Origin of the sequence: Amycolatopsis thermoflava N1165 (assembly GCF_000473265.1) — a bacterium.
Lineage (GTDB): Bacteria > Actinomycetota > Actinomycetes > Mycobacteriales > Pseudonocardiaceae > Amycolatopsis_E > Amycolatopsis_E thermoflava.
Genome location: NZ_KI421511.1, coordinates 7,299,733 through 7,351,213, shown reverse-complemented (window position 1 = coordinate 7,351,213; position 51,481 = coordinate 7,299,733). Strand labels below are relative to the sequence as shown.

Here is a 51,481-nt window from a genome sequence, read left to right as displayed (position 1 = left end):
CTTCGTCGCCGCTGCTGCGGGGCTCAGGCGGCTTGCGTTGGCGCCACCTTCGTCGCCGCTGCTGCGGGGCTCAGGCGGCTTGCGTTGGCGCCACCGTCGTCGCCGCTGCTGAGGGTTTCCGGCGGCGGTCGCGGGCTACGCGGAACAGCAGGGCGGCCCAGCTGCGGTACGGGGCCCACGCATCGGCGATCGAGGCGAGTTCCGTGGGCGTCGCGGCGGGGCGGATGTACGCGTGGCGCATTTCTTCCAGCAGGTACCGCTCGTCCGCGGGGAAGACGTCCGGGTGACCGGCGCCGCGGATCAGGATCAGCTGCGCCGAGAACGCTCCGATGCCAGGCAGGGCCCGCAGCGTCTCCAAGGCGTCCTCGGGGTCCACGGCGCGCAGGGCGGCCGGGTCGAGGACTCCGGTCAGCGCGGCCTCGGCGACCACGCGGAGACGGTCCACTTTGATCTCCGGCAGCCACGACGGCGCGGGCATCTCCAGCAACTCCGCCGGCGCCGGGAACGACCACAACCGACGCCCGTCGACGTCCAGCTGCCTGCCGTGCAGTTCGGCGATCCGTTGCTTGAACAGAGCCGCCTGCGTGAACCGGATCCGCTGCCCGATGATCGCCCAGCAGGCGGCCTCGTACGGCGACGTGAACAACACCGGACGCAACCCGGGATACCGCGCCTGCAACGCACCCACCACCGGATCACGCTCACCGACCGCGGCGAAACCGGAGCCGTCCACGTCGAGCGACAGGATCCGCGCCACGTGCCGCGCCGCCTCGGCGACGTCGGCTTCCCCTGCCACCACTGACAGTTCGACGGATCCGGGCGCCCGTTGCCGCACCCGCACCCCGGTATGCACCCACCCGCCCGGCAACGGGAAGGCGAACCGGAGGGTGCCCGGCTCCTCCGCCGCATCCGGTCGCGACGCGGGCGCGAACCCCTCCAGGAACCCGGCCGCCGCCGCGAGGTCGAACGGCCCCGGCACGGCGATCTCGACGGTGCCCGTCACTCTGCTCGTCATCGTTGCTCTCCTTCGGTCGGACGATGATGGGACGACGGAGCGGGACCCACCGACAATTCCGGGAAAAGCAGTTGCCGGCCCCGCTACGGTGGAGCCATGGGTACCTTGTTGCAGTCCTGCGTGGCGTTCGCCCGCTTGCGGCGCGCCTGAACGCAGCGGCTGCCTCGCACACTTCGGCTTTCCAGCCACCACAACGCCAGTCGCTGCGTCATGAGCTCCTGCCCGCTCTCATGACGTGGAGTACCCATGCCCTCGGCACCTCGTGCCGGGCGGTCCGCCGGCGTGCACTTCCTTGCCACACCGGCGATCGCCGCACAGCTCGTCCAGTCCTGCGCCATCGGCGGCGACGATCTCGTCCTGGAGATCGGCGCCGGCCAGGGCGCCCTCACCCGCCACCTCGCCGCCACCGGCGCACGCGTTCTCGCCGTCGAACGAGATGAACACTTCGTGCGCCGCTTGACCACCCGATTCGGTGATCGGCCGAACGTTCGCGTCGTGCACGCCGACGTCCGCGACATTCCCTTGCCGCGACGACGGTTCCACCTCGTCGCCAACATCCCGTACGCGCTGTCGACGACGATCCTCCGCCGCGTCCTGACCGGCCACACCGCGCTCCACCGCGCGGCGCTGCTCGTCGAATGGGGCTTCGCCAAACGGATCTGCGCCACCGTGCCCGGGCGGCTCGAACAAGCGTGGTGGGCCGCCCGCTTCGACCTCGAACTGGTGTCCCGGATCGGCGCGCGGCACTTCTCCCCGCCACCCCGCGTCGACTCCGCACTCCTGGCGATCCGCCGCAACGACTTCCCCCGGTCAGCCGAACGAGCACTGTGGACGGTCCTGTCCACCGCCTACCGCCACCCCAGCGCGCCGGCGCACCTGCTGTTCGACCGGCGCGCCCTGCGCCGGGCGGGAATCCGGCCTGCGGAGCCCGCGGGCACCGTCCCGCCCCAGCGCTGGGCGCACCTCGCCCGCGACCTGTCCCCCGGCCGCACCTGGCCCGCCCTGCCGAAACAGATCCGCGACTGAGAACTCTCAGGAAATTCTTCTCAGGGGATTTCTGGGTCGCTCCACAGGATTCTCACAAGGAAGGGGACGAACCTCATGGGCATGAACGAGAACGAGTTCCGGGCGAGCCAGGCCGGCGGGGTCCCGCCGACCTACAGCCACCCCTACTACCAGCAGCCGGTCGCGGCCGCGCCGGTGCTCACGCCCCCGCGGCCCAAGAAGAAGCGCGTCGCCGCGCTCGTCACCGCCAGCACCCTCGCCGCGGCGGTCATCGGCGGCGCCAGCGGAGCCGCCCTCGTGGGCCTCGACAGCGGAACGCCGACGGGCTCGGCCACCTCCGCCACCACCGTGTCCAGCACCACGAACACCGACGTCAGCGCGGTCGCCGCGAAGGTGCTGCCCAGCGTCGTGCAGGTCAACGTCACCACCCGCCAAGGCGAGGCCATCGGCTCCGGGGTCATCCTCAGCTCCGACGGCAAGATCCTCACCAACGCGCACGTCGTGTCCGACGCCGTGGGCGACGTCACCATCACCCTCTCCGACGGCACCAAGTACCAGGCCAGCGTCGTCGGCGCCGACACCAAGGCCGACATCGCCGTCCTGCAGGCCGAGGGCGCCAGCGGCCTCACCGCCGCCACCCTCGGCGACTCCAGCAAGGTGCAGGTCGGCGAAGAAGTCGTCGCCATCGGCTCACCCGGCGGCCTGCAGAACACCGTCACCTCGGGCATCGTCAGCGCCCTCAACCGCGACCTCTCCGACATCTCCAGCGGCGAACCCGACACCCCCTTCGGGCAGACCGCCAACACCAGCAGCGACAGCCCCAGCTACACCGCCATCCAAACCGACGCGTCCATCAACCAGGGCAACTCCGGCGGCCCGCTGGTCGACATGAACGGCGAGGTCATCGGCATCAACTCCGCCCTCTACAGCCCCTCGTCGACCTCCGCCGGATCGGTCGGCATCGGCTTCGCCATCCCCATCAACGACGCCAAAACGATCATCGAGCAGATCGAGAACAACTGACACCACCGGAACGGGCCGCGGTCGGGGCGGCCCGTTCCGCTGTGCCGGAAGGTCCCCGCGCGCGGCCCGCGTTAGGGTTTCCCGGTGACCGACCGTCTTGTCTGGATCGACTGCGAAATGACAGGGCTGGACCTCGCGAAGGACGCCCTGATCGAAATCGCCGCCCTGGTGACCGACGCCGACCTCAACATCCTCGGCGACGGCCTCGACATCGTCATCCACGCCGATGACGACACCCTCGCCGGCATGCCCGACGTCGTGCGCGAAATGCACGCCAAATCCGGGCTCACCGACGAAGTCCGCCGCTCCGTCACCACCCTCGAGGAAGCCGAACAACGCGTCCTCGACTACATCCGGGCCCACGTCCCCGAACCCAACAGCGCGCCACTCGCGGGCAACTCCATCGCCACCGACCGCGGCTTCATCGCCCGCGACATGCCCGCCCTCGACGCCCACCTGCACTACCGCATGGTCGACGTGTCCTCGGTCAAGGAACTCGTCCGCCGCTGGTACCCGCGCGTCTACTACGCCAAGCCCGAGAAAGGCCTCGCCCACCGGGCGCTCGCCGACATCAAGGAATCCATCAGCGAACTCGACTACTACCGGCGCACCGCATTCGTGCCCATGCCAGGGCCCAGCAGCGACGAAGCCCGCGCCGCGGCCGCCGAAGTGCAGCTCAAACACAGCAACTGACCCCCCGCGAGGCCCCCGCGACGGGCACGCTACGATATCCCGGCTGGTGGCGATCGCAAGACGCCCCACGTGGTGGGTGTAGCTCAGCTGGTAGAGCACCTGGTTGTGGTCCAGGAAGTCGCGGGTTCAAGTCCCGTCACTCACCCCAATGGCCCCACTCTGCTCGGTCGCTTCGCGGCCTCGCCGGGTGGGGTTCGTCATTTCGTTCGGGGGCCGAGCCCCCGGGCCCCCACGGTGCGAGCTCCTCGCCTTGGCGAGCGCTGGGCACGAACAGGGGAACCAGCGTGTGCCCTGCCCCCAATGGCCCCACCCTGCTCGCCCCAATGGCCCCACCCTGCTCGGTCGCTTCGCGGCCTCGCCGGGTGGGGTTCGTCATTTCGTCCGGGGGCCGAGCCCCCGGGCCCCCACGGTGCGAGCTCCTCGCCTTGGCGAGCGCTGGGCACGAACAGGGGAACCAGCGTGGGGTGCCCCTACTCGGTCGCGGAGCGACCTCGTGGGGCGTGGGGACCTGGTCTGCCGCTGGGGGGTTACGTGCGCCGGGGAGAAAATTAGCCCCACCTGACGGTGGGGCTCGGGGGTGTTAGCTGGTTGTGGGGGTTGTCCAGGCTGTCCAGGGGAGTTGCCAGACCGACCAGCCGTCCGTGGGTTCCAGCGGCTGGCCGCCGCTGTTGGCGACCGTGAACAGGTCGCCCTTCTTCGACAAGTCCATCAGCCACTTCGCATTGGCGGTCGACAAGTTGATGCAGCCGTGGCTCACGTTCCGGCGCCCCTGCGAACCCACCGACCACGGCGCCGAGTGGTAGAAGATCCCGCTGTTCGACAAACGCACCGCGTACTGCACGAACGTCCGGTAACCACCAGGCGTGTCCGCGGGAACGCCGTACGTGCCGGAGTCCATCGTGTAACCCACGTGCTCGCTCATCACCGTGTACGTCCCCACCGGCGTGGTGTTCCCGGGCTTGCCCATCGAGATCGGCAACGACCGCACCTCGGCGCCGTTCACCAACACCTTCGCCTGGTGCGAACCACCATCGGCGAGCACCTCCACCCGGTCGCCCACCGTGATCTTCGCCGCACGGTCCTCCAGCCCGTACGCCCCGCCGCCCAGCGACTTCCCGTAGATCGCGGCCTCCACCGAGATCTTCGTGCCCGGCAACCAGTAGTCCTTCGGCCGCCAGATCAGCTGACTGTCACTCATCCAGCGGAACGCGCCCTCCGTGACCGGCTCCGTCACCACCTTCAGCGCCCGCTCCGCCGCCGCCCGGTCCGCCACCTTCGAGTTGAACGTGAAGATCAACGGCATCCCGACCCCGACCGTCTCCCCGTCCTGCATGTTCAACGAGACGGAAATGGTCTTCCGCGGCTTCGCCACGGTGGTGAACGTCGAGGTCGACGTCACCTGCTTGCCATCGGCGCCCACCGCCACGGCCGTCAACGTGTACTGCTTGCCGTAGCCGAGCCCGTCGGCGAACTCCCACGACGAACCATCCGCCGAGAGTGCGCCCGGCACCGGCTCACCCTCGGGGTTGCGCAGCGTGACCTCGGTCAGCTTGCCGTCGGCCACCTTCACCGACACGGCTTCCCCCGGCGCGACGTCGGCGGCGCCCGACGACGGAACCACCGCGAGCGACGCCGGACGGGCGGCTTCGACCGACGGCGGCGCAGGCTCACCCCGCCCGCCGCCACCCGGCTCCGTCGTGCAGCCGGCCACCAGCCCAGCCGCCAGCACCAGGCAGGCCCATCTGCCCGCCCCCACCGAACGCCGCATCATGCCCCCAATCAGGTGAAGATCGCCCGCTTCGTACTCCTGCTCCCAGTCTGCCCGATCTCGACGCCCGCAGGGGCGAGACCTGCCGAAACGTGATTGGGGACCCTCCGTGAAGGGGCCCTCGGAGGCGTGCTAATCTTTTCTTCGTCGCCAGGGAGACCAGGCGGCCGGAGCAAGCGCCATTAGCTCAACTGGCAGAGCAGCTGACTCTTAATCAGCGGGTTCGGGGTTCGAGTCCCTGATGGCGCACAGTCACCCCAGGTCCTAGGGCCTGGGGTTTTTGCTTTCTGATCTTGGTGCCGTTTTACTGCCGTTTTTGGCGACGTCCAGCACGCCGAGCACTACTGCCGAACGCCGGGACGGCAGGTTGCGGCCGACGTAGGTGTCTGTGGTTTGCGACACACGAGAGTGGCCGAGAAGGTCACTCGCTTCCCGCGCCGGAAGCGCGTCGGTGACCAGCGTCGCCACCGTCCGGCGGAACGTTCGAGGCGTGAACCAGTCGCCGATTCGAATTGGGCAAAGATGCTCAGCACCTCGTCAGCCGGGGTTTTTCTGTTGGCGTCCCTTCGGAGGAGACCGCGGGCGGTTCTCGATGCGCGCGGTGGCTAGACCAGTGCGGCCACGTCCTCGGCGAATTGGTCGAAGCCGGGGCCAGCGCGGGACTGCCGGGCCATCGCCGCGGCGCGGTGGGGGTATGGGGCCCGCAGGGCCTGTTCGCAGCTCTCGGTCAGGGAGGCCGGCGTGAGGGAACCGACGTCGAGCCGGATGCCGAGGCCCAGTGCCGCCGTGCGCGCCGCGTTGTGGGACTGGTCGGAGAACATCGGCAGGAGCACCATCGGGGTCCCCGTGCGGATCGCCTCGGCGACGCTGCCGAAACCGCCGTGGGTGACGAGGAGATCCGCGGACTCCAGCAGCAGCGGTTGCGGCACGAACGACATCAGCCGCACGTTGCCGGGCCGTGGACCGGTCCACTCGCCGGGGTCGGCGCCCAACGCGACCACCGCGGTGCACGGCAGATCGCCCAGCGCGGCGACCATCGTCTCCAGCACCGCGGGCGTCTCCGGCACGAAGGTCCGCGCCACACTGCCGAGCCCCGCGACGACCAGCGGCCGGTCGTCCGGCAGATCCAACAACGACACGTCGAGCGGGCCCGCGGGCGGATCCGGCCGGTAGTAGCGCGCCGATGACACCCGCAGCTCCTCCGGGTACCACGCGGCCGGCACCACCCCGGCGAGCAGGAAGCCCTCCGGGTGCCCCGGCTCGTCGACGGTGTCCAGTCCGAACTCGGCCCGCTGACCGTTCAGCGCGTCCCGGACCAGCGGCAGGTTCAGTGCCGAGAAAGGAGAAGTGTCCAGGACCGCCTGCGGCAGCCCGAGCCGCTCCGCGGCGAGGTAGCCGCCGAACTCCTTGCACTCCCGCACCAGCACGTCGGGCTTCCAGGACCCGGCCACCGCCAGGACGTCCCGCGCGAAGGCGCCCGCCAGCGAACCGGCGAAGGCGATCGTGAGCGTGCTGGACGCCTCCCGCACGTCACCTTCCGGCACCGCGGCGGGATCGGCTACCAGTTCGGTCAGCGTCAGCACGTTCGGCAGCGGCAGGTGCTCGATCCCGGCGCGGGCGAGGTGGGGCGCCATGGCCGGCGCCGTGGCGACGGCGACCTCGTGCCCGGCGCGTCGCAGCGCCTTCGCCGCAGGCACCAGCACCGGCACGAGGTGCGAATAGAACGGCTGGCACGTCATGAGCACGCGCATCCAGGCCCCCGATCTCCGCGCGAAAACGCCGTGCCTTTGTACCAGGGAAGCGCACCGAGTTCCGTGGAGGCCCACCGGTTGCTCCCACCGGCCGAAGACATACCTGCGTACGCCGGAATTCCGCCGAGTGGTCCTAAGTGGACCAGGTGAACAGGAGGTTGATCGACTCCCCGGCTGCCGCTATGGTCGGAAGATCGGATTCGGCGCCGACGGAAACGCTCACACTGCCCTGCAGGCCATTTTCGGCCACTTCCATCGAACACCGGCATCCCGGTGGATGCCCGGCGACGGACGGGATTCTCACTGTGATGGCTACCCAATGGACTCCTGCGGTGCACTGGCTCGGGGAACAGGCGCCGGATTCGGACGTCGTGATCAGATGCCCGTTCCCCGCCCGCCGGAATCCCCATTTCGACCGGCTCGTCGTCGACACCGAACGGTGGTTCGTCGAACAGGGCGTGTTTTCCCGGCACCCGGACGCGGACCGCCTCACCAGACAGTTCCTCCGCCACCAGGGCGCCGAAGAACACGCGCGGATGTGGCCCGATGCCGAATACCCCGGACTGTGGCTGGCCGCGCGGCTGCTGACCCACATGTCCTGCTTGGACGACTTCCTCGACGAGATCTGGGGCCCCGACCAGGACGACCACGCCGCCCACGTGGTCGGTCTCATCGCGGACATCCTCAACGACAAGGCCGACCCGGCGGCGGTGGCGGCCGAGCCGCTGGCGGCGCTGCTGGACTCGCTGTGGACCGAAACCCGGTCGGTGGCACCGGAACACTGGCTGGACCGGGCCGCGCGGATCCACCTGGCGTACCTGGAAACGAGCATGGAGGAACGCGCGCTCCGGGCCGCGAGCGCGGTGCCGACGACGGCGCGGTACGTGACCTCCCGCCACTACAACGGCGGGATGTTCTACGCCGCCGCGCTCGTCGAGCTGGCGAACGAAGCCTGGCTGCCGGAGGACCTGTCCGGCCGCCCGGAGATCACCGACCTCGCGCTGCGGCTCAGCAACGCGAGCACGTGGGCCAACGACCTGTTCTCGTACCAGCGGGAAGCCGCGCACGGCACCGGCGCCAACCTCGCGGTGGTGCTGACGACGCACGAGGGCCTGACCGAGGACGAGGCGGTCACCAAGATCGTCGAGCTGGTCAACGCCGAACTGCTCACCCTGGACTTCCTGTGCGACGCGGCGGCCGCCCTGCCGGATCCGGCGGCCCGGTACGCGGACGGCGTGCGGGCACTGGCATCCGGGCTGATGCACTGGATGGCCGGAACCGCCCGCTACGCGACGACGCCGAGCGCCTGATGCGCCGGCACGCGTCCACGAAGGACCGTCGCATTACCGCGGTTCGTCGACGGGAACCGGGATCGAGCTCATCCACCGGGCGCGCTGCTGCTCGACCGCGGTGTCGATGGCCTGCAGGATGCTCGTGATGACGAGGTCGTATATCTGGTCCGCGCTCAGGCCGCGATCGGCCTCGGCCTTCGCCAGCGCCGGGTACTCCCCGGCGCTCGCGCCCGGCCCGCCGGTGCGGGTCTCGTGCAGAGCGCTGCTGACGGCGAACGCCGCGAGCGCGTCGAGCAGTGGCATCACCACCGCGCTCGGCACACCCTCGCGCATGAGCCGGGCGGCGGAGGTGTCGAGCAGGTGCGCGCCGAACCCGTGCGACCGTGACGCGACGATGACCGGCAGCAGCGCGGGATGGGCGAGCAGCACGCGGCGCAGGGTGCGAGCGTTGTCCGGCAGCCACTCCCGCCAGGAGGCGTCGGGCTCCCCGGTGTCACGCACCTCCTCCAGAACCAGGTCCGCGACGCCGACGAGAATGTCCTCCTTGCTCTTGAAGTGGTGGTACAGCGAGGCGCCGTTGACTCCCATCGCGGCCGCGAGGCGCCGGATGCTCAGCGCTTCGAGCCCGCCGTCGTCGACGATCTCGAGCGCGACCTCCAGCGCCCTTCGCCTCGAGATCAACGGAACCTTGGGTCTCACCACGCCGTGACTATAAGCCAACACCACCCGGAACCCGGCCGGGTGATAAACGGCTTTCCCTGTAGAACGACGATCAAATTCCGCAGAGCGCGGAAAATCGGCCGGCGCACCGTACACAGTGGTCAAGCCGCTGACCAGCGCTGATAGCGCAGTGTCATAGAACCGTTAACCGTGCGTTGCCGGGTTATTGCTCAGACGTGGCCCCCAAACGAATTTTGGCTCAACAGCAACCTTATGCAGCCGTCCCGAGCGGGTCTAAGATCACCCGGGCCTACCTAAACCGAACGATGATTGGTGTCGCTCATGCTTCCTCCCACACCAGGATCCGATCCGCTCGACAACGCGGCCTGCGATCCCGGCGTGACCTGGACCACCGGCAACGTCGCCGAAGCCTTCCCCGGCGTCTCCACGGCGCTCGGCTTCACCTTCATCCACCGCCCGATGGAGCTGGCGTTCCGCAAGATGTTCCGCGGCATGGGCGTGTTCGGGAAGGCCGCGCTGGCCGTGCCCGAGCGCATCGAGGACCAGTTCTGGACCGCCTTCGCCGGACGCGCGGCGGCCAACATCAACCAGTTCCGTGCCGTCGCGAGCCTCATCCCGGGCACCTCGGCGACCGCCATCGAACAACAGCTGTTCGGTTATGTCCGGGAAGGCACCGTCGACGAGAACTCGATGCGGCGGTACCCGATCATCGGGGTGAAGGCGCCCCGCGCCGTCTTCACCCTGCCCAAGAAACACGACCGCATGTTCGCCGAGCTCCGCGAGTGGCGTCTGCAGACCCTGCCCACCATCCCCGGCGGGTCCGTCGCCGACAGCCTGGCGATCCTGCAGGACGCCAGGGAACGCTTCGAGCGGATCATGATCCTGCACCTGCTGGTGGCGTTCGTCAGCTCGGGCCTGGCCGACCGGCTGGCCGCCATGGTCGCCGCCGCGGACGTGCCCGGCCTGGAATCCCGGCTGCTGTCGGGTGTCGGCTCGGACGAGAACGAGGTCGCCCAGGACCTGTGGCTGCTCGCGCACGAGCGGATCGACCTCAAGACCTTCCTGGACCGGCACGGCTACCACGGCCCGCACGAGGGCCAGCTGCACAGCACCTCGTGGCGTGAGGACCCGGCGCCGATCCTGGCCCGCCTCGCCGACTACCGCGCGGTCGCCGAAGACGACCCGCGGGCGCCCCGCAACCGCGCCGCCGAGCAGACCCGCATCCGGCACGCGGCCGCCGAGGAGCTCAAGAAGGCGGTGTCGCCGTTCCAGCGCCGCTCGATCACGCTGCTGACCAACCTCTCGGCCCGCTTCCTCGCGCTGCGGGAACAGGGCAAGGCCGGCTACCTGCTCACCTTCGACGTCGCCCGCGCCGCAGCCCGCCGGATCGGGGCGGACTTGGTCGAGCGGGGACTCCTCGACGACGCCGCCGACGTCTTCCACCTCACCTTCGACGAGGTCGTCTCCGGTGACGCCACCGACCGCCGTGACCTGGTGCGGCACCGGCGCGCCCAGTACGAGGACCGGTTGCGCTACCGGCTCCCGCAGGCGTGGGCCGGGATGCCCGAGCTGATCGAGATCGGCGGTGACGCCGCGTCGGACGCCCCGGTGGGCACCACGATCACCGGGGTGGCGGCCAGCGGCGGCGTGGTCGAAGGGCGCGCCAGGGTGGTCCGCGACCCGGCGGCCACCGAACTGGACGACGGCGACATCCTCGTCTGCGAGACCACCGACCCCAGCTGGGTGTCCCTGTTCCTGGTCGCCGGGGCCGTGGTGACCGACTTCGGCGGTCTGCTCAGCCACGGCCCGATCGTCGCCAGGGAACTGGGCCTGCCGTGCGTGTGCGGGACCGAGGACGGCAGCCGCCGCATCCGGGACGGGCAGCGGATCCGCGTCGACGGCGACCGCGGCGTGGTCGAGGTCCTCGCTCGGGTGGACGAAACCGCCACCCGATGACGGACGACGCCGGCATCCCGCGGGGTGCCGGCGTCGTTTCCCGCCGCGTCACCAGGTGCCTGCCGCCACCTCCGCCGTCGCGACGTTCATCAGGTGTTCCAGCAGGCGCACCAGGATGCGCTTGCTGGACTCGCGATCCCGCACGTCACACAGCTGCACGGGCACGTGGTCGTCGAGGTCGAGCGCCTGGCGCACCTCCTCCTCGTCGTAGATCTCCGCTCCGTCGAAGCAGTTCACCGCCGCGATGAACGGGATCCCGCGCGACTCGAAGAAGTCGATGGACCCGAAGGAGTCCTCGATGCGCCGGGTGTCGACCAGCACGACGGCGCCGAGCGCGCCGACCGAGAGTTCCTTCCACATGAACCAGAAGCGGTCCTGCCCCGGTGTCCCGAACAGGTAGAGCACCACTTCCGGGTTGATCGTGATCCGGCCGAAGTCGAGCGCCACCGTGGTCGTGGTCTTGCGCTCGACACCGGTCAGGTCGTCGACCCCGACGCCGATCGCGGACAACCGCTCCTCGGTGCGCAGGGGTTTGATCTCACTCACCGCGGTGACCAGGGTCGTCTTGCCGACCCCGAAACCACCGGCGATGAGGAGCTTGACCGCCCGCACCCCGGCCAGTTCCGGGGAGCCGGCGCTCCGGTCAGAGTTTTCGAACGCCATCGAGCACCGCCTGCAGAAGTTTGATGTCGGGCCTGCCCGTGGTGGGGGGAGGCGGCGACCGGAAAATGAGGTGACCGGAACTGATGAGGTCACTGACGAGCACCTTCACCGCGGCCAGCAACAAGCCCATCTGGGCCGAGATCTCGGCGATCGAGAGCGGCCGGCGTTGGCACATGCGCAGGATCTCCCCGTACTCCCGGTCCAGCGCGGCGACGTCCGCCTCGGGGCGGACAGCCACCACCAACGTGATGATGTCGAGTTCGTGCAGGTCCTTCCCGGCCCGCCCGCGGGTCACCGCGAACGGGCGGATGAGCGGCCCGGGGTCGAACTCGAACGACTCGTCGTCCCCCGCGTGTTTCATGGCGTGTGCGGAACCGGCATCTCCGTCAGCATCCCCCTGGGGCTCGCCGCCATGGTGTCGCCGACCTGTTGCACGATCACGTTCATCTCGTAGGCGATCATGCCGAGGTCGGCGTTCTCCGAAGCCAGCAGCGCGAGGCAGGCACCCTCGCCCGCCTCGGTGACCACGAGGTAGCCGTACTCGAGTTCGACGACGGTCTGCTGCACCAGTCCCTTGTCGAACTGGGTGCCCACCCCGCGCGCCAGGCTGCGGAACGCCGACGCCATCGCCGCGAGGTGTTCACCGTTCTCCCGGTCGAGGCCCGCGGAGCGGCCCAGCAGCAGGCCGTCGGCGGACAGCGCCACCGCCCGCTCGGCCCCGGCCAGTCGCTTCACCAGGTCTTCGAGCAACCAGTTCAGGCCGCTCGCACCGGCTCTGACCACGTCTTCGTTCATCGCCTTACCATTCGTGTTCATCGGTTGTGCTCAGTCGGCAGGCCGCGCCCCTGGCGCGTTCCCCGCTGGAAGGCCGTCATCGAGTTCTGGGCCTCCTCGGGACTGCGGGTGTGCCTGGGCTTGCTGGTTTTCGGCGTCTCCTGGGCGTTCAGCTGGAGCTGCGGCACGAGGTTCGCCTGACGCTGGCGCCGTGGCAGCGGTGGTCGCGTGCTGCGCGAGGAACCCGACGGCCGCTCGCGCGGTGCCGGCATCTGCGGCCGCTCGGCAGCCGCGACCGGCGTCACCGGTTCGAACGCGTCGAAACTCGGCGACGCCGCCGGCTGCGCGACCGGCTCCGGTTCTTCCTCGGGCCACTGCCGGTGACCGCTGTCGGCCTTGCGGGGCAGCCGCGGCACGGGATCCTGCGCCGGTTGCGGGACGAAGTCCGGCCGCACCGCCTGGTGCCTGCCGGTGCGCGCGGCCGCGGGCGACAACTGCTGCTGCGGCACCGTCTCCTCCATCTCGGTGGCGGACAACGGGATGAGCACGATCGCCTTGATCCCGCCGTAGGCGGACTCCTGCAGGCTGACCGTGATCTCGTGCCGCTTCGCCAGCTGCCCGGTGACGAACAGGCCGAGGTGCCGCTGCCCCGCCAGTGCCATGGCCTGGAAGTCCGGCGGGTTGCGCAGTGTCTCGTTGAGACGTTCCCGTTCCTCGAAACTGATGCCGAGCCCCTGGTCCTCGACCTCGACCACCACGCCCTTGCCGACGATGTTGCCGCGCACGGACACGGGGGCGTCCGGCGGCGAGAACGACGTCGCGTTGTCGACGAGCTCAGCCAGGAGGTGGATCAGGTCGGCGACCACGGCGCCCAGGATCTTCACCTCGGGCAGCCGGACCGCGCTGACCCGCACGAAGTCCTCGGTCTCGGAGATCGCGCTGCGCACGATCTCCTCCAGCCGCACCGGGTTGCGCCACTTCCGGCCGGGCTGGCCGCCACCCAGGATCAAAAGGTTCTCCGCGTTCCGCCGCGCGTGGGTGGCGAGGTGGTCGAGCTGGAACAGCAGCTCGAGGTGTTCCGGGTCGCCCTGCTTGGACTCCGCCACGTCGAGCACCTCCAGCTGCCGGTGCACGACGATCTGACTGCGGTGCGCGATGTCCAGGAAGACCTTGTTGAAGCCGCCCCGGGTCTTCGCCTCCGCCGCGGCCGCGGCGACCGCGGTGCGCTGCGCGGTTTCGAAGGCCTCGGCGACCTGCCCGATCTCGTCGGTGCCGTGGTCGACCCGGGTCAGCTCGGCGTCGACGTCGACCTCCTCGCCGTCGGCGATGCGCGCCACCATCGCGGGCAGCTTCTCGTCGGCCAGTTCGAGGGTGTTCGTGCGCAGCCTCCGCAGCCGGCGCACGAGCCCGTTGGCCACGCGGACGGCGATGACGAAAGCCGTGGCGGACAACACGAGCACGAGCGACCCGGCGAGGATCGACTGCGTCAGCGACCTGTCCGCCGCGTCCTTGGCGAGGCCCTCGGCGTACCGGAAGTGGTCGCCCCACAGGCCGAGCAGCTCGGCGGACACCTGCTCCTCGGCGGCGAGCCAGCCGGCCACCGGGACGTCGGTCCGGCCGCGCTGCGCGAGGTCGTCCTCCACGGCCGTGGCGGTCCGCCACGCGTCGGAGGCGATCAGGCGTTCGTAGCGCTCCTTCTCCGCCGGGGTCAGGCGGCTGGTCAAGGCCCGGAGCTGGTTGCGGTAGGCGCCGGTCAGCTGGGCGACGACCAGCCGGTCCGGCACACTCAGCGTGCCCCTGGCCATCCCGCCCGCGGCGAGACCGACCGCACGGGAATGCAGGTCGGTCACCCAGAACAGGTCGACCGCGGTCGTCTCCTCGGCGGCGGTCGCCGCGTCCGGGGTGGTGCGCGCCGACCCTTCCAGCCCGGTGATGACCACGCCGGCGAGGCCGGTGTAGAAGGCGTCGACGTCGGCGGCGGGGACGGCACCCGCGTCGATTCCCTGACGTGTCAACGTCATCTGGGCGGACAGCTCGGCGAACGCGGCGTTGGACTGCGAGACCGCGTCCGGGTTGAGGTTCTGCACCACCTCGGCGAGCCCGGCGATCTGGGCGAGCACCGCGTTCGTGGTGTCCCGCTGCGCCGCGAGCCCGGCCCGCGCCTGCTGGTCACCGCCCAGTGCCCGCAGGGAGATCGTGCGTTCCTGCTGCACCACCGACTCGAACTGGACCAGCGGGTCGATCGCCTGCCCGAGGTAGCCCGAGAAGTCCCGCGCCGCCAAGCCCTCCGAGATGAGGTAGCCGGCGACCGAAGCGCCCGTCACCAGCAGGGCGGCGCTGGGGATGAGCACGATCGCGAGAACGCGGTTGCGGATGCTCGTCGTCGATCTTCGGCGCGCGATCACCCGCCGCCATCGTGGGCCCGCGTGGGATTCCTCTGCGGCTGATTCCTGCAACTGTTCGCCCTGTCCGCTGAATTCGTGGCATCGGCTGACCCGGCGCCGGTGACGGCAAATCAAACCACACACTGATCGGTTACGGAACCCAGGCCCCGGGACGGCGAAAATGTTCCACCGCAGGGCGAAGGCGTTTTCACAGGTAGAGCGGCTCCGTTGCAGCCCAGCGCTGTTGGGCTCCCACCGACGTCAGCGGCGCGCGTGCATCGCGGCCAGCATCACCGGCAGCGGATGGTCGGTGACAACGGCGCGAACGTTGTCACGCAAGGCGTTCGCGACAGCCGAGTCCGACGAGACGTCGAGCCCGTGGACGACCTCGGCCCCGGCGGGCGCCTCGTCCGGGCGCCAAGCCGCGAGCGGTGCGACCGCACGTGCCCACCGCGTGAGAAGGCGCAGGTCTTCGTCGTCCACTTCGGACACCGTGCGGACCGGGAGTTCGCCTCGCAGCACTTCGCCGGTGTCGCCGCACACGGTGACCGTCCCACCGTCGAGTGCGGTCACGGTGCCCTCACCGCACCCGACCACGCAGGGCACCCCGAGTTCGCGGCTGACCACGGCCGCGTGCGAGGTGGCGCCACCGACCTCGGTCACGATCGCGGCGGCGGCGAGCATCCCGTGCAGGTCGTGCGGGCTGGTCGTCCGGCGGGCGAGCACCACCGCCGCACCGTCGGCGGCACGGGCTTCGGCCTCGTCCGGGTCGGTCACGACGACCCCGGCGCCCACCCCCGGGCAGGCCGGCGTGCCGCGCGCCACCAGGGCGGCCGCGGCGCGTGCGCCGGGGTCCAAGCCGGGCGCCAGCAGGGCTCGCACCTGGTCCGCGGTCACCCGGGAGACGGCTTCCGCAGGCGAGATGAGACCTTCCCGGGCGAGCGCCGCGGCGAAAGCGACCGCACCGCGCGGAGAACGTTTCGCCGAACGCGTCTGCAGCAGCCAGAGCCTGCCGCTCTCCACCGTGAACTCGACGTCCTGCACATCGCGATTGCGCTGTTCGAGACGTCGCGCGTGGTCGAGGAGCCGGGCGTGGACGTCGGGCAGGAGCCGCGCAAGCGCGTCCAGCGGCTCGGGCGCCCGGGCACCGGACACCACGTCCTCACCCTGCGCGCGGGTCAGCCACTCGCCGAACGGTGCGGGCTCGCCCGTGGACGGGTTGCGGGTGAACAGAACGCCGGTTCCGGAGCGCTCGTCGGCGTTGCCGAACACCATCGCCTGCACGGTGACGGCGGTGCCCGCGTCGTCGTCGAGCCGGTGTTTGCGCCGGTAGGCCACCGCACGGGGCGAGCGCCAGGACCGGAAGACGGCCGCGATCGCGAGACGCAGCTGGTCCCACGGATCGGCCGGGACTTCCTCGCCGACAACTTCGGAGAAGAGCTTTTCGAAGCGGCTTCGGGTGTCGCGCGCGTACTCCGCGCCGCGGGTGCGTGCCAGTCCCTCCGCGATCTCCGGGGTCAGCCCCAGGTTGAGGACCGTGTCCATCATGCCGGGCATGCTCGTCGCGGCACCGCTGCGCACGGAGACGAGCAGCGGCGCGTCGGCCGAGCCGAACTCCTTGCCGGTCTGTTGCTCCAAATGGCCCATCGCAGCACGGATTTCGGCCCACACCGCGTCGAGCACGGGGTCACCGCCGGCGAGGAAGTCCCGGCACACCGCGGTGGACACCGCGAACGCGGGCGGCACCGGGAAACCCGCGGAGATCATGCGCGCGATACCGGCTGCCTTGCCGCCGACGACCACCGGGTCCGGGTCGACGGAGCCGTCGAGGATCAGTACCCTCGGCGCTCCGATCGCTGTCACACGCATGTCCGCTCCTGTGCTCGGGTGGCTCGAATCCCGCTCGGGGAAGGAAAAGCGGAAGGGTACTCGCTCAGGGACCGAGGAGGAACCACCGATGACCGCCGACATCGCGGCGCCGATGCTGCACGTTCTCCGCATCAGGGGACGTGCCACACCCGAGTCGCTCGCAGCGGCGCTCGGCTCCACTCCGGGGCGGGTTTCGGCCACCCTGCTCGAACTGGCGTCCCGCGGCCTTGCCGAGGACACCGGCAAGCCGCGACTGGGGTGGAAGATCACCGCGGCGGGCAAGCAGTCCGCGGAGGCGCGGATGACGGGGATCAGCCCGGAGGCCCGCGCGCTCGTCGCCGAGCACTACGAGACCTTCCGGAAGCTCAACGACGAGCTGAAGCAGTTGTGCGCGGACTGGCAGGGCCGCGCCGAAACCCAGGGGCCCGCGGACTTCGTCGCCCCGCTCGCCGCCGTGGACAGCGGGGTGCAGCGGATCCTGGCGGAGATCACGCCGGGAGCACCGCATTTCGCCGGGTACAGCGACCGGTTCACCCGGGCACGGGAAGCCTTCGGGGCCGGTTCGGACAGCCATCTGACTGGAGTGCTCGTCGACTCCTACCACAACATCTGGTTCGAGTGCCACGAGTGCTTCTTCATCACGCTGGGCCGCTCGCGGCAGGCGGAAGAGACGACCTGAGAATCGTCCTTTGTGGATGGCTGAGGCCGCGGCGCGGCTACATCCGGGTCCGCGCGTACGCCTGGAGCGCGTCGCGGACGAAGGCTGCCTTCGTGGCGTCCTCGTACATGCCCGCGTAGCGGGGATCGTCGACGTACATGTCGCCGATGGCGTGCACCATTTCGATCGAGCGTTCCCGGTCGCCGTCGGCGGTGGGGGTGCCCGGGATCCGGCTCAGCCATTCGACGTGCCGGGCCGCGAGCGCCTGTGCGGGCTCCGAGGTCGCGGAGATCCCGCTCCTCGCCGCCGCGACCCAGGCGGCGACGAGGTCCTCGGCGGCCCGCTTCCAGGCTCGCTGCTGGTCGAGCGTCTTGCCGTGCCACCAGTCGTTCGCCGCGCGGAACGCGCGCTCACCCCAGCGGGAGACCACCTCTTCCTCGTAGTGGTCGTTGAACCCCGCCAGCATGACGTCCATCTGCGGCTCCGCGCCCGCCTCGAGCGCTTCCAGGGTGTGCCGCACCGACCGGATCTGCCGGTCGATGCGGTCCCGTTCCCCTTCCAGCTGAGCGATGTGGGCGCGCAGCCCGTCGCACACGTCCACCTCCTCGGCCAGTACGCCGGCGATGGCGGGCAGGCCCATCCCGAGCCGGCGCATGAGCAGGATCCGCTGCAGCCGCGCCACGGCGGTGGCGTCGTAGTAGCGGTAGCCGTTCGCGCCGATCCGGGAGGGCGTCAGGAGCCCGACGCGGTCGTAGTGGCGCAGGGTCCGGCTGGTGATGCCGGCCCGCGCCGCGAGCTCCTGGATGGTCCACTCCATGGTCGCAGTGTGTCACCCGCGCCCGAGCGTGGCGGCGATGATCTCCGACGCCTCGACGTGCAGGGCCTGCGCCGCGGTCGTCCCCGTCGCCGCCAGGTAGGTGTCGACCAGCCGGAGGCCCGCGGCGTACCCGCCGCCCATCGGCAACCCCACCGGGGTGACGCCCATGCGCTCGGCGCCCGGGTCACCGTGCACCCAGGCGGTGAAGTTCTCCATGCCCGTCACGTCGAGACCGGTGAGCACCTTCGCGAACACCTCGTCGTCGTGCCGGTACGGCACGCCGATGCGGGCCGGGCCGAGCTCTTCGCCGTAGAGCTCCCGGGCGAAGGCGTCGGCCAGGCCCTCGCCGACCACGTGATCGCCGACCGTGACGGTCGTCGGGTCCCACACGACCCCGCCCGGCGCCCACCGCAGGTTGTGGTGGAGTTCGTGCACGGCGGTGGCTTCCAGCCGCTCCACGTTCTCCGGGAAGGGCCAGAACGTGATCGCGATGTTGCCCGAGATGCCGCCGAACCCGGTCAACCCCTTGCAGGGACCCATGAAGTGCTCGTCACCCGGATCGCCGAGGACGAACAGCACGGTGATGTCCGGGGCCGCCAGGCCCGGGTTCGCCTCCGACAGCACGACGAGGGCGTCGTCGAGCGCGCGTTGCATCCGCTCCCAAGCCCCGGCCGCCTCCAGCGTGTCCAGCGCTTCGAGGCACCGCTCCTCGTCCCGGTCGACCGGGAACCCGGCCGACTGGTGGTGCAGGGCCACCAGATCGAGCTCACCGGGGAAGTAGCGGTACATGCCCCGGTTGGCCTCGAGCATGGAACGCAGCAGCTCGGTGCGCTCGGCGACCGGGGCCCGCAGGATCCGGCGCATGGCGGAGCAGGTGTCCAGAACAGTGATCGACATGGCAGCGACGTTAGAAGTTGACGCTGCGTCAAAGTCAACTCCCGCTCGGGCCGGCCTGGACGGGCCAGGTCACCGGAAGCGCTTTCACCCCGCGGATGACGCCGTAGGTCCGTTCGGGCACGAAGCCGTCCGGGAGCGTGAACTCCGGGATCGCCGCGAGGAACTCTTCGCAGATGACCCGCAGTTCGACCCTGGCGACGTGCAGCCCGAGGCAGCGGTGGGCGCCCGCGCCCCAGCCGAGGTGCGGGCGGCGCGGACGGCCCAGCCGGAACTCGTCGCCGTCGGGGAAGTGCTCTTCGTCGCGGTTGCCCGACCCCCACGTCAGCAGCATCCGGTCACCGGGCCGCAGCGGGACGCCGGCCAGCTCCGTTTCCCGCACCACCGTCCGGCCGGTCGCGGCGACGGCGGACTCGTGCCGCACGCTTTCCTCCACCAGCTGCGGGATCAGCCCCGGCTCGGCGACGACCCGCCGGCGCAGGGCGGGGTCCTGCGCGAGTTCGAGCAGGATGCTGGCGAGCTGGTCCGTCGTGGTCAGGTTGCCCGCCGCGATCAGCAGGAACGCGAACTTCAGCAGCTCGTGGTCGCTCGCGAGCCTGCCGTTGATCTCGCTGTTGACCACCGACGTGAGGACGTCCGACCCGGACTTGCCGCGGCGGGACCGGATGTGCGCCAGCAGGAACTCGGTGTACTCGCGACCGATCGCCTCCGCGGCCGCCGCGCTGTCGGCCGCCGCCAGGCCGTGCACGAGCGCGGCCAGCGTCGGCCGCTGCTCTTCCGGCAGGCCCAGCAGGGACGCGATCACCAGCGGCGGGATCTTCGCGCACAGGTCCGGCACCAGGTCCGCCTGCCCGCGCGGCGCCAGAGCGGCCACGACTTCCCGCGCCACGCGGCGGATGTAGTCCTCGTGCCCGGCCGCGGCGGGCGGGGTGAAGAACGGCTGCAGGTGGCGGCGCCAGCCGGCGTGCTCCTCCAGGTCCTGCTCGAACAGCGGCGCGATCACGCCACCGGTCTCCGGCGCCACGACCACGGCGCCGACCTCGGCCGCGGAGGAGAAGGTTTCGCCGTGCCGGGCCACGTGCCGCAGGTCGTCGAACCGAGTCACCACGTACATCCCACCGTGCGCCTCGCTGTGCGCTACTGGGCACGTCTTCCGGAACGCTGCCAGCGTCTCGTGGATCGTCGCGGCCTGGGCAGGGTCGAGGTGGTCGAAGGTCCGGGCTCGGTCCCGCACCGGATCGGCGGTCGCCGGATCACTGGACTGGCTCACGTCGCTCAACAATCCACACTCGCCCAGCTCGGGGCAAGGAAAAGCCTCCATCCGGACTAGTGTGATCCACTGCCGGGCACGCAGCGTCACCGGGCGTGGAAAACCGGTTTGTTCCAGGGCGCTGGGCTCGTACGCTGATCTCCGCACGCCGGCCACTTCGGACAGGCCCGGTGCGCAGGCGAGGGTTACTTCTGGTCCACAGGTTCGACTCCTGCCCTCCTTTCGGGAGGTGAAGACCTTCACCGACTCCCTTCTCGGGCCTGTCCGAGGTCACCGGCTCTCCCCTTCCCCTTGCGAGGCCGGCATGTCCAAGTTCAACCTGCTCCGCCGAAGACCGGCGGCCCGGTCCCCGATCGTCACGGTCGCGGCGCCCGGCGTCGTCAACCACCAGGGTGGCGCCGGTCACGTCCGCGACGCCAAGTCCGAGCTGTTCCTGCTCGCGGTCGCGAACATGGTCGGCGAGGACACCTTCTACGAGGCCGCGGACGACCGCGACAGCCGGTACGCCGAGCTGGTCCGCCGCGTCACGCTGAAGGATCCACAGTGGACTTCCCGGTTCCTGCGGTGGCTGCGCACCGAGGCGAACATGCGCTCCGCGTCGCTCGTCGGCGCGGCCGAGTTCGTCAAGGCACGCCTGGACAACCGCGCGGACGACGGGCTGTCGAACCGCGCCGTGGTGGCGAGCGTCCTGCAGCGCGCGGACGAGCCGGGTGAGCTCATCGCGTACTGGTTCGCGAGGTACGGCCGCCGCCTGCCGAAGCCCGTCAAGCGCGGGGTCGCCGACGCCGTGCGCGCGCTGTACGACGAGCGGTCCTTCCTGAAGTGGGACAGCGGCAACCGCGGCGTGCGGTTCGCCGACGTGCTGCGGCTGGTGCACCCGGCGCCGCGGGACGCCGTGCAGGACGCCCTGTTCGAGCACATCCTGCGCGACGGCCCGCCGGCGCCGGAGCTGACCGTGCTGACCCGGCGACGGGCGCTCATGGCACTCCCGGTCGACCAGCGCCGGACAGCACTGGACCCGGCGGAGCTGCGCGGGGCGGGCATGACGTGGGAGGCGCTCGCCGGGTGGCTGCAGGGCCCGCTGGACGCCGAGGCTTGGCAGGCTGTCATCCCGGGCATGGGGTACATGGCACTCCTCCGTAACGTTCGGAACTTCGACGAGGCCGGCATCCCGGACGAGGTGGCGGACCGGGTGGCGGCGCGGCTCGCCGATCCGGGTCAGGTGGCGCGGTCGCGGCAGTTCCCGTTCCGGTTCCTGTCCGCCTACCGCTCCGCGCGGTCGTCGCGGTGGGACGCGGCTCTGGAGCGGGCCCTGGACGCGTCGCTGGCCAACGTGCCGTCCCTGCCGGGGCGGACGCTGATCCTGATCGACCGGTCCGCCTCCATGTGGATGTGCGACCGGCGGTCGGCCGTCACGTTCGCCGACCAGGCCGCCGTGTTCGGGTGCGCGCTGGCGGTGCGGGCGGAGAAGCCGACGGTCGTGGTGTTCGGCTGGGACAGCCGCGAGGTCGAGGTTCCGCGCGACGGCGCACTGCTGCCGTTCGTGGAAAGTCTCGACATGTTCTCGGCCACGAACACCGCGGCGGCGGTGCGCAGGCACTACCGCCGCCACGACCGGGTCGTCCTCCTGACCGACGAGCAGTCCGCGACGGCGGACGCGTCGGCCGGGTTGCCGCGCCGGGTTCCGCTCTACGTGTGGAACGTCGCCGGGTACCGGTACGGCGGCACGCCGTCCGGGCTGGGCAACCGGCACACGTTCGGCGGGCTGACCGACGCGGCCTTCCGGATGATCCCGCTGCTGGAAGCCGGCCGCGTCGCGCGCTGGCCGTTCTGACCCGGGGCCGCCGTCACTCGGCGGCCTCGGGCGCCCAGCGCTGCCCCATCCGCCCGGCGCGCCACACCACGAGCGCGACCAGCCAGGTCACCGCGAACAGGCCGACCAGCAGGTACCCGACGTCGGCCAGGTCCATGCTCGCCGCCCAGGCCAGCGGTCCGCTCGTCACGTTCAGCCGCTCCGCGAGCAGGCCGAGCAGTTCGACACCGCCGATGACCAGGGCGACCGCGACCGACAACGCGGTGACCGTCAGGTTGTAGAAGACCTTCCGCACCGGCGTGACCAGCGCCCACCCGTAGGCGAAGTTCATGAACACCCCGTCCGCGGTGTCCAGCAGGCTCATCCCGGCGGCGAACAGCACCGGTAGCGTCAGCAGCGCGTACCAGGGCAGGTCGAAGGCCGCCGCACCGCCGGCGAGGACCAGCAGCGACACCTCGGTCGCGGTGTCGAACCCGAGCCCGAACAGCAGGCCCAGCGGGTACATGTGCCACGGCTTGCGCACCGACCGTGCGACCCGGCCCAGGATCCGGTTCAGGAAACCGCGCTCGTCCAGCCGCCGCTCCAGTTCGGCCTCGTCGTAGTCGCCCGCGCGCATCCGCCGGAACACCCCCGCGATGTGCCGCAGCGCCACCAGGTTCAGCACGCCGATCAGCAGCAGGAACCCGCCGGACACGAGCGTGCCGATCAGGCCGGTCACGGCGTGCAGCGTCGAGGAGTCCGAAGTGACCTGGCCTGCCAGCGTGCGCACCCCCAGCCCGAGCAGCAGGCACAGGCCGAACACCACGCTGGAATGCCCGAGGGAGAACCAGAACCCGACCGACAGCGGGCGCCTGCCGTCCATCATCAGCTTGCGGGTGGTGTTGTCGATGGCGGCGATGTGGTCGGCGTCGAACGCGTGCCGCATGCCGAGGGTGTACGCCGTGACGCCGAGGCCGACGCCGAACACCCCCGCCTGCCCGATCGCGTAGTGGCCGGGCACCACCAGCAGCACCAGCGTGCCCCAGCCGATCACGTGCAACAGGGCCACCGTCGCGGCCATCCCGGTGATGCTGCGCCTGCCCTGCCGGTCGAGGACCGCCATGTCCCGCTCCCTCCGCCGCCGGCCTCGTCGCCGGTACCAGCACCGTCGCAGCCGGGCGCCGACGGCGGCACTGCCCGATCGGAGGGGACGGCGCCGGTCAAGGGGTGAGAACCTGTCCGATCGGACAGGTGCGGGCAGCCACCCGGACAGTGTGTCGGCCGTCACCTCAGGGGGTAGCGTCGAGGCGGTCGAAGGACGAGGAGCACCCCATGCCACGACTGTCCGACCTGCCGAAACTGCCCGGCGCCGTGGCCGGTGGTGTTCTCGCGGACAGCCCCCGTCACGTACCGTGGGAGCGGTCGCCGCGCCGCCGCGGGGACCGTGAGCCGCGGGAGGTCGCCGTGACGGGCAGGGTCCTCGACAAGTCCGAGCGCCTCACCGGACCGTGCGTCGCGCGGACCCGGTCCGAGCCTGCCGAGCTGGCCAAGTTCCACGTGCCGGAGGTCGTGTTCGGGCCGGGCTCGCTCGCCGAACTCGGGCACGCCGCGCTGCGGGTGGGCGCCCGGAGGCCGTTCGTGGTCACCGACCCCGGCCTGATCGAGGCCGGCTGGGTCGACGAGGCGGAGAGCCACCTGCGGCTGGCCGGGCTGCGGCCGGTCGTGTTCTCCGGCGTCACCCCGAACCCCAAGGACCACGAGATCGAGGCCGCCTACCAGCAGTACGCCTCGGTGGGCGCGGACGTGATCATCGCGGTCGGCGGCGGGTCGTGCATCGACGCCGCGAAGGGCGTGGCGATCCTGTCCGGCAACGGCGGCACGATCCTCGGCTACGCCGGGGTGGACAAGGTGGTGCAGCCGATCCCGCCGCTGGTCATGGCCCCGTCGACGTCCGGAACCGGCGCGGACGTGTCCCAGTTCGCGGTCGTCACCGACACCACGCAGCACACCAAGATCACGATCATCAGCCGCACGCTGGTCCCGGACATCTCGATCGTCGACCCGCGCCTGCTCATCACGATGCCGGACGAGCTGAACGCGGCGACCGGGCTGGACGCGCTCACTCACGCCGTCGAGTCGTTCGTGTCCCGCGCGCACAACCCGCTGACCGACCAGCACGCGCTGCACGCCGCCACGCTCATCACCCGCAACCTGCTGCACACGATGGTCCACCCGCGGGCGGCCGACCCGCGCATCGCGATGGCGCAGGGCGCGCTGGAGGCCGGGATGGCGTTCACGAACGCGATCCTCGGCATCACGCACGCGATGAGCCATCAGGTCGGCGGCCTGCTGGACGCCCCACACGGGGTGCTGAACGGTGTGCTGCTGCCGCACGCGATCCGCTTCAACGCCGCCACCGAGCCGGAGCGGTTCGTCCCGCTGGCCGCGGCCACCGGGATCGACGTGGCGGGCAAGCCCGCGGCCGAGGTGGCCGAGCTGTTCGCCTGCCGGGTGCGCGAGCTGGCCGACGCCGTCGGCGTGCCGCGGGGGCTGGCCGCGCTGGGCGTCACCGAGGCCGACATCGACACCCTGACCCGCACCACGCTGCAGGACGCGTGCCTGGCGACCAACCCGCGCGAGGCGAGCGCGGCGGACGTGGCGGCTCTGTTCCGGCAGGCGCTGTAGACCATGACGGCGGAGAACTACCTCGGCGCGCTGACCGGTGTGCGGTCGGGCAAGCGGTCCTTCTACCCCGAGTACGTGCGCACGGCGGAGCGGCTGGAGCGCGCCGTCGGCGCCCTCGACCGCATCTCACGCGCGCTGGTCCGCACCGGTGAGGGTCCGCGGGCGCTGGTCGAGGCGGTGGTGCGCGCGGCCGCGGAACACGTGCAGGCGGACTGGCTGCTGTTCGCGGTCGCCGACGGCGCGCTGCGGGCGGCGCGGCCGCGGTTCCTGCTGCTCACCGGCGGCGAGCTGGTCGAGGACGAGCGCCAGTTCCCGCCCGACGCGCTCGCGCACCTGCGGGTCCTGCGGAGCAGGCCGTGGGAGGCCGGGGACCCCGCCGAGTCCGGGGTGCGGGTGCCGATGACCCTGGACTGCGAGCCCGTCGGCGGGATCGCCGCGCGGCCCGCGCCGGGCATGGACATCGCCGACACCGACCTCGCGGTGCTGCGCGTGCTGGCCAACCAGGCCGCGGTCGCGCTGCACAACTCCTACCTCGTGCACGCCACGATGCAGCTGCGCGGGCGGACCGAGGCGCTGTCCGAAGCGGCCGAGCAGCAGGCCAGGGATCTAGCGGCCCGCAACGCCGAGCTGCAGGAGACGCAGCGCAGGCTGATCGAGGTGATGCAGCGGCAGGCGCTCGACGACGAGCGGCACCGGATCGCGCGCGAGCTACACGACAGCGTCACGCAGGACGTCCTTTCCGCAGGCATGATGATCGAGATCTGCCGCGCCGAGATGACCGAGCCGGGCGCGGACCTCGACGCGCTGCGGGACAAGCTCACCGGCGCGAAGGACCTGACCCGGCACGCGGTGGAACGGCTGCGCGCCGCGATCTACGCGCTGCACCACTCCGAGTCCGAGCCGTCCGGCTCACTGCCGGTGCTGCTCGAACGACTGTCCACAGTGCACCTGCCGACGGACCTGACGGTGAGCGTGTCGGTGCACGGCGAGCCGGTCCCGCTGCCCGGCGAGGCCGAGCACTCGCTGCTGCGCATCACCGGCGAGGCGCTGTTCAACACCGTGATGCACACCAACGCGGCCCGCGCCCGCATCCGGCTGGACTACCGGGCGGACTCCATCCGGCTGTCCATCGCCGACGACGGGGACGGTGATCCGGCGCAGCTGCGCCGGATGCTGCGGCTGTCCTCGGCGACGGACCTGGCGGGTGCGCACCGCGGGCTCGCGAACATGCGCGCCCGTACCGAGGAACTGGGTGGGACGCTGTCGATCCGGCGGTCCCGGATCGGAGGGATCCTGTTGCTGCTGGAGATACCGCTGCCGCTGGACACGGGGGCGGCGTGATGATCACGGGTGAGCGGACGTTGAAGATCGTGCTGGTGGACGACCACGCCATCGTCCGGCAGGGGTTGCGGTCCATCCTGGAGCGCGAGGAGGACATCACCGTCATCGGGGAGGCGGCCACGGCGGCCGAAGCACGTGCGGTGGTCGAGCGGACCCGGCCGGACATCGTGCTGCTCGACCTGAAGCTGTCCACCGGCTCGGACACCGAGGGCCTGGAGATCTGCTCGGAGCTGACCGCGCGGTACCCGGAACTCGGGGTGCTGGTGCTGACCACGTTCCTCGACGACGCACTGGTGGTGGAGGCGATCCACCGCGGCGCACGTGGTTACGTGATCAAGGACGTGGACACGACCGGGCTGGTGTCGTCGATCCGCGCGGTGGCGCGCAACGAGAGCGCGTTCGACTCGCGGTCGGCCTCGGCGATGGTCCGGTCGATCCGCACCGCGCCGGAGGAGCCGGTGCTGACCAGCCGTGAGCAGGGGGTGCTGGAGCTGCTCGCGCGTGGGCTGAGCAACCGGGACATCGGGTCGCGGCTGTTCATTTCCGAGACGACGGTGAAGTTCCACGTCCGCAACATCATGCGCAAGATCGACGCCTCCAGCCGCGCGGAAGTGGTGTACGAGGCGAGCAAGCGGGGTCTGATCTGAGGCACCGGGCGGGGTGGCCCGCCCGGTGCCCCGGCGTCAGCGCAGGACCGGGCGGCCCAGCGGCAGACCACGCCCGCCGGTCGCCGTCGAGAGGGCGCCGGCGAACAGGTAGACACCGACCGCGGTGAAGGCGAAGACGACGTACCCGCCGGCGGTGGTGGCCGAGGTGGAACCGCTCACCGTGCCGTAGAGAACCAGCGCGAGCGCGATGTCGATCAGCGTGAACAACAGCGTGAACGCGGCGGGCAGGCGCAGGGTGCCCAGCGTCAGCAGGACCACCGTGACCAGCCAGGCGATCAGGAACAGGCCCTGCGTGGCGACCGCGGCGTCGGCGGTGATGCCGAACCAGCCGTGGATCAGGCCGAGCACGAGTGCGGCGTAGCTGAGCCAGAAACCGGTGAACACGCCGAAGACGGCGGCCACGGCGTTCTGGCCCAGCGCGGCCGCCCAGACCGCGGCGACGAGCTGGCCGAGGCCGGTGGCGGGCAGGATGATGGCGATCGACGCGCCGACGGCGCCGGCCGGGACGTACCCGGTCAGCACCAGGCCGAGCGCGATCGCGCCGACGATGAAGGTGGGCACCCCGATCAGGGCCGGATCGCCCGTGATCTCGGTGCGGACGGGGGCTTCGGTGGCAACGGCAGTGGTCATCGTGTGCTCCTCGTTGAGCGGGTAACGCGGTCAGGCGGGACGGCGGTCCAGGATCAGCCAGCCACCGTGGAAACCGGAGACGCGGTGGCGCCATCCGCTCGCCGACCCGAGTCCGGTGAGCGTCGCGAGGTCGAAGCGGCGCACGTGACCGTAGTCGGCGTTGGGGACCTCCTCGAAGGGGACGGCGACGACGACCCGGGACCGGGCCAGTCGCTGGGCTTCGGCCAGCACCGCGGCGCCGGTCGCGGGATCGAGGTGCTCCAGCAGGTGCACGACCGTCACCGTGTCGACGCACCGGTCCGGCAGCGGCACCCGCGCCGCGTCGCACACCATCGTGCGCAGCGGCGTTTGCCAGGCGGCGGCGACCGTCGCCAGCACGCGCATGGTTCCGGCCACGATGTCGGAGGCGATCACGGTCGTGCGCGGCCGCTGCGCGAGCATCAGCGCGAGGAAGCCGAAGCACGAGCCCAGATCCAGCACGCTGCCCGGCGGCACGAGCCGCAGCACCCGCGCGTACACCGGCGCGATCCCCGCGATCAGTTCCGGCGCGGTGCGGGGATCGCGCAGGTGCTCCAGGGTGTTGGCGTAGAAGGTTTCCCAGGCGCGGGCCGGGTCCGGCACGGTGCTGCGGACGACGCCGCAGAACACGCGCTCGAAGGTGTCCTGGCCGCACAGCCAGCCGGGCGTGAACAACTCGTCGATCAGCAGCCCGGTCAGGCCGTTGTGCAGCTGGTCGGGGCGCAGGCAGTGGCTCACCTCGATGCGCCGCCCGGCCCGGTGCAGCCGGAAATGCTCGGTGCGCACCACCGCCGCCCGCCCGTCGTCCTCGGCCCGCACGACGCGCACCAGGTCGTCGAGGTACTCGGCGACCGGGAACGGCGCGAGCGGGTCCAGTGCGGCGGTCATCGCGTCACCAGGTCCAGCGCGACCCGGTCCAATCCGGACAGATCGCGGACCACCCGGACCTTGCTGCAGTACTCGGCGTAGGCGGGCAGGTCGCAGCCGCCCAGGCCCCACGAGTAGCGCGGCTCGGGGGTGAGCCAGATGGTCTCCCGTGCGCGGCGGGAGATCTCGGCGAAGGCGCCCAGGTTCGGGTCGTTGCCGTTGCCCCGCCCGTCGCCCAGCACCAGCACGGTGGTCCGGCGGGTCACGGCCGACGAGTGCTCGGCCAGGAACTCGCCGAACGCTGCGCCGTAGTTCGAGTTGGCGTCCACGTCGAGGACGTCGCCGCCGAAAATCAGGCCGAGTGCGCGCTCCACCGGGTGCTCGGCGAACAGCTCGGTGGTCTCGGCGATGTCGTCGACGAACGCGAACGACCGCACCTGCGCGAACAGGTTCTGCAGGCCGTGCACCAGGTGCAGGGTGAACCGCGCGGTGGCCCGCACGGACAGGCTGACGTCGGCGAGCACCACGAGCCGTGGCCGGTCCTCCGCGCGCCGCACGGTGACCGGGCTGAACGGGATGCCGTCGAAGCGCATGTTGCGCCGCATGGTCCGCCCCGGATCGACGCGGCCCGCGCTGGCGATGCGCCTGCGGTGGGTCAGCGCGCCGCGCAGCGACGACGCGAGCCGGCGCAACGACTCCTCCAGCTCGGCCCGCTCGCTCTCCCCGGCCTGGTCGACGTGGGCCGCTCGCTTCTCCCGCGTCTCGACGACCGTGTTCTCCAGCTCCAGCAACGCTTCCAGGTGCCGTTTCAACGCCTCCGGCAGGTTCTCCAGCACCCCGGCGAGCCGGCGGCGCAACTGTGCGGCGTCGTCCTCGTCGCCGTCCGCGGCCTGCTCGAGCCAGCCCAGCAGCGCGTCCTGCTCGGCGATGCTCAACTCGGCGTCGACCTTCGTGCCGGTCTCCTGGGACAACCGGCCGGGCACGCCCGCGCCGTGCAGGCGGTCGGTGTCCAGCTGCACCCGGTACCCGGCGTCGCCGGCGACCGCGTTGTCCGTGGAGAACACGATCTCGTCGGTCATCGACGCGAGGTCGACCTTGTTGGCCTCCTGGTGCAGGTTGTACTGCTGGGCCAGGTCGGACTGGTCGAAGTAGTCCCGGATGTCGCTGGGCTTGCCGTGCTCGTGCCCCTGCTGCGGGGTCTCGCTCGGCTCCTCGGACAGCGTGAAGCTCTCCAGCTCGCCGGTGTCGGACAGGTCGTCGTGGCTGTGCCCGTGGCCGTGCCCGTGCTCGGACGGCCCGACCCGCACCAGCGCGAAGAACGCGTCGAAGATCTCGTCGAACGCCGGGTCGTCGCGGTGGTCCTTGACCAGCGCGAGCCGCAGCGCCTCCTTGAGCACGGCCCGGTCGGCGAGGATGCCGGGCTCGGCGGCGCAGCGCAGGGCGTCGATGGTCTCCGGCACCGAGATGCGGACGTCCCGCAGCCGCAGCAGCCGCACGAACCGGTGCAGACTGGCCTCCATCGCGTGTCCCTAGGACCGCCGGCCGAACGACCGGCTGCCGCGGTCGGCGCTGACCTTCGGCGCCTCGTGCGAGTGGCCGTGTCCGTGCCCGTGTCCGTGGCCGTGCAGCGTCTCGGGCACTTCGGCGTTCGGGTCGACCAGCCGCGGCAGCGCTTCGAGGGCCTTGCGCACGTCCTTGTCGTACTTGACCACCACCGACACCGTGTCGGACAGCACCGGCGCGGTCAGTTCGTCGACCCCCAGCACGGCGAGCGTGCGTGCCCAGTCGATGGTCTCCGAGATGCTGGGCGATTTGCGCAGCTCCAGCTCACGCAGGCCGCGCACGATCTCGACGAGCTGGCGGGCGAGCGCCTCGGGCAGGCCGGTGTCCTTGCTGCGCACGATGTCCAGCTCGCGCTCCGCCGACGGGTAGTCGAGGAACAGGTGCAGGCAGCGGCGTTTCAGGGCGGCCGCGAGGTCGCGGGTGTTGTTCGAGGTGAGGATCACGTACGGGCGGTTGCGGGCGGTGAACGTGCCGATCTCCGGCACCGAGATCTGGTACTCCCCCAGCATCTCCAGCAGCACCGCCTCCAGCGCCTCGTCGGCGCGGTCGATCTCGTCGATCAGCAGCACCACGGGTTCCTCGGAGCGGACCGCCTCCAGCAGCGGGCGCGCGGCGAGGAAACGTTCGGAGAAGAACACGCTCTCCTGCGCGCCGATGCGGTCGACCGCGTCGTGCAGGTCCGGCGCGTCGGCCACGAGCTGGCCGATCTTCTCGCGGAGGATCTGGGTGTAGAGCAGCTGCTTGCCGTAGTCCCACTCGTAGAGCGCGCTGGCTTCGTCCTGGCCCTCGTAGCACTGCAGGCGCAGCAGCCGTCGGCCGGTTGCGGCGGCGAGTGACTTCGCCAGTTCCGTCTTGCCGACGCCGGCCGGGCCCTCCAGCAGCACCGGCTTCTCCAGCCGGGTCATCAGGAACACCATCGTCGCGAGCCGGTCGTCGGTCAGGTAACCCTGCGCCGCGAGCGCCTTCCCCGCCTCCTCGACGGAGTCGAATGCGGTCACGCCAAACCCTCCTCGGTAGGGGTGCCGGGGGCGGCCCCGTCCAGCCCGCCCCCGGCGGTTGAGTCAGCTGAGCAGGTCGTCCAGGTCGCCGTTCATGCAGTGATCGACGACGGGGCGGACCGTCTCGAAGGTGCACTCCTTGGCGTTGCCTGGCGTGCAGGCGTCGCCGAGGACATGGTTCGTGATGCGGTCCACGTCCTCGTCGTCGCCCTTGATGACGCTCGCCTGCTCGTAGAACTTCGTCGGGCCCTGGCCGAGCCGGTTCTTCGAGTAGCTGTCCTGGGTGACGTCGGTGAACTTCTCCGGGATGCCCACGTCGCGCAGCAGCCGGATCGCGGCCGCCAGCGCCGCGTCCGCGGCCTGCACGTCGGTCATGCCGTGCGTGTCCACGCCCATCACCTCGGCGATGTCGGCGAACCGCTTGTACGCCACCGGCATGTTGAACGCCCACACGCGCGGCAGGGCGATCGCGTTGTTCAGGCCGTGGTGGGTGTCGTAGAAGGCGCTGACCGCGTGCGAGATGGAGTGGATGATCCCGAGTCCGCCGGAGTTGAACGCCTGCGCGGCGATGTACTGCGCGTACATCATGCCCTCACGGCCGGACAGCTCGGTCGGGTTCCAGGTGGCCTGCCGCAGGTTCTCCGCGGTGAGCTTGATGGCCCGCAGCGCGTTGCCCAGCGACGGCTCGAAGTTCAGCCGCGACACGTACGGCTCGGAAGCGTGCGCGAGCACGTCGAACCCGCACTGCGCGGTGTAGTCGATCGGGCAGCTGTAGTAGAGCACCGGGTCGTCGATCGCCAGCGTGGCGACCGAGGCGTCGTCGAACGCCACATACTTGTGCGGGTTGTCCGGGTCGGTGGTGGTGTCGGTGATGACGTAGGCCCAGGACGTCTCCGAGCCGGTGCCCGCCGTGGTGGACACCGCGATGTGCGGAGGGTTGCGCGGGTTCTCGGACTTGTTGAAGCCCTCGAAGTCGTTGACGTTGCGGCCGTCGTGCGCGACCGAGATGCGGGCGCCCTTGCAGGCGTCGTGCGAGGACCCGCCGCCGATGGAGACGAAGCTGTCACACTTGTTCTCCTGGTACAGCTTGACCGCGTCCATGACGTTGTAGTCCTTGGGGTTGGACTCGACCTTGTCGTAGAGGACGACCTCCAGCCCGTGGTACTTCATCGACTCGGTGATCTTGTGGACGATGTCGGACCCGCGCAGCCCGCTCGTCATCACCAGCGTCTTCTTGAAGCCCAGCTTCAGCGCCTCCGGGCCGATCATCTCGTGGGCCCCGGGGCCGAGGAGCGCCCGCGGGAACGGGTGGAACTCCTTGATGGGGAACGGCTTCAGCAATTCGTCGACCTGCATGACGCACTTTTCCTTCCTGCGCGACGAGCGACTGTGGTGACGCGCACACCGAAGCTAGCTCCCGTCGCACGGCGCGGAAACGCTTGTGGCGCAATACTCCTCGCCCGGCACGCGACTCCGCACGACCGGCGGGGCGCGCACCTGCCCGATCGGACAGGTGCCCCTGGACGCGAAAAAGGCCCGGACGCGGGGTCCGGGCCTTTTTCGCGGTTTTCAGTTGTCCAGCAGGGCCAGTTCTTCGTCGGTGAGCAGACGGGACCGGATCAGGAAGCGCACGCCTTCGGGCGCCTCCAGCGAGAACCCGCTGCCCCGCCCGGCCACGACGTCCACCGTCAGGTGCGTGTGCCGCCAGTAGGCATACTGGTCGGCGCTCATCCAGAACGGCGTGCCGTCGCCGACATGGCCGAGCAGCACGTCCGAGTCGCCCACCCGGAACTCGCCGTCCGGGTAGCACATCGGGGCGCTGCCGTCGCAGCAGCCGCCGGACTGGTGGAACATCACCGGTCCGTGCTGCTCGATCAGCCGGCGCAGCAGAGCGACCGCGGCCCCGGTCATCGAGACCCGTTGCACCATCAGAAGAAGCCGAGCTTCTTGGCCGAGTAGCTGACGAGCAGGTTCTTGGTCTGCTGGTAGTGGTCCAGCATCATCTTGTGGGTCTCGCGCCCGATGCCGGACTTCTTGTAGCCGCCGAACGCCGCGTGCGCCGGGTAGGCGTGGTAGCAGTTCGTCCACACGCGACCGGCCTTGATGCCGCGGCCCAGCCGGTAGGCGGCGTTGCCGTCGCGCGTCCACACGCCGGCGCCGAGGCCGTACAGGGTGTCGTTGGCGATCTTCAGCGCCTCGTCCACCGAGTCGAACGTGGTCACCGACACCACCGGACCGAAGATCTCCTCCTGGAAGATCCGCATGTCGTTGGTGCCGCGGAAGATCGTCGGCTCGATGTAGTAGCCGCCGGGGTGCTCGGCGACCTCGCGGGCGCCGCCGCCGGCGAGGACCTCGGCGCCCTCCTTCTTGCCGATGTCGATGTAGGACAGGATCTTCTCGTACTGGTCGTTGCTCGCCTGCGCGCCGATCATGGTCGACGGGTCGAGCGGGCTGCCGCCGCTGATGGCCTTGGTGCGCTCGATGCAGCGGCCGATGAACTCGTCGTAGATCGCGGAGTGCACCAGCGCACGCGACGGGCAGGTGCACACCTCGCCCTGGTTGAGCGCGAACATCACGAAGCCCTCGACGGCCTTGTCCAGGTAGTCGTCGTCGGCGTCGGCCACGTCCGGCAGGAAGATGTTCGGGCTCTTGCCGCCCAGCTCCAGCGTCACCGGGATGATGTTCTCGCTGGCGTACTGCATGATCAGCCGCCCGGTGGTGGTCTCACCGGTGAACGCGATCTTGGCGATCCGGGAGCTGGACGCCAGCGGCTTGCCCGCCTCGATGCCGAACCCGTTGACGACGTTGAGCACGCCCGGCGGCAGCAGGTCGGCGATCACCTCGATCACCTTCAGGATCGACGCCGGGGTCTGCTCCGCGGGCTTGAGCACGACGCAGTTGCCCGCCGCCAGCGCGGGCGCCAGCTTCCACGCGGCCATCAGGATCGGGAAGTTCCACGGGATGATCTGGCCGACCACGCCCAGCGGCTCGTGGAAGTGGTAGGCGACCGTGTCGGCGTCGATCTCGGCGATGCTGCCTTCCTGCCCGCGGATGGCGCCCGCGAAGTAGCGGAAGTGGTCGACGGCCAGCGGCAGGTCGGCGGCCAGGGTCTCGCGGACCGGCTTGCCGTTCTCCCAGGTCTCGGCCACCGCGAGCTCTTCGAGGTGGTCCTCGATGCGGTCGGCGATCTTGTTCAGGATGTTGGCGCGCTCGGTGGTCGAGGTGGCGCCCCACTTCTCGGCGGCGGCGTGGGCCGCGTCGAGGGCGAGGTCGATGTCGGCCGCGGACGAACGCGCCACCTCGCAGAACACCTTGCCGTCGACCGGCGACGGGTTCTCGAAGTAGCGCCCCTCGGCCGGTGCGACCCAGTCACCGCCGATGAAGTTGTCGTACCGCGCGGCGAAGCTGACGACACTGCCGTCGGCACCGGGCTTGGCGTAGGCCATGGAAGCACTCCATTCACTCGATCACATCGGTGTGATGGGTGCCACCGTGCCCGTCGCGGGTTGGCGAAACGTTGGCGCTCAGTCGCGCAGGGCCTCGTGCAGGCGGGCCGCCGCGATGCCGCGCCGGCCGTCGCCGGGGCTCAGCAGGCGGTGCGCGTGCTCGTGGACCTGCAGGTCGAACGGGTGCCGCTCGCCGTAGGTCAGCGCCAGGTCGGGCTCGCGCGAGGACAGCACGGCCTCCCGCACGGCGACCTCCAGGTGGTCCCGCCACCGGGTGATGCCGGGCGCCTCGGACGCGGGCAGCAGCGGCCCGGTGTAGCGGCGCACGGCCGTCGCGGTGTCCCCAGCCTTGAGCGCGGTCAGCACGTCGACGGCGTCGCAGTCGATGGGCGCGGTCAGGGCGTAGCGGCGGTTCGCCAGCCCGCCGCCGAGCATGCGCCGCAGGTGGGAGGCCTCGGCGCGCAACGTCGTGCTGGTGACGGGCAGATCCCCGTACAGCGCTTCGCGTAACCCGTCGGGCGAGAAGCCGCCGGGTTCGAGCGCGAGCAGGGTGAGCACCTCCAGCTGCCGCGGCGACAACCGCAGCGGGACGCCGTCGAACGTGGCGCTGCCGGAGCCCAGGCAGGACAGCCGGATGCCCGGGGCCGCGGGCGGGGCGGCCTGCAGCCGCGATTCGATCGCGGTGACCAGCGTGCGGACCGTCGACATGGCCAGCGGGTGCGACCGGTCCCAGGTGGTGGACAGGTCGAGGACGCCGAGGTGGCGCCCGCGCGGGTCGCGGATCGGCGCGCAGTAGCAGACCCAGCCGTGCAGGGCCGCGACCAGGTGCTCGGCGGAGAAGACGCTGCTCGGGCGGCCGGTGCGCAGCGCCAGCGACAACGCGTTGGTGCCCATGTCCGGCTCGTCCCAGCGGCCGCCGGGCGCGAAGTTCACGCGCTCGGCCCGCCGCCGCATGACCCGTCCGCCGCAGGTCCACAGGATCGTGCCGGACTCGTCGGTGACGGCCGCGACGAAACCGGCGTCGTCGGCGATGCTGCGCAGCTCGTCGGCCAGTTCGGTGACGGGGGCCCGCAGCGGCGACTCGCGCCATCGGGAGCGCACCTCGTCACCGGCCGCGGGCGCGCTGTCCCGTGACGGATCCACGATGGACAGCGAACGTGCCCAGGATTCGGCCACCTCGCTGCGCAGTTCCAGGGTTTCCGGGCGTGCCTGAGCCGGCACCCAGCGGGCCCATTCCCGTTCCAGGGCCGCGCGGCGCTGGTGGAGCGCACTACGCTCTGCCATTTCCGCGACCCCGTCGTCCTCGTGCTTCCGGCGCGATGGTGCTCCATGATGCCTGACGATCGCCGCGGGCGCACCTACCCGCACGGAGGGTTCCAACGTCGCGCCAACGTTCGCCGGTCAGGCTCCGCGGCATGGACTTCTGGGCTGAGCAGGCGCAACGGTTGCACTGGGACGTGCGGTGGTCGGAGGTTCTGGACTGGTCCGGCGCGCCGTACGCGAAGTGGTTCACCGGTGGCAGGCTGAACGTGGCCCGCAACTGCGTGGACCGGCACGTCGAGGCCGGTTTCGGGGACCAGGTGGCGATCCACTGGGTGGGCGAGCCCGGCGATTCGCGGGACATCACCTACGCGCAGTTGCGGGACGAGGTGTGCCGGGCGGCGAACGCGCTGGTCTCGCTCGGGGTGCGGGCCGGTGACCGGGTCGCGATCCAGCTGCCGATGATCCCCGAGGCGATCGTGGCGATGCTGGCCTGCGCGCGGCTGGGAGCTCCGCATTCGGTGGTGTTCGGCGGGTTTTCGCCATCAGCGCTGCGGTCGCGGGTCGACGATGCCGAGGCGAAGGTCGTGATCACCGCCGACGGGCAGTACCGGCGGGGCAAGGCCGTGCCGGTGAAGGCCGGGGTGGACGAGGCGCTGGCCGGGTCCGCGGTGGAGAAGGTGGTCGTGGTGCGGCGCACCGGGACGCCGGTGTTGATGGGCGAGCGGGACGTGTGGTGGCACGAGCTGGTCGACCCGCAGCCGACTGAGCACACCGCCGAGGCTTTCGACTCCGAGCACCCGCTGTTCATCCTCTACACCAGCGGGACGACCGGGAAGCCGAAGGGGATCCTGCACACCTCGGGCGGCTACCTCACCCAGGTGGCCTACACGCACGCCGCGGTGTTCGACCACCGGCCGGGCGAGGACGTGTACTGGTGCACCGCGGACATCGGCTGGATCACCGGGCACTCCTACATCGTGTACGGGCCGCTGGCGAACCGCGCGACGCAGGTGATCTACGAGGGCACGCCGAACACGCCGCACGAGGGGCGGCACTGGGAGATCATCCAGCGGTACGGGGTGTCGATCTACTACACCGCACCCACGCTGATCCGCACGTTCATGAAGTGGGGCGAGGACATCCCGGCGCGCTACGACCTGTCTTCGTTGCGGGTGCTGGGATCGGTGGGCGAGCCGATCAACCCGGAGGCGTGGCGGTGGTACCGCGAGCACATCGGCGCGGGCAAGGCGCCGATCGTGGACACCTGGTGGCAGACCGAAACCGGGGCCATCATGATCGCCCCGTCGCCCGGTTCCGCGGAGTTCAAGCCGGGTTCCGCGCAGACCCCGGTGCCCGGGATCTCCGCCGTCGTGGTGGACGACGCGGGCAAGGAGGTCGCCCCGGGCGAGAGCGGTTACCTGGTGCTGGACCAGCCGTGGCCCTCGATGCTGCGCGGCGTGTGGGGCGACGACGCCCGGTTCCGGGAAACGTACTGGTCGCGGTTCGCGGGCGCGTACTTCGCGGGCGACGGCGCGCGGTACGACGCCGACGGCGACATCTGGCTGCTGGGGCGGGTGGACGACGTCATGAACGTCTCCGGGCACCGCATCTCCACGGCCGAGGTGGAGTCGGCGCTGGTGTCCCACCCGGCGGTCGCGGAGGCCGCGGTGGTGGGCGCCGCCGACCCGACGACCGGGCAGGGCATCGTGGCGTTCGTGATCCCGCGCGGGGTCGCCGAGGTGTCCGTGCAGGAGCTGCGGGAGCACGTGGCGCAGGAGATCGGCCCGATCGCCAAGCCGCGGCAGATCATGGTCGTGCCCGAACTGCCGAAGACGCGCTCGGGCAAGATCATGCGCCGGCTGCTGCGGGACGTGGCGGAGAACCGCGAAATCGGCGACGTGACAACACTCGCCGACGCGACGGTGATGGCCCACCTCAAGGCTGGCGTGAGTTCGCAGCGGTAGTGCGGTGGTGGCGGTCCGGCGGGGATGTCGTCGCCGGCCACCGCCACCCGGAGGTCGATCTTCGCGCCGTCCTTGCACGGTGAACAACATCCAGATACCGCCATAATTTCGACAACAAATTCCTATTTCCGTGCGCGTAACGTTCATCCTTTCCGGAACGACAAAGCGGCTGCATTGCCCCGAGATCAATTCCTTCCGAAAAGGACGTCCCCATGCGCATGATCAGTCGCGTTCTCGGCACGGTCGCGGTGGCGGGTATCGCGCTGCTCGGTCCGGCACCTGCGGTTTTCGCGGCTCAGCCGACCGATCTCTACGACTGCGGCGACTTCACCTACCAGGAAGAAGCGCAGGCCATTTTCGACCAGACGCCGGGAGATCCGTACAACCTCGACGACGACAACGACGGCATCGCCTGCGAAAGCCTGCCGCACAAGCCGTCGGAGCAGCCGTCCACCCCGAGCAGCAGCCCCGCCACCCAGGCGCCGCCCGTGACGGCTCCGCCCGAGACGACCACCGCGGACCTCGACTGCGCCGACTTCGCGACCCAGGCGCAGGCCCAGGCGGTCCTCGACGCCGACCGCAGCGACCCGCACCGCCTGGACGCCGACCACGACGGCATCGCGTGCGAGACCAAGTTCGGTGAGCAGAACTCCACCGGCGGCTCGCAGGTGAAGGTCAAGCCGGTCGGTGGCGTGGACACCGGCGGCGGCGACCAGGGCACCGACGCCGGCCCGGCGGTCGCGGTCGGGGCGCTCGTCCTCGTCGGCGGCAGCGCCGGCACCGTGCTGCTCATGCGGCGGCGCGCCGGCCGATGACCACCGCACGATGGCGCCGATGGCTCGCGATCGCGGCCATCGGCGCCACCCTCACCGCCTGCGGCTCGCCCAGTGAGCCGCAGCCCGCGCCGGCCGCGCCCCCGACGTCGACGCTGCCGGCTCCGGTCTCCACCACCGCCGCCGCCCCGGTCGACGGGCCCCTGCCGCACTCCCGGCCGGTCAAGCTCGAGGTGCCGTCGATCGGCGTCAGCACCGGCCCGATCATCGACCTCGGCCTGGCCGACGACGGCGAGCTCGAAGTCCCCGGGGACGCCGTCACCACCGGCTGGTTCACCGGCAGCCCGTCCCCCGGCGAGACCGGGCCCGCGGTGCTCGCCGCGCACGTCGACTACAACCACGTGCCCGGCGCGTTCCACCGCCTCAAGGACACCAAGCCGGGCGACCAGGCGATCGTGCACCGGGCCGACGGGACCACCGCGGTGTTCACCGTCTACCGCGTCGAGCGGTACCCGAAGTCGCAGTTCCCGACCGACGACGTCTACGGCGACACAGCGGGCCCGGAGCTGCGCATGATCACCTGCGGCGGCGCGTTCGACCGGTCGACCCGCAACTACGCGGACAACGTCGTGGCCTACGCGCGCCTGTCGCAGGCCTACCGCGGCTGATCACGCCAGCGCCTCGGTCGGCGTGAGCCGGGCGGCGCGCATCGCCGGGTACGCACCGGCGATCGCGCCGACCAGCGCCGCCACCCCGGCCCCACCGAACAACGCGAGCGGCGGCAGCACCGCGGGCCAGTCCTGGGTGAGCGCGTACCCGGCGGTCACACCGACCCCGGCCAGCACCCCCACCACCCCGCCGAGCAGGGACAACAGGACCGATTCGGCGAGGAACTGGCCCCGCACCTGCCGCCGCGTCGCGCCGAGCGCCCGCCGGAGCCCGATCTCGCGCCGCCGTTCCAGCACCGAGATCACCATCGTGTTGGCCACGCCGACCCCGCCGACGAGCAACGCGACGCCGCCCAGCGCGAGGAACAACGCGCTGAACGACGACTCGGACAGCCGTTTCGCCACCAGTGCCTCCGACGGCCGCGTCACCTCCACCTCGCCCGGCCGCTGTGGACTCAGCGTGGCCGCCAGAACCGACCGCACGTCCTCCACGGCGGACTCCTCCGCCCGCACGTACACGGTCGTCGGGTGGCCGCCGAACCCGAGGCGCGCCTTCGCCACCTCCCAGCCGACGAGCACCGAGCGTTCGATCTCCGGCGCGAGCGGCATCGCGTCCAGGACGCCGGCGACGGTGAACCACTGGCCGTCGATCCACACCTGACGCCCGGGTTCCCGCACCCCGAGCCGCGTCGCGGCGACCGAACCCAGCACCACGACGGGGAACCGCGAGTTCGCCGCGTCGAGGAACGCACCGGTGTACACATGTCCATTGAGGACGGAGAGCAGCTCAGGCGTGGCCGCGAGCACGCTGAGCCCGGACGTCTCGTCGGCGTACCCGCACCACCGCGACACAACTGGACACCCGCCTACCGCCCGGATCCACGGCATCCCAGCCCGCACCACCCCCACACCTCAACAGCGTGCCCGCACCACCGCGACACAACTGGACACCCGCCTACCGCCCGGATCCACGGCATCCCAGCCCGCACCACCCCCACACCTCAACGGCGTGCCCGCACCACCGCGTCGTAGATGGTCACCGCCTTGCCGTCCGGGTCCGTGGCTTCCCGGGGCCGCGCCTCGGCGACCTCCACGCTCCACTCGCCGGGCAGCCAGCTCGCCACCTCCTCCGCGCTGCTGAACCGCTCGGGTACGTGCGGCCGCCCCATCGTGGTGTGCAGGTCGCGCGCGTCGTGGTGCACCAGCAGCACCGTGCCGCCCGGGTTGAGCCACCCGGCGAAGCGCCCGACCAGGTCACGCAGCTCCGTGTTGCGCAGGTGCAGGAACTGCGACGAGATCAGGTCGAACCGCCGGTCGCCCGGGTCCCAGGTCCGCACGTCGGCCCGCTCCCACTCGATCCGGTCCCCGACCCCGGCCGCCGCGGCGTGCTCGGATCCGCGTCGCAGCGCGGTTTCCGACAGATCCAGCGCCGTCACGCGCCAGCCGCGCTCCGCGAGCCAGCAGCTGTCGGCTCCCTCGCCCGCGCCGATGTCCAGCGCCGTGCCCGGCGGCAGGTCCCCGGCCTCCGCCACGAGCTGCGGGTTGGGCCGTCCACTCCAGACCGCGGTGTGCGAGCGGTACCGCTCCTCCCAGAACTCCTCGCCGTACTCCTCAGATCCCATGACGCCGTGCCCCTCCAACGAGCTCGCTCACGTCGCTCTCGTCCGCGAACACCCCGGCCCGGTGCGCGGCGACCGCCGCGCGCGTGTCCTCCGCGACCAGGTCGGCGTTGATCGCCGCGCCGGCCGTCAGTCCCCCGGACGCCGACACGATCACCTGCGCGGTCACGTTCGCGACGTTCCCCGCGACCCACACGCCCGGCACCGCGGTGGCGCCGGTCGGGTCCGCGGCGACGTAACTCCCGATCACGTGGCCCTGCACGACCTGCTCCGACACTTCGACCCCGAGCGCGGTGAGCAGCCCGGCCCGCGCCGTGAACCGGGGCGCGACCACAGCCACCTGCCGCGGCACGACCTCGCCGGACCGCATCCGCACCCCGGTCAACCGGTCGTCGTCCACCTCGACGGCCGCGACCTCGCCCTCGACCACCCGGATCCCGCGGGCGGCCAGTTCCTCGCGCTGCTCGTCGGTCAGCTCCGGCGCCCGGTGCCGGAACAACGTCACGTCGGCGCTGAGCTGCCGCCACAGCAGAGCCGCGTGCACCGCCATCGGGTTCCCGCCGATCACGCCGATCGCCTGGTCCCGCGCCTCCCACCCGTGGCAGTACGGGCAGTGCAGGACGTCGCGGCCGAACCGCTCCGCGACACCGTCGATGTCCGGCAGCTCGTCGACCAGTCCAGTGGTCACGAGCAACCGGCGCGCGCGGACCGACCGGCCGCCGTCGAGGGTCACCTCGAAACCGTCCGCGGTCCGCTCGGCCGCGGTGACCGTGCCCGTGACGATCTCGCCGCCGTACCCGGTCACCTCGTCGCGACCGATGGCGACCAGCTCGGCCGGTGGAGTACTCTCCCGGCCCAGGTAGTTGTGCACGTGTCCGGCTCGCGCGTTGCGCGGGTCGCCCGCGTCGACGACCAGCACCGACCGGCGCGCCCTGGCCAGCGCGAGGGCGCCGGCCAGCCCCGCCGCTCCACCACCCACCACCACAACGTCGTACTTCTCGTCCATGACCGCGACTATCCGCGCGACCGGCCGCGGGTGACAAGAAATTTTGCCGGGATGGCAAACCCGGGGCGGGGCCGGGCTTGAAGAGCCGGGAAGCGGGTAAACACCGGCCACCAACGAGGAGGGCGAGGGTGGAGCAGATACCGACGTTCGGCGTCGAAGAGGAGTTCCTGCTCGTCGACGATCGGGGTCACCTGTCGGACCGCGGTCCGGAGATCGTCGAAGCCTTCGAGCGCCCCGACGGCGACGTGCAGCGGGAACTCGCGCGCAGCCAGGTGGAGCTGGCCAGCGAGGTCTGCCGGGGCGCGGGCGAACTCCTGGATCAGCTCACGCACTTCCGCTCCCGGCTCGCGGGCGAGGCGGCGAAGCGCCAGTTGCGCCTGATCGCCAGCGCGACCCCGCCGCTGGCCGAGGCGCACCCGCCCGCCCTCACCCCGACTCCGCGGTACCGGCGGATGGGCGAGCACTTCGGCATGATCGCGCGCACCGGCACCACGTGCGGCTGCCACGTGCACGTGAAGATCCCGGACCGGGGCACCGGGGTGCGGATCAGTAACCACGTCCGGCCGTGGCTGCCGGTGCTGCTCGCGCTGACCGCGAACTCGCCGTTCGACAGCGGCCACGACACCCGGTACAGCAGCTGGCGGCACGTGCTGTGGTCGCGTTGGCCGTCCGCGGGCCCGCCACCGGTGTTCGCCTCGCTCGACGAGTACGAGTCCCGTGTCGCCGCGATGCTCGAATCCGGCGCGATGCTGGACCGGGGCATGATCTACTGGGACATCCGGCTGTCGGAGAAGCGCCCGACGCTGGAGTTCCGCATCAGCGACGTCGCGGCGACGGCCCGAGAGGCGGCCACCCTCGCGGCCGTGGTGCGCGGGCTCGTGCTCACTGCGATGTCCGAACTGGACGTTCCGCCGCCGCCGGTGCCCGGGGAAGTGTTGCGGGCCAACCTGTGGCGCGCGGCGCGCGACGGCCTGGACGGCTCGGCCCTGCACCCGGAGACCGGGCGCCTCACTCCGGCCCCGGCGCTGGTCAGCCAGCTGGTCGAACGGGTCCGCGGCGCGCTCACCGAGACCGGCGACCTCGACTTCGTGCTGGAGTCGCTGGCGTGGGTGCACGAGCACGGCAACGGCGCCCAATGCCAGCGACGCGCCTTCGCGGTGAACGAGCGGCTCACCGACGTGGTGGACCTGCTCAGCCTGCGGTAGGCCGCTCAGGAGGCCGCCGCGTTGTCGTGGTGGTGAACCTGATCAGCCTCCGACAGCCGCCTTCAGCGCATCCGGGTCCGCGAGCGCCGAACCGACCGCCACACCACGACACCCAGCGGCCAGGAAGTCCGCCGCATTGCCCGCATCGACACCACCCGTGGCGACGAACCGCACCGACGGGAACGGCGCCAACTGCGCCGCAATCCAGCCCGCCCCCAACTGCCCCGCCGGAAACGCTTTAAGCCAGTTCCGAGCGCCAGCGGCACGCCAACACCGAGCACGACCAGCTCAGCCTCCGACAGCCGCCTTCAGGGCGGCCAGCGCATCCGGGTCCGCGAGCGCCGAACCGACCGCCACGCCACGACAGCCGGCGGCCAGGAAGTCCGCCGCATTGCCCGCATCGATACCACCCGTCGCGACGAACCGCACCGACGGGAAAGGAGCCAGCTGCGCCGCGATCCAGCCCGCCCCCAACTGCCGCGCGGGAAACGCCTTCAGCCACGTGTTCCCCAGCGCCAGCGCGCTCGCGATCTCGGTCGCCGTCGCCACGCCGGGCAGGTGCGGCAGGCCGAGCCGGTGCGACTCCCGCACGACGTCCGGGTGCAGCCCGGGCGCCACGGTGAACTCGGCGCCGATCTCCCGCACCGCAACCAGCTGGTCCACTGTGGTCACCGTGCCCGCGCCGACGCTCTTGCCCCGCTCGGCCGCCGCGGCCACGGCCGCACGCAGCGACGGCATCGCGTCCGGCGTCTGCACCGGGATCTCCACCAGCTCCACCCCGAAGTCCCAGGCGCGCACGCACATCTCCACAGTCTGTTGTGGATCGAGACCGCGGAAGATGCCCAGCACGGGGTTGCGGCCGAGGTGTGCGGCGAAGAAGTCAGCGGGATCCATGGTCGTCTCCTCCCCAGCCCAGTGCCCGGGAGATCCGGTGGGCGGCGGTCCGGTACTCGTCGAGGTGTGCACGCAGTTCGGCCAGCGGCGCGACGACCTTGAGCGCGGTGACGGACAGGCTGTGCGTCACCTGGCCCCGCGCGTCACGCACCGGCACTGCCAGGCAGTTCAGGAAGTCCTCGTGTTCGCCGTCGTCCTCGGCCCAGCCGCGTTCGCGGACGCGGTCCAGCTCGGCGGACAGCTCCGCGGGGCCGGCGACCGTGGTGGGCGTGAAGCGCTGGTAGTCGCACAGGGACAGCCAGCGCTCGCGGTCCGGCTGGTGCGCCAGGATCGCCTTCGCCACGCCGGCGGTGTGCAGAATCGCCGGCAGCCCGATACGCGACCCCATCGCGACACTGCCGCGGCCGTCGATCTTGTCCACGTACACGACCCGGTCGCCCACCAGTTCCGCGAAGTGCACGGTGTGCCCGCAGCGTTCGCCCAGCTCCTGCAGGACCGGGCGGGCGAGGGCGCGCGCCTCGACCTGGTCCAGCGCGAGCTGGCCGTAGGCGATCAGCTGGAACCCCATCGCGTAGCGGTTGTCCGGGACGCGCCGGACGAACCCGCCCTCCTCCAGGGTCTGCAGGATCCGCAGCGCGGTCGACTTGTGGACACCGAGGTGGTCGGCGATCTCGCCGAGGGTGCGGTGGCGGCGGGAGACGAACGCGACGATGTCGATCGCGCGGGCGACGGTCTGGGACATCAGCCCAGTTTTCCGATGATGTCGGCGGCCGGGGGCAGCTCGGCGAAGTCCGACGGCGATTCGAGCACGCGGGCGGCGGCGTAGTGGCCGAGCCGGAGGCGGGTCAGCTCGTCGCGGTCGTCGAGGAAGCCGCTGAGCCACCCGGCCGCGAACGCGTCCCCGGCCCCGACGGCGTCCACCACGTCGACCTTCGTGGACGGCGCGCGGTGGACCCCGGACGGCGTGAAGCTGACCGCCTCGATCGCGGCGTCCTTGACCACCAGGTAGCGCGGGCGGTCGAGGAGTTCGCGGACGCTCTCCGCGTCGCTCGTGCCCCACAACGCCTCCGCCTCGTCCCGGCCGACGAACACGATGTCGCTGTCCTGGGCGAGTTCCCGCAGGACCTCGGGCGCGTCGCCGTGCCACAACCGCGGGCGGTGGTTGACGTCGAAGCTGACCAGGCCCGGGCCGCGGATCAGCGCGCGCGTGGCTTCGCGGGCCTCCTCGGACAGCGCGGCCGTGATGCCGGAGACGTGCACGAGCCGCGCCGGGTGGGCGGTCCAGTGCGCGATGTCGGCGGTCGTGATCGCGGAGGCGGCGGAGCCTGCGCGGTAGTAGTAGACGCGGGTTCCGTCCGGGGTGGGGTCCTTGAAGTAGACCGCGGTGGGACGTCGCTCGTCGCGACGGACCAGCGACGTGTCGACGCCGTGCCGCTGGAGGTCGTCGAGCACGAGGTCGCCGAGCGGGTCCACACCGAGCGCGCTCGCCCAGGCCGCCTTGTGCCCGAGGCGGGCCAGCAGGGCCGCGACGTTCGACTCCGCGCCGCCGGGCCGCAGCAGGAAGCGGCTGTCCGAGACCAGGCGGCCGCCCGCTTCGGGCGTGACCATGACCATGGTCTCGCCGACCGTCAGCACGTCCACGCCCGCCTCCGTTGCACATGTTGCAATGCCGTTGTTCTCATTGCAATATAGCAGGTGGCGATGCGGCGCGGATGCGGTCAGGAGCGGCGGGCGTAGCGGCCCGGCGGCTCACCGACCACCGCGGTGAACTCGCGGGTCAGGTGGGCCTGGTCGGCGTAGCCGAGGTCGGCGGCCAGTTCGGCCCAGTCCACGGACTCGTCGCGCGCCGCCCGCTCGGCCGCGTCGTAGATCCGGTACCGGCGCAGCACCCACTTCGGGCTCACACCGATGTGGTCGGCGAACGCGCGCTGCAGCTGTCGCACGCTCATCCCGCCGCGCGCGGCCAGGTCCTCGACGCGCCGCAGGTCGCGGTCGCGCGCGGCGAGTTCGGCGAGGGCCGTGGTGTCCTCCGACGGCTGGCGCTCGGCCGGGACCAGCGGGGCGAGGGCATCGTCGAGCATCGCGGCGATCTCGTCGCCACCGGTGTCGCCCGCGAGCGCTTCGGCCAGCGCGGGCTCGGCACGGTGCAGTGCCGGGAAACCGTCGGCGACCGGGTGGACCTGGTCCGTGATCGTGGCCATCGACCTGCCCAGGAACGGGCGGAACCCGCCGGGCCGGAACATCACGCCCAGCGCCCGGCCGCGCCCGGACAGCCGGCGCGTGAAGCGCTGGGTCTGCACGCCGCTGACCATGCCGCGGCCCTCGTCGAACACGACGTTGACCACCGGGTGCACGAGGATGTGCTGCTCGTGGACGTCCGGCAGGTCCCAGGACACGAGCCAGTACCGGTCGACGAACCGGTCCACGCCCGGCGACGGGGCGTACCGGGTCAGCTCGAACCGCCGCAGCCCCGTGTTCGGGTGCAGGATGCCGCGGCTGTCCCGCTCGACCGGCTCGACCACGCCCCGAGCCTAGTCGCGTTTCTTCAAGACCGGCTGACGGCGCTCGCCTAGCGTGCGGGCATGACGACACGCGCGGAAAGCACCTTCACCAGCGAGAACAGCGAGACCACCCCGCGCGAGTGGACCGGCGGGTCGATGGCCAGGACGCGGTGGCTGAAGGAGTTCAGCGGCGACCTGGAGGGCACGAGCGTCGTCGAGGCGATCATGCTCCAGGTCGAGCCCGCGCCGGGTGGCGAGGCGGGCGCGATCTACGTCGGCGTCGAGCGGTTCGAATGCAGCCTGCACGGGCGCAAGGGCAGCTTCCTGCTGACCCACAACGCCACCTCGCTCGGCGAGGAAACCGGCGGCGAGTGGACCATCGTCCCCGGCTCCGGACGCGACGAGCTGACCGGGATCAGCGGCCGCGGGGAAATCCGGCCGGACCACCACTTCGTTTTGGCGTACACGCTTCCCTGAAATCGGTTAGGGTGTCGCAATTCTCGACGCCGAGGACGTGACGCCCATGATCGGAGAACGAACGGCGCAGCGCACATTCTTCGCGCCGCCGCGGGACCGGGAACCGGCCGAGCTGTACCGGGAGATCGTCGCCGGATCGGCCACCGCGAGCCGCACCGCGTTCGCGCTGGAGCCACACGCGCGGATCAGCACCAACACGTACTTCGGCCGTTTCCCTGCCAGTCACTGGCAGCGGTGGACCGATGTGCCGCGGGTGACGCTGCGGGTGCGGGCGCGTGGGTCGGGAATGATTTTCCTGATGGCGTCCGACAGCCTCGGCCGGGAACGCACAGTGGATTCCGCACGCGTCCATTCGGCGGAATCGGAATACGCCGAACTGACGGCCGAGCTGAATCGTTTCGCCGACGGTGGCGGATTGTGGCTGGAGGCCGCGACAGAGAACCGGCGGCTGCGGATCGACGACGTCCGGTGGCTGGTGCCGGGCCCGGGCCGGGGTCACGGCGCGGTGGTCGCGATGTGCACCCACAACCGTCCGGACGAGTGCGTCGCGACCCTGCGGACGCTCGCCGCGGACCGGGAGTGCCTGGACGCGCTGGACGCCGTGTTCGTGGTGGACCAGGGCAGCGATCCGGCGCCCGTCGAGCGCGCCGGGCTGGGCGGGAAGCTGCGGTACGTGCGGCAGCCGAACCTCGGCGGCGCGGGCGGGTTCGCGCGCGGCTTGAGCGAGGCCATGACCGAGGGTCGTCGCCCGCACGTGGTGCTGATGGACGACGACATCGTGCTGGAGCCGGAAACGGTGTTGCGCCTGATCGCGTTCGCCGAGCTGACCGTGGCCCCGGCGATCGTCGGTTCGCAGATGCTGCAACTGCTGCACCCGCACCGCCTGCAGGTGGCGGCCGAGTATGCGGACCTGCCACGCTTGCGAGCGGGCCGTCCGGTGCCGGGCGCCTACCAGGACGTGGACCTGCGGGAACACAAGCTGGACCTGCACGTGGACGGCGAGTACAACGCGTGGTGGACGTGCCTGGTGCCGCCCGAGGTGGTGGAGTCGATCGGCTTGCCGCTGCCGATGTTCTTCCAGTGGGACGACATCGAGTACGGCTTGCGAGCCCGGGCCGCCGGCCACCCGAGCATCACACTGGCCGGCGCCGGAGTCTGGCACGCGGACTTCTGGTGGAAGGACTGGGACGACTGGCCGCGGTACTTCAGCGTCCGCAACGGCCTGATCGTGGCCGCCCTGCACGGCGATTTCCAAGGGACCGCGGCTTTCCTGGCGGGTGAACTGGCACGCTACCTGGTGTCGATGAGGTACGCCCTGGCCGCGACGCTCATCCTGGCGATAGAGGACTTCCTGCGCGGCCCGGAGGTACTGTCGGATGGCGGCGCGCAAGCCGTGGCAGCGGTGCGGAAGCTGCGCCTGGAACACCCGGAAACCCAGCTGCGGCCGGTATCGTCGGTTGCCGGCACGCGCACTGTCCGATCCGGACCGGAGCCATCGCGCCCAGGACTGGTGATGGCGAAGCGAATCGCGTGGCACCTGCTGGGGAAGTCGCATGGGGAGGCGGCCGTTTCGGCGCGGGACAGCGAGTGGTGGCATGTGGCACTGTTCGATAGGGCGGTGGTGACGGACCCGTCGCAAGAGGGGGTGAAGATTCGGCAGCGGGACCGGGCCCTGGCGAGGAAACTGGCCACCGAAGGGGCGAAGGTCCTCCTGCGATTCCGCAAAGAGGCAGAACAGGCCGCGGACCAATACCGAGCAGCCTTGCCTGACATGACCACAAAGGACAGCTGGGCACAACACTTCAACAAGAGCTAAAAACAGGAACCCGGCAACGAAAAGCAAGCGACTACCCCAACCAGACCTCCCCCGCCCCCGATCCACAGCCGATCTTTGGTCGCCGATCAGGCGTGTCAAGGTACTCTTTCCCGCCTTGACACGCCTGATCGGCGACTGAAACACAATCAGGGAGAGGGGGCGGGGGTGGTCGGAAGGCGACCGTTCGGCGCCGTGAGGCGCTGTTTTTTGCGCGAAGGCGCGGGTTTAAAGATCAAAAGAGTCCTCGCCGGACGGGCAGGCTCCGGGATGACCTAGGGGTGCCTCGTCTCACCTTGGGTGGGTGGCTGGGTGGTCATCCCGTCGCCTTCCGGTTTGTGCATATCACCTTGAGCCAGGGCCGCAAGGTTGGCATGGTCGGCCGCCGGAAAGCACGCAGGTTGCGGCCCTGGCTCAAGGTGATCGCGCCGGTGTCAGGCGACGGGATGACCACCCAGCTACCTTGGGTTTGGTTCAAAGATTGCGCTGCGCGCTAGTCTTTCCAGTTTCGCATCAGGCGCACCCGGCTGCCCTGTTCCCCTGGCGTGATGTCCACTTCGGTCATCAGTGCGCGCATCAAACCTACTCCCCGACCCCTTATCCCCTTGTCGGCTGGGGGTGGGCGCCACTTGCCGTCGTCGGTGATCACGATTTCCACGGAACCCTCGTCGGCGGTTGCGGTCAGCGTCAGGGTGCCGTCGTCCCGGCCGGGGTAGCCGTGTTCGATCGAGTTCGTGCACGCTTCGTCGACGGCCAGGATCACGTCCGCGGCCGCCTCGTCGGGGACGTCGGACTGGGCCAGCCACTGCCGCAACTCCCGCCGCATGGCGACCAGGCTCCCGGGTTCCGCGGGCAGCTCCAGGCGCATCGGACCAGGCGGGTGCACGTAGACCAGCACCGCCACGTCGTCGTTGTGGCCGGACGGCGGCAACAGCCTGTCCAGCAGGTGCTCGGTGATCTCCGCCGACTGCCGGCGCGGCACCTCGCGCACCGCCACCCGCGCGCCTTCGATCGCCTCGTCGATCGGCTGGCCGTGCCGCTCCACCAAGCCGTCCGTGTACAGCAACAGCACCGAACCCGGCCGCAATGGCACCGTCGCACGTGGACGGTCCGCCGACCGGCGCACCGCCAACGGGACCGACAACGCCTGGTCCAGCAGCTGATCACTGCCGTCGGCGTGGCTGAGCACCGCCGACGGGTGACCGGCGCTGGAGTACGTCACCACCCCGGCCACCGGGTCGACCACCGCACAGAACACCGTGGTGCACAAGGCGCCCGGGATCTGCCGGGCGAACCCGTCCAGCTGGTCCAGCGCCCGCGCGGGATCGCCGTAACTCAACAGGAGCGCACTGCACGCACTGCGCAGCTGCCCCATCACCGACGCCGCGGCGAGCCCCCTGCCGACACAATCTCCCACGACCACCGCGATCCGGCCGTCCGGCAACCGCGCCACGTCGTACCAGTCGCCGCCGACCTCCAGCGGCCGCACCGCCGGTTCGTACCGCACCGCGAATCCGGCCGGCAGGTCCGTCGGGCCCAGGATCGCGTGCTGCAGGGTCAGCGCGACCGCACGCGCCTCGTCGTAGCTGCGGGCCCGGCCGAGCGCCTGCGCGAGCTGCGCCACCAGCATCCCGAACAACGCGCGGTCCTCGGCGCCCAGCACCTGGTCCGCCCGCTCCGCCAACACCACCGAATCACCACTGCCGAGCGTCGCCCCGAGTTCCCGGCTCGCCTCCGCAGGCCAGATCTGCCCCGGCGCCTGACGGCGCGCGCGGTCCAGCCGCTCGTACAACTCGGGCTCCAGCTCGTCGAACGAACCGGCCTCCGGATCGCCCGCGAGCAACCCGCCGCTCTCCACCGTCGGCCAGATAGCCGCCACCACCCGCGTCGCACCGAGGATCGCCCGCAACGCCGACACCCCGGCGTTCAGCACCTCCGCCACATCGGTGGCAGCCGCCAGGTCCGCGGCGAACGCGGCCAGCACCGCCTCCCGGTCCGCCGCCTCCTTCTCGACCGTCACGTCCCGCAGCGTCCCGACCAGCCAAGCCCGCCCGTCGTTCTCGGCGACGCGCGTCAGGGTCAGCGCGGCCCACGCCTCGCTCCCGTCCGGGCGCTCCACCCGGACCGACACCTCGTGCCCGTCACCCAGGTAGCCCACCAGGTCGGCGGCCGGCACGCGCTCGGCCTCCGCACCCAGCCACGGGTACGGCCACGCCATCGGCACGCTATCCCCGCCATACCCGGTGATCGTGGCGAACGCCGGGTTGACCTCGACCACCGTCCCGTCGCTGTCCGCGACGAACACGCCTTCCCGCAACGACTCGAACAACGCGCGGCGGAACTCCGACTCGCGCCGCCGCAGACCGGACAGCGCCAGGTTCGCCCGCACCCGCGCCAGCAGCTCCGCGCCGGAAAACGGTTTCGGCAGGTAGTCGTCCGCACCGGCCTCCAGACCGGACACCGCCGCCTCGACCCCGGCCCGCGCGGACAGGAACAACACCGGCACCGACTTCGTCGCCGGTTCCGCCCGCAACGCCCGGATGAGCCCGAACCCGTCCAGGCGCGGCATCATCACGTCCGACAACACGAGATCCGGGCGGTGCCGCCGCGCCAGCTCCAGCCCCTCGACGCCGTCCCGCGCGAGCAGGACCCGGCCGACCGGGCGCAGCATCCGTGCGATGAACCGGCTCAGATCGTTGTTGTCCTCGACCACCAGCAGCGTCGGCCCCGGCTGCTCGCCGGACTGCGCCGTCTCGCCTTCCCCGTCGACGCGCCAC

General features: G+C 71.1%; 44 protein-coding genes, 2 tRNA genes and 2 pseudogenes (1 of these 48 cut by a window edge). 18 read left to right on the top strand and 30 right to left on the bottom strand.

Annotated features, from left to right (window positions below):
- Positions 1 to 70: 70 nt before the first annotated feature.
- Positions 71 to 1,015 (bottom strand): DNA-3-methyladenine glycosylase family protein, encoded by a 945-nt coding sequence (locus AMYTH_RS0136500; protein ID WP_027934367.1) that lies wholly within the window; start codon positions 1,013 to 1,015, stop codon positions 71 to 73.
- Between the two features lie 246 nt (positions 1,016 to 1,261).
- On the opposite strand from AMYTH_RS0136500, the gene AMYTH_RS0136495 reads away from it, so the two are divergent.
- The 4 genes from AMYTH_RS0136495 (at position 1,262) to AMYTH_RS0136480 (ending at position 3,884) form a co-directional block, all read left to right on the top strand.
- The gene (locus AMYTH_RS0136495) at positions 1,262 to 2,041 is read left to right on the top strand and encodes a ribosomal RNA small subunit methyltransferase A (RefSeq protein WP_228685115.1); all 780 of its coding nucleotides are present in this window, start codon (positions 1,262 to 1,264) and stop codon (positions 2,039 to 2,041) included.
- An 81-nt stretch (positions 2,042 to 2,122) separates the two neighbouring features.
- Positions 2,123 to 3,043: a S1C family serine protease gene (locus AMYTH_RS0136490; protein WP_410468326.1), complete on the top strand. Its 921-nt coding sequence runs from the start codon at positions 2,123 to 2,125 to the stop codon at positions 3,041 to 3,043.
- 84 nt (positions 3,044 to 3,127) lie between these two features.
- On the top strand, positions 3,128 to 3,736 hold the full coding sequence (gene orn, locus AMYTH_RS0136485; protein WP_081617601.1) for an oligoribonuclease: 609 nt from the start codon (positions 3,128 to 3,130) through the stop codon (positions 3,734 to 3,736).
- Positions 3,737 to 3,808: 72 nt separating this feature from the next.
- Positions 3,809 to 3,884, top strand: a tRNA-His gene (locus tag AMYTH_RS0136480).
- A 432-nt stretch (positions 3,885 to 4,316) separates the two neighbouring features.
- Here AMYTH_RS0136480 and AMYTH_RS0136475 read toward each other — a convergent pair.
- Positions 4,317 to 5,507: a L,D-transpeptidase gene (locus AMYTH_RS0136475; protein ID WP_027934364.1), complete on the bottom strand. Its 1,191-nt coding sequence runs from the start codon at positions 5,505 to 5,507 to the stop codon at positions 4,317 to 4,319.
- A 173-nt stretch (positions 5,508 to 5,680) separates the two neighbouring features.
- On the opposite strand from AMYTH_RS0136475, the gene AMYTH_RS0136470 reads away from it, so the two are divergent.
- A tRNA-Lys gene (locus tag AMYTH_RS0136470) sits at positions 5,681 to 5,753 on the top strand.
- Positions 5,754 to 6,109: 356 nt separating this feature from the next.
- On the opposite strand, the gene AMYTH_RS0136465 is transcribed toward AMYTH_RS0136470, so the two are convergent.
- Complete coding sequence (locus tag AMYTH_RS0136465; RefSeq protein ID WP_027934363.1) at positions 6,110 to 7,255, bottom strand: glycosyltransferase; 1,146 nt, start codon at positions 7,253 to 7,255, stop codon at positions 6,110 to 6,112.
- Between the two features lie 308 nt (positions 7,256 to 7,563).
- Here AMYTH_RS0136465 and AMYTH_RS49285 point away from each other — a divergent pair, with 308 nt between their 5' ends.
- Positions 7,564 to 8,565, top strand: a complete 1,002-nt coding sequence (locus AMYTH_RS49285; protein ID WP_157360720.1) for a terpene synthase family protein — start codon at positions 7,564 to 7,566, stop codon at positions 8,563 to 8,565.
- Positions 8,566 to 8,598: 33 nt separating this feature from the next.
- Here the strand turns inward: AMYTH_RS49285 and AMYTH_RS0136455 are convergent, their stop codons facing one another.
- Entirely contained in the window at positions 8,599 to 9,249 is a 651-nt protein-coding gene (locus AMYTH_RS0136455) for a TetR/AcrR family transcriptional regulator (RefSeq protein WP_027934361.1), read from the bottom strand.
- A gap of 357 nt (positions 9,250 to 9,606) precedes the next feature.
- Between AMYTH_RS0136455 and AMYTH_RS0136450 the strand changes: the two genes are divergently transcribed.
- Positions 9,607 to 11,184: a PEP-utilizing enzyme gene (locus tag AMYTH_RS0136450; protein ID WP_027934360.1), complete on the top strand. Its 1,578-nt coding sequence runs from the start codon at positions 9,607 to 9,609 to the stop codon at positions 11,182 to 11,184.
- A 48-nt stretch (positions 11,185 to 11,232) separates the two neighbouring features.
- On the opposite strand, the gene AMYTH_RS0136445 is transcribed toward AMYTH_RS0136450, so the two are convergent.
- From AMYTH_RS0136445 to AMYTH_RS0136425, 5 genes are all read right to left on the bottom strand, one after another.
- Positions 11,233 to 11,847: a GTP-binding protein gene (locus AMYTH_RS0136445; protein WP_051362920.1), complete on the bottom strand. Its 615-nt coding sequence runs from the start codon at positions 11,845 to 11,847 to the stop codon at positions 11,233 to 11,235.
- A complete protein-coding gene (locus AMYTH_RS0136440) occupies positions 11,828 to 12,208 on the bottom strand; it encodes a DUF742 domain-containing protein (RefSeq protein ID WP_020420236.1) in 381 nt (126 codons plus the stop codon). The genes AMYTH_RS0136445 and AMYTH_RS0136440 overlap by 20 nt, the downstream gene beginning before the upstream one ends.
- A complete protein-coding gene (locus AMYTH_RS0136435) occupies positions 12,205 to 12,642 on the bottom strand; it encodes a roadblock/LC7 domain-containing protein (protein ID WP_051362919.1) in 438 nt (145 codons plus the stop codon). Before AMYTH_RS0136435 ends, AMYTH_RS0136440 begins: the two co-directional genes overlap by 4 nt.
- Positions 12,643 to 12,659: 17 nt before the next feature.
- Positions 12,660 to 15,026, bottom strand: a complete 2,367-nt coding sequence (locus AMYTH_RS0136430) for a sensor histidine kinase (RefSeq protein ID WP_051362918.1) — start codon at positions 15,024 to 15,026, stop codon at positions 12,660 to 12,662.
- A 240-nt stretch (positions 15,027 to 15,266) separates the two neighbouring features.
- Positions 15,267 to 16,874 carry a pyruvate, phosphate dikinase gene (locus tag AMYTH_RS0136425; RefSeq protein ID WP_027934356.1) on the bottom strand — a complete coding sequence of 536 codons (1,608 nt, stop codon included), beginning with the start codon at positions 16,872 to 16,874 and terminating at the stop codon, positions 15,267 to 15,269.
- A gap of 88 nt (positions 16,875 to 16,962) precedes the next feature.
- On the opposite strand from AMYTH_RS0136425, the gene AMYTH_RS0136420 reads away from it, so the two are divergent.
- Entirely contained in the window at positions 16,963 to 17,553 is a 591-nt protein-coding gene (locus AMYTH_RS0136420; protein WP_027934355.1) for a helix-turn-helix domain-containing protein, read from the top strand.
- 37 nt (positions 17,554 to 17,590) lie between these two features.
- Here the strand turns inward: AMYTH_RS0136420 and AMYTH_RS0136415 are convergent, their stop codons facing one another.
- The 3 genes from AMYTH_RS0136415 to AMYTH_RS0136405 are packed head-to-tail and all read right to left on the bottom strand — an operon-like array spanning position 17,591 to position 20,513.
- Positions 17,591 to 18,349, bottom strand: coding sequence for a MerR family transcriptional regulator (locus AMYTH_RS0136415; RefSeq protein ID WP_027934354.1), 759 nt, complete (start codon positions 18,347 to 18,349; stop codon positions 17,591 to 17,593).
- A gap of 12 nt (positions 18,350 to 18,361) precedes the next feature.
- Positions 18,362 to 19,246 (bottom strand): DUF2268 domain-containing protein, encoded by an 885-nt coding sequence (locus AMYTH_RS0136410; protein WP_027934353.1) that lies wholly within the window; start codon positions 19,244 to 19,246, stop codon positions 18,362 to 18,364.
- A 34-nt stretch (positions 19,247 to 19,280) separates the two neighbouring features.
- Complete coding sequence (locus tag AMYTH_RS0136405; protein WP_027934352.1) at positions 19,281 to 20,513, bottom strand: cytochrome P450; 1,233 nt, start codon at positions 20,511 to 20,513, stop codon at positions 19,281 to 19,283.
- 304 nt (positions 20,514 to 20,817) lie between these two features.
- On the opposite strand from AMYTH_RS0136405, the gene AMYTH_RS0136400 reads away from it, so the two are divergent.
- Entirely contained in the window at positions 20,818 to 22,347 is a 1,530-nt protein-coding gene (locus AMYTH_RS0136400) for a TROVE domain-containing protein (protein WP_027934351.1), read from the top strand.
- A gap of 13 nt (positions 22,348 to 22,360) precedes the next feature.
- Here the strand turns inward: AMYTH_RS0136400 and nicT are convergent, their stop codons facing one another.
- The gene (gene nicT, locus AMYTH_RS0136395) at positions 22,361 to 23,428 is read right to left on the bottom strand and encodes a Nickel transporter NicT (RefSeq protein ID WP_027934350.1); all 1,068 of its coding nucleotides are present in this window, start codon (positions 23,426 to 23,428) and stop codon (positions 22,361 to 22,363) included.
- Positions 23,429 to 23,637: 209 nt separating this feature from the next.
- On the opposite strand from nicT, the gene AMYTH_RS0136390 reads away from it, so the two are divergent.
- Genes AMYTH_RS0136390 through AMYTH_RS0136380 form a run of 3 tightly spaced genes read left to right on the top strand, consistent with a single transcriptional unit; the run spans position 23,638 to position 26,978 of the window.
- Positions 23,638 to 24,990 carry an iron-containing alcohol dehydrogenase gene (locus tag AMYTH_RS0136390; protein ID WP_027934349.1) on the top strand — a complete coding sequence of 451 codons (1,353 nt, stop codon included), beginning with the start codon at positions 23,638 to 23,640 and terminating at the stop codon, positions 24,988 to 24,990.
- A 3-nt stretch (positions 24,991 to 24,993) separates the two neighbouring features.
- A complete protein-coding gene (locus AMYTH_RS0136385; protein WP_027934348.1) occupies positions 24,994 to 26,331 on the top strand; it encodes a MadS family sensor histidine kinase in 1,338 nt (445 codons plus the stop codon).
- Complete coding sequence (locus AMYTH_RS0136380; protein WP_017984502.1) at positions 26,331 to 26,978, top strand: MadR family response regulator transcription factor; 648 nt, start codon at positions 26,331 to 26,333, stop codon at positions 26,976 to 26,978. The genes AMYTH_RS0136385 and AMYTH_RS0136380 overlap by 1 nt, the downstream gene beginning before the upstream one ends.
- A 36-nt stretch (positions 26,979 to 27,014) precedes the next feature.
- Here the strand turns inward: AMYTH_RS0136380 and AMYTH_RS0136375 are convergent, their stop codons facing one another.
- The 8 genes from AMYTH_RS0136375 to AMYTH_RS0136340 form a co-directional block, all read right to left on the bottom strand.
- On the bottom strand, positions 27,015 to 27,629 hold the full coding sequence (locus AMYTH_RS0136375; RefSeq protein WP_027934347.1) for a GPR1/FUN34/YaaH family transporter: 615 nt from the start codon (positions 27,627 to 27,629) through the stop codon (positions 27,015 to 27,017).
- 30 nt (positions 27,630 to 27,659) lie between these two features.
- On the bottom strand, positions 27,660 to 28,535 hold the full coding sequence (gene mftM, locus AMYTH_RS0136370; protein ID WP_027934346.1) for a mycofactocin oligosaccharide methyltransferase MftM: 876 nt from the start codon (positions 28,533 to 28,535) through the stop codon (positions 27,660 to 27,662).
- A complete protein-coding gene (locus tag AMYTH_RS0136365) occupies positions 28,532 to 30,034 on the bottom strand; it encodes a VWA domain-containing protein (RefSeq protein WP_027934345.1) in 1,503 nt (500 codons plus the stop codon). Before AMYTH_RS0136365 ends, mftM begins: the two co-directional genes overlap by 4 nt.
- Positions 30,035 to 30,043: 9 nt before the next feature.
- Entirely contained in the window at positions 30,044 to 31,075 is a 1,032-nt protein-coding gene (locus AMYTH_RS0136360; protein ID WP_027934344.1) for an AAA family ATPase, read from the bottom strand.
- A gap of 63 nt (positions 31,076 to 31,138) precedes the next feature.
- Entirely contained in the window at positions 31,139 to 32,431 is a 1,293-nt protein-coding gene (gene mdo, locus AMYTH_RS0136355; RefSeq protein ID WP_027934343.1) for an NDMA-dependent methanol dehydrogenase, read from the bottom strand.
- Between the two features lie 213 nt (positions 32,432 to 32,644).
- Entirely contained in the window at positions 32,645 to 33,004 is a 360-nt protein-coding gene (locus AMYTH_RS0136350) for a DUF779 domain-containing protein (RefSeq protein WP_027934342.1), read from the bottom strand.
- A complete protein-coding gene (gene adh / locus AMYTH_RS0136345) occupies positions 33,004 to 34,521 on the bottom strand; it encodes an aldehyde dehydrogenase (RefSeq protein WP_020420254.1) in 1,518 nt (505 codons plus the stop codon). Before adh ends, AMYTH_RS0136350 begins: the two co-directional genes overlap by 1 nt.
- A gap of 78 nt (positions 34,522 to 34,599) precedes the next feature.
- Complete coding sequence (locus tag AMYTH_RS0136340; RefSeq protein ID WP_027934341.1) at positions 34,600 to 35,805, bottom strand: helix-turn-helix domain-containing protein; 1,206 nt, start codon at positions 35,803 to 35,805, stop codon at positions 34,600 to 34,602.
- A 131-nt stretch (positions 35,806 to 35,936) separates the two neighbouring features.
- Between AMYTH_RS0136340 and acs the strand changes: the two genes are divergently transcribed.
- The 3 genes from acs (at position 35,937) to AMYTH_RS0136325 (ending at position 39,189) form a co-directional block, all read left to right on the top strand.
- Positions 35,937 to 37,748, top strand: coding sequence for an acetate--CoA ligase (gene acs / locus AMYTH_RS0136335; protein WP_027934340.1), 1,812 nt, complete (start codon positions 35,937 to 35,939; stop codon positions 37,746 to 37,748).
- 212 nt (positions 37,749 to 37,960) lie between these two features.
- Positions 37,961 to 38,563: an excalibur calcium-binding domain-containing protein gene (locus AMYTH_RS0136330; RefSeq protein ID WP_027934339.1), complete on the top strand. Its 603-nt coding sequence runs from the start codon at positions 37,961 to 37,963 to the stop codon at positions 38,561 to 38,563.
- Complete coding sequence (locus tag AMYTH_RS0136325; protein ID WP_027934338.1) at positions 38,560 to 39,189, top strand: class F sortase; 630 nt, start codon at positions 38,560 to 38,562, stop codon at positions 39,187 to 39,189. The genes AMYTH_RS0136330 and AMYTH_RS0136325 overlap by 4 nt, the downstream gene beginning before the upstream one ends.
- Here the strand turns inward: AMYTH_RS0136325 and AMYTH_RS46355 are convergent.
- From AMYTH_RS46355 to AMYTH_RS0136310, 3 genes and pseudogenes are all read right to left on the bottom strand, one after another.
- A pseudogene (locus tag AMYTH_RS46355) lies at positions 39,190 to 40,035 on the bottom strand (ABC transporter permease); the annotation flags it as partial. It lies immediately after the preceding gene.
- Positions 40,036 to 40,190: 155 nt separating this feature from the next.
- Complete coding sequence (locus tag AMYTH_RS0136315; RefSeq protein WP_027934337.1) at positions 40,191 to 40,811, bottom strand: SAM-dependent methyltransferase; 621 nt, start codon at positions 40,809 to 40,811, stop codon at positions 40,191 to 40,193.
- Complete coding sequence (locus AMYTH_RS0136310; protein ID WP_027934336.1) at positions 40,801 to 41,814, bottom strand: NAD(P)/FAD-dependent oxidoreductase; 1,014 nt, start codon at positions 41,812 to 41,814, stop codon at positions 40,801 to 40,803. The genes AMYTH_RS0136315 and AMYTH_RS0136310 overlap by 11 nt, the downstream gene beginning before the upstream one ends.
- Positions 41,815 to 41,942: 128 nt before the next feature.
- Between AMYTH_RS0136310 and AMYTH_RS0136305 the strand changes: the two genes are divergently transcribed.
- Positions 41,943 to 43,019 carry a carboxylate-amine ligase gene (locus tag AMYTH_RS0136305; protein WP_027934335.1) on the top strand — a complete coding sequence of 359 codons (1,077 nt, stop codon included), beginning with the start codon at positions 41,943 to 41,945 and terminating at the stop codon, positions 43,017 to 43,019.
- 42 nt (positions 43,020 to 43,061) lie between these two features.
- Here the strand turns inward: AMYTH_RS0136305 and AMYTH_RS48300 are convergent.
- From AMYTH_RS48300 to AMYTH_RS0136285, 5 genes and pseudogenes are all read right to left on the bottom strand, one after another.
- Positions 43,062 to 43,253 (bottom strand): annotated as a pseudogene (locus AMYTH_RS48300) (2-dehydro-3-deoxyphosphogluconate aldolase); the annotation flags it as partial.
- A gap of 54 nt (positions 43,254 to 43,307) precedes the next feature.
- Positions 43,308 to 43,913 carry a bifunctional 4-hydroxy-2-oxoglutarate aldolase/2-dehydro-3-deoxy-phosphogluconate aldolase gene (locus AMYTH_RS0136300; protein WP_027934334.1) on the bottom strand — a complete coding sequence of 202 codons (606 nt, stop codon included), beginning with the start codon at positions 43,911 to 43,913 and terminating at the stop codon, positions 43,308 to 43,310.
- On the bottom strand, positions 43,900 to 44,655 hold the full coding sequence (locus tag AMYTH_RS0136295; protein ID WP_027934333.1) for an IclR family transcriptional regulator: 756 nt from the start codon (positions 44,653 to 44,655) through the stop codon (positions 43,900 to 43,902). The genes AMYTH_RS0136300 and AMYTH_RS0136295 overlap by 14 nt, the downstream gene beginning before the upstream one ends.
- Positions 44,655 to 45,554, bottom strand: a complete 900-nt coding sequence (locus AMYTH_RS0136290; RefSeq protein ID WP_027934332.1) for a sugar kinase — start codon at positions 45,552 to 45,554, stop codon at positions 44,655 to 44,657. Before AMYTH_RS0136290 ends, AMYTH_RS0136295 begins: the two co-directional genes overlap by 1 nt.
- Positions 45,555 to 45,631: 77 nt before the next feature.
- Complete coding sequence (locus AMYTH_RS0136285) at positions 45,632 to 46,435, bottom strand: helix-turn-helix domain-containing protein (RefSeq protein WP_027934331.1); 804 nt, start codon at positions 46,433 to 46,435, stop codon at positions 45,632 to 45,634.
- Positions 46,436 to 46,495: 60 nt separating this feature from the next.
- On the opposite strand from AMYTH_RS0136285, the gene AMYTH_RS0136280 reads away from it, so the two are divergent.
- Together AMYTH_RS0136280 and AMYTH_RS0136275 are read left to right on the top strand one after the other, a co-directional pair.
- Complete coding sequence (locus AMYTH_RS0136280) at positions 46,496 to 46,891, top strand: DUF3224 domain-containing protein (protein WP_027934330.1); 396 nt, start codon at positions 46,496 to 46,498, stop codon at positions 46,889 to 46,891.
- A gap of 46 nt (positions 46,892 to 46,937) precedes the next feature.
- The gene (locus AMYTH_RS0136275) at positions 46,938 to 48,707 is read left to right on the top strand and encodes a glycosyltransferase (RefSeq protein WP_027934329.1); all 1,770 of its coding nucleotides are present in this window, start codon (positions 46,938 to 46,940) and stop codon (positions 48,705 to 48,707) included.
- A 490-nt stretch (positions 48,708 to 49,197) separates the two neighbouring features.
- Here the strand turns inward: AMYTH_RS0136275 and AMYTH_RS0136270 are convergent, their stop codons facing one another.
- Positions 49,198 to 51,481: the 3' portion of a SpoIIE family protein phosphatase gene (locus AMYTH_RS0136270; protein WP_228685113.1), read on the bottom strand. Its footprint extends 1,712 nt past the window's final position; the window shows 2,284 of its 3,996 coding nt (coding positions 1,713–3,996); its start codon lies beyond the right edge, outside the window; it ends in the stop codon at positions 49,198 to 49,200.

Coding starts and splice junctions, on each gene's coding strand:
- AMYTH_RS0136325 (WP_027934338.1), top strand. CDS start 38,560: ATGACCACCGCACGATGGCGCCGATGGCTCGCGATCGCGGCCATCGGC.
- mftM (WP_027934346.1), bottom strand. CDS start 28,535: ATGACCGCCGCACTGGACCCGCTCGCGCCGTTCCCGGTCGCCGAGTAC.
- AMYTH_RS0136330 (WP_027934339.1), top strand. CDS start 37,961: ATGCGCATGATCAGTCGCGTTCTCGGCACGGTCGCGGTGGCGGGTATC.
- adh (WP_020420254.1), bottom strand. CDS start 34,521: ATGGCCTACGCCAAGCCCGGTGCCGACGGCAGTGTCGTCAGCTTCGCC.
- AMYTH_RS0136465 (WP_027934363.1), bottom strand. CDS start 7,255: ATGCGCGTGCTCATGACGTGCCAGCCGTTCTATTCGCACCTCGTGCCG.
- AMYTH_RS0136295 (WP_027934333.1), bottom strand. CDS start 44,655: ATGTCCCAGACCGTCGCCCGCGCGATCGACATCGTCGCGTTCGTCTCC.
- acs (WP_027934340.1), top strand. CDS start 35,937: ATGGACTTCTGGGCTGAGCAGGCGCAACGGTTGCACTGGGACGTGCGG.
- AMYTH_RS0136425 (WP_027934356.1), bottom strand. CDS start 16,874: ATGCGTGTGACAGCGATCGGAGCGCCGAGGGTACTGATCCTCGACGGC.
- AMYTH_RS0136475 (WP_027934364.1), bottom strand. CDS start 5,507: ATGATGCGGCGTTCGGTGGGGGCGGGCAGATGGGCCTGCCTGGTGCTG.
- AMYTH_RS0136490 (WP_410468326.1), top strand. CDS start 2,123: ATGAACGAGAACGAGTTCCGGGCGAGCCAGGCCGGCGGGGTCCCGCCG.
- AMYTH_RS0136275 (WP_027934329.1), top strand. CDS start 46,938: ATGATCGGAGAACGAACGGCGCAGCGCACATTCTTCGCGCCGCCGCGG.
- AMYTH_RS0136350 (WP_027934342.1), bottom strand. CDS start 33,004: ATGGTGCAACGGGTCTCGATGACCGGGGCCGCGGTCGCTCTGCTGCGC.
- AMYTH_RS0136340 (WP_027934341.1), bottom strand. CDS start 35,805: ATGGCAGAGCGTAGTGCGCTCCACCAGCGCCGCGCGGCCCTGGAACGG.
- AMYTH_RS0136280 (WP_027934330.1), top strand. CDS start 46,496: ATGACGACACGCGCGGAAAGCACCTTCACCAGCGAGAACAGCGAGACC.
- AMYTH_RS0136365 (WP_027934345.1), bottom strand. CDS start 30,034: ATGGAGGCCAGTCTGCACCGGTTCGTGCGGCTGCTGCGGCTGCGGGAC.
- AMYTH_RS0136375 (WP_027934347.1), bottom strand. CDS start 27,629: ATGACCACTGCCGTTGCCACCGAAGCCCCCGTCCGCACCGAGATCACG.
- AMYTH_RS0136415 (WP_027934354.1), bottom strand. CDS start 18,349: ATGGAGTGGACCATCCAGGAGCTCGCGGCGCGGGCCGGCATCACCAGC.
- AMYTH_RS49285 (WP_157360720.1), top strand. CDS start 7,564: ATGGCTACCCAATGGACTCCTGCGGTGCACTGGCTCGGGGAACAGGCG.
- AMYTH_RS0136385 (WP_027934348.1), top strand. CDS start 24,994: ATGACGGCGGAGAACTACCTCGGCGCGCTGACCGGTGTGCGGTCGGGC.
- AMYTH_RS0136310 (WP_027934336.1), bottom strand. CDS start 41,814: ATGGACGAGAAGTACGACGTTGTGGTGGTGGGTGGTGGAGCGGCGGGG.
- AMYTH_RS0136390 (WP_027934349.1), top strand. CDS start 23,638: ATGCCACGACTGTCCGACCTGCCGAAACTGCCCGGCGCCGTGGCCGGT.
- AMYTH_RS0136440 (WP_020420236.1), bottom strand. CDS start 12,208: ATGAAACACGCGGGGGACGACGAGTCGTTCGAGTTCGACCCCGGGCCG.
- AMYTH_RS0136435 (WP_051362919.1), bottom strand. CDS start 12,642: ATGAACGAAGACGTGGTCAGAGCCGGTGCGAGCGGCCTGAACTGGTTG.
- AMYTH_RS0136445 (WP_051362920.1), bottom strand. CDS start 11,847: ATGGCGTTCGAAAACTCTGACCGGAGCGCCGGCTCCCCGGAACTGGCC.
- AMYTH_RS0136500 (WP_027934367.1), bottom strand. CDS start 1,015: ATGACGAGCAGAGTGACGGGCACCGTCGAGATCGCCGTGCCGGGGCCG.
- AMYTH_RS0136315 (WP_027934337.1), bottom strand. CDS start 40,811: ATGGGATCTGAGGAGTACGGCGAGGAGTTCTGGGAGGAGCGGTACCGC.
- AMYTH_RS0136400 (WP_027934351.1), top strand. CDS start 20,818: ATGTCCAAGTTCAACCTGCTCCGCCGAAGACCGGCGGCCCGGTCCCCG.
- AMYTH_RS0136420 (WP_027934355.1), top strand. CDS start 16,963: ATGACCGCCGACATCGCGGCGCCGATGCTGCACGTTCTCCGCATCAGG.
- AMYTH_RS0136380 (WP_017984502.1), top strand. CDS start 26,331: ATGATCACGGGTGAGCGGACGTTGAAGATCGTGCTGGTGGACGACCAC.
- AMYTH_RS0136410 (WP_027934353.1), bottom strand. CDS start 19,246: ATGTCGATCACTGTTCTGGACACCTGCTCCGCCATGCGCCGGATCCTG.
- mdo (WP_027934343.1), bottom strand. CDS start 32,431: ATGCAGGTCGACGAATTGCTGAAGCCGTTCCCCATCAAGGAGTTCCAC.
- AMYTH_RS0136300 (WP_027934334.1), bottom strand. CDS start 43,913: ATGGATCCCGCTGACTTCTTCGCCGCACACCTCGGCCGCAACCCCGTG.
- nicT (WP_027934350.1), bottom strand. CDS start 23,428: ATGGCGGTCCTCGACCGGCAGGGCAGGCGCAGCATCACCGGGATGGCC.
- AMYTH_RS0136495 (WP_228685115.1), top strand. CDS start 1,262: ATGCCCTCGGCACCTCGTGCCGGGCGGTCCGCCGGCGTGCACTTCCTT.